Below are 55,636 nucleotides of genomic sequence, written 5' to 3' on the forward strand. Positions count from 1 at the left end.
AACGCATTCAGTGAAAGCGTGTCGGCATGCTCGGGGGAGGGGAGCCGTTTCTTTGCCATCCCCGGACCGAATCATGATTTGCCCCGTCTTAGGAATCCCCGCACCGACCAACAGGATTCTACGCGCCGGGTTATGCACACTTTCTATGGGCGGTCGCCGAATGCTGCCACCGATTTTGCCCCACGTACAACTCAACTACTCAACTCGGTGCCCCAGGCGGCAAAAGCGCTGCCTGAATTGCGGGACGTTTTCCGCACGAGACGTAGGTAACAGTCTCAGCTTGCTACGGACGGTGTCTATTGGCGGTTGAGCGTCTATTCGTCCCCGGTTCACGATGCCTTGGCTTCGAAAGCGGGCGCGAAGTCACCCAGCGACTTCGCCGAGAGGATCAAGCTTTCGATATCCTGCTCGACGATCGCCTCAAGGTCGGCGAAGCTGTCGATCACGTAGTAGATCGGCTGGACGATATCGATCCGGTAAGCCGTCCTCAGCACACTCAGCAGATCGAAAGGCCGGAATTCGCACGCACGGCCTTCCATTGCTGCCATTGCTTCGCTTGGCGACGAGACGATGCCCGCGCCGTAGCAGCGGCGGCCTTGCGTCGTATTGATCAGCCCGAACTCGACGGTAAACCAGAAGATGCGGAACAAATGCCACGAATACCCCTTGCCGAGGCGCACGGCGGTTTCGCCGAAACGTCGTACGAAGTTTGCATAGCTCTGGTTGGTGAGCAGCGGACAATGGCCGAACACCTCATGGAAGAGATCCGGCTCCTCGATATAGTCCATGTGCTCGCGGCGGCGCAGGAAGGTTGCGAGCGGGAATTTGCCTTGCGACAGGAGCTCGTAGAAACGCGATGGAGGAATAAGCGCTGGAACGCCTTCGACGCCGAAGCCGGTGGTTTCGTTCAGGCGCCGGTTCACGTCGAGAAGTTGGGGGACCTTATCCGGCTTTAGCCCCAGCGTTTTGACGCCGTCGAGATATTCGTGGCAGGCCATGTTGGCCAGCAGCTTCAGCTGACGCGTGTAGAGTTCTCCCCATATCGCATCTTCCTCGGGGGTATAGGCGTATAAACCATCCGGACCGGGAAGTTTGGCGGTGTAGCTGCTTTCCTTGGTCATACCGTTCCTCCGAGGCACTGCTGCTTTTTCACCAGTATGCTCCGGCCCTTATGGATATTCTTTCCTTTTCTTCCCGGGTTTGGTATAATTATGGAAGATAATTTCGAGAAAATGTTTTGGCATGAAAGAATCTGGGAATTTTCCGCGCAGGCTCCTTGAGCTCATTCAGTCCGATGGCAGCCTTTCGCTGTCAGAGTTGGCTGATAGGGCTGGCATGTCGCAAAGTTCGGCATGGCGGAAGATCCAGGAGCTGGAAGCGAGCGGCGTCATCCGCAAGCGTGTGACCCTGCTCGATCCGGGGAAACTTGATCTCAAGCTCTGTGTCGTCGCGCATGTCACGCTCGACGACCACCACGAAGAGGCAGTAGCGTCCTTCGCCTCGGTGGTTCTGGAGCGGCCGGAGATTATGGAGTGCTACGCATTGTCCGGTGCCTTCGACTACATGCTGAAGATCCGGACAAGGGATGTGGAAAGCTACGAGGCTTTCATGACCCGGTACCTCATGAGAAACCCCCATGTGCGCACGGTCGTATCGAGTTTTGTCCTGCGCGAGCTGAAATTCTCCACCGAACTGCCGATCTAGCGCGGATCGCCCAAAACGATGCAGCCGGCGTCCTCAGCCGCTCAGCATGTGCACCGGCAACCCTTCAAATGTCTTGAGCGTGTCGAGGACGATCGAAGTCTTCACGTGCTGCACCGACTCGTGAGGCAACAGGATGTCGTTGACGAACCGCGAAAGGTCGGTGAGCCCGCGTGTCGCGACCTTCAGGTGATAGTCCATTTCACCGGTCAGGGCATAGGCTTCCAGCACTTCCGGTAGTCCGTTGATGAGTTGGGAAAATCTGCGGGCATTGTCTCTGTTGTGCGTTGCAAGGGTGACGGAAATCACCACCAGCATGTCCAGGCCCAGCTTTTGCCGATCCAGGTTGGCCTGGTAACCCCTGATAAATCCCTCCGACTCCAGTCTCGTCCGTCGGCGAGAGCACTGCGAAGGTGAAAGCGCGATCCGCTCCCCCAATTCGTTGTTCGTCAACCTGCCGTCCCTTTGGAGCTCCTGGAGCAGACGCAAATCGAACATATCAAGCCGTTCATTCATTGCACGAAATCCTCAAATCTCTCACGATCCGTGCATAAATTCCTCCGCAGATGAGAAGAATGCAAGAACTTTGCGGGCGTTTTGGATCACACTTTGCATAACCAGAAGCAAATTTCCTTGGAGGAGAAAATGGGCCCCTTTCCGCATGACGCGCCGCCGCCGGACATCACCGCCACCAATCCCGCTGGCACCGACGGCTTCGAATTCGTTGAGTTCGCCCATCCGGAACCGGAGAAATTGCGCGAGCTCTTCTCGCGCATGGGCTACATTCCAGTCGCCAGGCACAAGACGAAGGACATCACCGTTTGGCGTCAGGGTGACATCAACTATATCCTGAACGCCGAGGCGGGCAGCCATGCCACTCGCTTCGTCGCTGAGCACGGTCCCTCTGCTCCATCGATGGCCTGGCGGGTCGTCGATGCCAAGCACGCCTTCGACCATGCGATATCAAAAGGTGCCGTTGCCTACGAGGGGAATGACAAGGCGCTCGACGTTCCGGCGATCGTTGGCATTGGTGGCTCGCTGCTCTATTTTGTCGAGACCTATGGTGCAAAGGGATCGGCTTATGACGTCGAATTCGATTGGCTGGGCGAGCGCAACCCGCATCCCGAAGGAATGGGCTTCTACTATCTCGACCATCTGACGCACAACGTCTTCCGGGGCAACATGGACAAGTGGTGGGATTTCTACCGTGAAATGTTCAATTTCAAGCAGATCCACTTCTTCGATATCGACGGACGCATCACCGGTCTGGTCAGCCGGGCCATCACGTCGCCTTGCGGAAAAATCCGTATTCCCCTGAATGAATCGAAGGACGAGACCAGCCAGATCGAAGAGTTTCTGAAGAAATACAAGGGCGAAGGTATCCAGCACATCGCCGTTGGAACAGAGAATATCTATGGGGCCACCGACAGGCTTGCCGAGAATGGTCTTCGCTTCATGCCGGGTCCTCCGGAGACCTATTACGACATGTCCCATGAACGGGTAAACGGCCATGACGAACCCATCGAACGCATGAAGAAGCATGGCATTCTTATCGACGGCGAAGGCGTGGTGAACGGTGGCATGACCAAAATCCTGCTGCAGATTTTCTCAAAGACGGTCATCGGGCCGATCTTCTTCGAATTCATCCAGCGCAAAGGTGACGAAGGCTTTGGTGAAGGCAATTTCCGCGCACTTTTCGAGTCGATAGAGGCGGATCAGATCAGGCGCGGCGTGATCGGGACGGCGGCAGAGTGATATCGTCTGGCGACCCCGGCATCGCGGGTCGCCCTGAGTTTTGGGGAGGAATTGGGCAATGGAACAAACGGCAACACAGGCTCGAGACGGTGTCTCGGCGGCAGGCACGCTCGAATATATGCCGGGGTTCGGCAACGACTTCGAGAGCGAGTCGCTTCCTGCCGCGTTGCCGCAAGGCCAGAACAGCCCACAGACATGCAATTACGGTCTTTACGCCGAGCAGCTCTCCGGCTCGCCTTTCACCGCCCCACGTGGGACGAATGAAAGATCCTGGCTCTATCGCATTCGCCCGAGCGTGCGCCACACCCGTCGCTTCTCGAACGCCAGCTTGCCGCTTTGGAAATCCGCGCCCTGCCTGGACGAGCATTCGCTTCCTCTGGGCCAGCTTCGCTGGGACCCGGTTGCCGCGCCGACCGAGACGCTGACGTTTATTGAGGGAGTGCGAACGATGACGGCGGCAGGCGATGTCCTGACCCAGGTTGGCATGGCCGCCCATCTCTATGTCTTCAACGAAGACATGATCGACGACTACGTCTTCAACGCGGATGGCGAGCTCTTGATCGTTCCCCAACTCGGGGCGATCCGGGTCTTCACCGAAATGGGCATGATGGATGTCGAGCCTCTCGAAATATGTCTCATTCCCCGTGGGATGATGTTCAAGGTGATGCGCAGCGGCGAGCATCCGGTATGGCGTGGATATATCTGCGAGAATTACGGCGCCAAATTCAGGCTGCCGGATCGGGGGCCAATCGGTGCGAACTGCCTGGCCAATCCACGCGACTTCAAGATACCCGTTGCGGCTTTCGAGGATAAGGAAACCCCTTGCCGCGTCCACGTCAAGTGGTGCGGAAAATTCTATGTCACAGAGATCGGCCACTCGCCCCTCGATGTGGTGGCCTGGCACGGCAACTACGCGCCCTTCAAATATGACTTGCGGACGTTTTCCCCGGTCGGCGCAATCCTGTTCGATCACCCCGACCCATCGATTTTCACGGTGTTGACGGCGCCTACCGAAGAGGCGGGGACCGCGAACGTCGATTTCGTGATCTTTCCGCCGCGCTGGCTCGTTGCCGAACACACCTTCCGCCCTCCGTGGTACCACCGGAACATCATGAGTGAATTCATGGGCCTGATCCATGGTCAGTATGATGCAAAGGAAGAAGGATTCGTCCCGGGTGGCATGAGCCTGCACAACATGATGCTCCCCCACGGGCCGGATGCGCTTGGCTTCGAGAAGGCCGCCAGGTCCGAACTCAAGCCTGTGAAACTTGATCACACCATGGCGTTCATGTTCGAGACACGGTACCCGCAGCAACTGACAAGGTACGCGGCGGAACTCGAAACGCTGCAGGACAACTACCTGGAATGCTGGGACGGCCTGGAACGCAAGTTCGATGGGACACCGGGCATCAAGTGAAGGCCGCTCACGCATCCTCCGCCACTGGAATTGGGACATGAAGCTCGCGACATTGAAAAACTCCACGAGGGATGGTCGGCTTGTCGTCGTCTCCCGCGATCTGACCCGCTTCTGCGAGGTCGGTCACGTTGCCCGGACGCTGCAGGCAGCTCTCGACGATTGGGAGCACGTGGCTCCGAGACTTGCACAGATCGCGCAAGGCGTCGAGACAGGCGCCCAGCCGACCGGCAGGTTCCATGAACATGACGCCACGTCGCCCTTGCCGCGCGCCTATCAGTGGGCCGACGGTTCGGCCTATGTCAATCATGTCGAGCTCGTGCGCAAGGCGCGCGAGGCAGAGATGCCGGCGAGCTTTTGGGTCGATCCGCTGATGTATCAAGGGGGGTCTGACGGTTTCCTGGCCCCGCGCGACCCGATCGTGATGGCCGACGAGGCTTATGGGATCGATATGGAAGGCGAGGTTGCCGTCGTCGTGGGCGACGTGCCCATGGGTTCCAGTCCGCAGGTCGCCCGTGCCGCCATCCGGCTGGTGATGCTCGTCAACGATGTGTCGCTACGCGGTCTCATACCGGGGGAGCTTGCAAAGGGATTTGGTTTTTTCCAGTCCAAACCCGCGTCTGCATTTTCTCCGGTTGCGGTAACGCCTGACGAGCTCGGAGACGACTGGGACGGCGGGAAAGTGCATCGTCCGCTACTCGTAAGCCTGAACGGCAAGGCGTTCGGCAAGGCGAATGCCGGCATCGACATGACGTTTGATTTTGGCCAGCTGATCGCCCATGCCGCCAAGACCCGCAACCTCGTAGCCGGAACGGTCATCGGTTCGGGAACGGTTTCGAACAAGCTGGACGGTGGAGCGGGCAGACCCGTCGAAGATGGAGGAGACGGCTACTCCTGCATCGCCGAGATACGGATGATTGAGACCATCCAGACCGGATCTCCGAGGACTCCGTTCCTGAAGTTCGGCGACATCGTCCGTATTGAGATGAAGGATCGAGCCGGACAATCGATCTTCGGGGCGATCGAGCAAACCGTCGAGAAATATGCCGGGGGCGAAACCCGATGACGCAGTTCGTTCTCTACGACTACTGGAGATCATCGGCGAGCTATCGCGTTCGCATCGCACTCAATATCGTGGGGATCGATTACACGACAGTGTCAATCAACCTGTTGGAGGGGGCGCACAAGAGCCCCGACTATCTCGCGTTGAACCCCCAGGGTCTCGTGCCGACATTGGTGATCGACGGAAGGACGCTGACGCAGTCGCTGGCGATCATCGAATATCTGACGGACATTCGGCCAGAATGCGGCTTGCTGCCAATGGACATTGCCGACCGACACCACGTCAGAGCACTTTCATACGCGATCGCCATGGACATTCATCCCATCTGCAACATGCATGTCGCAGCGCATGTCAGGACGATAGTGGGCAAAGCTGACGCGCGCGAGGAATGGATGAAGCACTTCATCTCAGATGGGCTACGCAAACTGGAAGCGATGCTCGATAAATTCGACGGAGACTTCAGTCTTGGAGATGCGCCGACGATGGTCGATCTCTGCCTTGTCCCCCAAGTCTACAACGCCCGCCGCTGGGGCGTTGATATGGCCGGCTTCAAGCGCATCGTTGATATCGATCGCAGGTGTGCGGCTTTGCCGGCGTTTCAGGCCGCACATCCCGACCGCGTGAAACCATAGTGGCAACGCGCGCGGTGCGCAGCCGAGACCGGACGTCTCATCCAGCTTATCATGGTCCAAACAGCCGTTTGTCCCAATAGACCGGTTGATGAAGGCTCACCGCAATTCTTGGGGACTCGGGATGCGCCGGGTTGATGATAATATTATTATCCAGCCGGGCCACAATGCTTGGCACAATCAAAATGACGCTTCGCCGTTGCAGGTGCCATTCCTCGCCAAATCGCTTGCTTGCGACTGCCGGCATCGAGTCCCAGCCCGGCAATGCTGCCGTCGACACGACCTCGTAGGTCAGTCCTCGGGGAATTGTAATCTGGACGTAGTGCTGGTTCGGCGGCAGACGCCCGCTTCCGTGAACAAGCCTTTCAAGAACCGCAGTCGAATAGTGCTCGCTGCTGTAGATGACCGGGCTGCCGGGAGTGTTCCAACGACCCGGCGCAATGGTCGAGCCGGTGGCATCAAATATGGGATAAGCGCCGTTCGGATCGCCTATTCGGAAAGAGGACAGCGTTCGGTCAAGAACCTGAGCCGTCACGCAGCGCTTCCATATTTCAGGCTTGCAAGGATCTCCAACACCAGTTCGGCCCCGATCTCGTTTTGAATGACCACATCGATCGGCGCTCTGTCCTCAAGCATTGGGTGGTTTCTGAACAGGAAGTAGCGGGCGGCTGCCGGGCTCTGCCAGACATCGACGGCAAGATTCCACACGCGCGCAACACGCGCTACCCTCATTCCTTCGTCGGGCGACAGACGAAGGCTGATCTTGCGCCGCTCCAAAGTAGCCTTGGGGACGAATCGGTACTTGAAATGTCCATCGTTCGGAGCCAACAGATGAGATATTCTCTCCAGAACGGCAATTGGAAGCCCCCCTTCAATTCGGGAGATGAGGCCAAGCGGCGACCGCGCCGCGGTCTCCCTGGCTGGAAGGCCGAGTACGTCCGCTACTCCTTCAAATGCCAACATCACGAATTCCTTACCTCATTTGAGACTAAAAATAGTCTCGTTCGGCACAAGATGCAATCGCACCTTTTGAAGCGATGGCAACCAGGGTTGCTTGCAGGGCAAAGGCCTAACTCAGCCATGCGGACCATGCGTTGGTCCTGGAACGATCTGACGCGCGAGGTGTTATTCAAAGCTGCAATTTTGCGTGCCGGATTCCCAAGATGACCGTTAAAGCCCTTGCCCTCAATGGCACTCTTAAATCCTCGAATTCCTCGGAGAAATCGTCAAGGGGCAAGCTGCTTCAGCTCATCGCCGAGGAATTCAAAAGGCACGGTGTTGAAACCGAGACGATCCGGCTTGCCGATTACGATATCAAGCCTGGCGTCACGTCGGATGAAGGCGGAGGTGATGCATGGCCGGAGATTCGCGAGAAGATCCTGAACGCGGACCTTCTCGTCCTGGGAACGCCAATCTGGCTCGGCCAACCCTCAAGCGTCTGCAAACGCGCGCTGGAGCGGATGGATACCTTTCTCGAGGAAACCGATGACGAAGGTAGGATGGTGTCCTATGGCAAGGTTGCTGCCGTCGCCGTGGTTGGAAACGAAGATGGTGCCCATCATGTGTCGGCGGAACTCTTCCAGGCATTGAACGATGTCGGTTTTACGGTTCCGGCCAATGCCGTGGCGTATCGGGTCGGTGAGGCGATGGGATCGACAAATTTTGTCGATCTTAAGCGGACGCCGAAGGCCGTTCAGGCGATGATATCGATGCTAGCCCGAAACACGGCGCATTTGGCTGGGCTGTTGAAACGATCTCAATATCCGGGCGAAGAAGGATAGTTTGCGTTGGCGGCATCCGCAAAAAGCAAAGTACGCGTGCCTCCTGCCTTTGTCGAACCACATGCGCAGGCAAAGTGCCTATCGGCGCTCCACAGACAGGCGAATTCCTGCGAGAGATGCGAACTGTATAAGAACGCCACACAGACGGTGTTTGGCGAGGGTCACTCTGGCGCACGCGTGGTCCTCGTTGGTGAGCAGCCCGGCGATAGAGAAGATATCGCAGGCATGCCATTTGTCGGTCCCGCTGGCAGGTTGCTCGACGAATGCCTGCATGAGGCAAGTATCGACAGGTCGCTCTGCTATGTTACGAATGCCGTCAAGCACTTCAAGTTCGAGCGGCGCGGAAAGCGTCGGCTGCATGCCAAGCCGAACGCCGGGGAGATACAGCGTTGTGCATGGTGGCTCGGCGGCGAAATCGATGTTGTGCGACCGCATCTCATTGTTGCGCTCGGCGCGACGGCACTCTACGCGTTGATGGGTCACTCTGTCGGTCTTACAAAGGAACGTGGCCAGATCCTGGCGACTCCCAACCAGGTGCCGCTCCTCGTGACGGTTCATCCGTCCTATTTGCTTCGGATCCGGAACCGCAACGATCGTGACAGCGAGCATCTCAAATTTGTCGACGACCTGCGCATGATCAGTCGCTATCTGTGATTGCTCGAAATTTCTACCAAAGTGGATGTCAGTGCTTCGGTTGCTTTCCGAAATCCTTGCGCAGTTCGTCTTTGGCGCGCTCAAGCGTTGAAAGGCGGGTTTTCGAGAGCTCTTTGCCGGCACGATTGATATAGAAGTTCAGCATCGACATGGCAGATTGAAACGGACCGGACTTGCGGCGGTCGCTTTGCTCTGCGGATTTCTTGAGTGAATCGGCGATCTTCTTGGCGCTGCGCTTCTTGAAGACGCCGCCTTCCAGATCCATCGCGTTGCTGCTGTCAGTTACGTCCTGCGACCATTTCCTCTTCGATTTTTTCGGCATCGGGAATCCTCCGAAAATACATGCGGCGCCATTCACGATGGCGCCGGTTAGGTTTCAGTGATGGGCATGGTGCTCGTTGCGTTTGCGGGTTGCTGCAGCCTTTTTGGCAGAAGCGGAACGCTCTTCCTTGGTTCGGGAAGCAGCCGCGGCCCCTCCCTTGCGCCCGCCTTTTTCGGAGGAGGCATGGTTCTCCGCATGACCGCGGCCAGAGCCGGATTTTTTGCCCCCGCCGCTTTCCTTGTTGACGGTGGCCCAGGAGCGACGCTCGGCCTCCTCCTCGGAAACCCCGCGGTCCTCGTATCCTTCCTCGATGTGCTCTGCCTTGCGCTTCTGCTTGTCGGTGTATGCAGACTTGTCACCCTGGGGCATGGAACGTCTCCTTTGCTGAATGTGAAGCAAGGAAAACTACGTTCTGGCTGCAAAGTTCCAGCGGGCTGGGCGGCCTACTTCCCTTCCAGCCACTCCTGCAATTCCACCTCTGCCCGCTCCAGCGCGCTGTAGTTCAGGAGTTTCCGCAGGAAGGCAACGGTGACGGCGCGAGCGCGGAGATTGAAGCGGCCTTCGTCGTGGTCGTCGCCGGCTGTGTGGTAGACGTCGAGCTTGTCGTAGAGTTGCTGCAAGCGGTTCTGCACGCTGCGCAGCGAGAGGTTGCGGCGGCGGGCGATCGCCCGATCCGTCATGCCGAGCGCGATATCGACGAGAATCTCGTATTCGGAGTCGGTGAAGCCGTTGGCCTGTCCCAGGCTTTTCTGCTGGAGGCCACGCACCTCGCGATCGATGACGCACTGGCTCTCGATGAAGATGGAACGCAGCGCCAGCTTCAGCCGTTCGTCGGAAGCCGATTTCAGCACGTAACCATAGGCGGCGCCGTCGGGCACGATGCGCGACACCCCGCGTACATAGGCCTCGTCGGAATAGTTGGACCAGAAGAGAATGCGTGTCTCCGGGCGCTCCTTCCAGATGGTGCGCGCGGCCTCGATTCCGTTGCGGTTCGGCATTTGCAGGTCCATGACGATATGCGCCGACTTGTGATTGCGGGCAAGCTTTTCGCACATCGTTCCATTTTCCGCTTCGATCACCGTGTCGCATTCGGGCAAGGCCGAACACACCGCCTCGTGCAGGTAGGAGCGGTGCAGTGGGTCATCCTCGACGATCAGAACCTTCATCGGAGCCGTCTCCATTTTCATACCGCGACACCCACGCCCGACGGGACGAGGGGCAGGTGCACCGTCACTGTCGTTCCGCGGTTCGCCTGGCCTGGGCCGATCGTGAAGCGGGCGGAGATCAGCCGCGCCCGCGTCTTCATATTATCGATGCCGCCGCCGAAGCGGCCGCGCGGATTGGCGAGCCCTTTGCCGTCATCGGATATGTCGATGGCAAATTGTCCATCTTCTGCCTTGAGGCGCACGGTAACCGACAGCGGCTGGGAGTGGCGCACGGCATTGTTGATCGCCTCCTGGGCGATCCGAAAAAGGGCCACGTTGACGGCAGGTTCCAGCGTCTCGAGTACACCGTCGGTTTCGTCCACGACTGCCCATTCGATCGGAATGCCGCTGTCGCGCACCGAACGGTCAAGATGGTTCTCCACTGCCTGCGCCAGTCCGAAGAGCTGCAGCACGGAGGGTTTCGCCTGCTCTATGATCTGCCTGAGATCCTGCATGCAGTGCTGCAGGCTGCGCGATACCGGCTCCAGCGCCTCGCCCGTCAGGTCGCCGTTGCGCGACAGGCGATCGATGCGGCGGACGAGGCGGGTGAGATCGGCGAGCGTCTGGTCGTGAAGGTCCATGCCGATGCGCTGGCGCTCCTGCTCCAGAGCTTCGGTCAATTTCAACGCACCCTGCCGGAGGCCTTCCTCGCGGGCGCGCGCCTCAGCTTCGACAATGGCGGAGCGCTGTGCCTGCTCGGCGGCACGCAAGGCAAAGAAGTAAGGCGTCAGAAGATCGGCGATGATGCGGGCGCGGTCGACGTCCTCCATCGCATAGACGCCGGGCGATTGGGAGGAACAGGAAAAGGCGGCGATGATCGTGCCCTGAACGTTCATGGGGACATGCAGGCGGCTTCGCAGCGACTGCTCGTTGATCGGCCGCTTGAAGGCGCCTTCGAAGTGGAAACGCGGATCGGTCATGGCATCGTCGGCCAGAATATAGTCGACCTCGCCCCACAGCAGGGAGCGGATTGGGCTGTTGACGACGGGTGCGCCGGCGAGCATGCCCCAGGCGGTTTCCATGCCTGTCTCGTAGGCAGTGTGGTAGTTGCCTCCCTCCAGGAGGACGCAGACGTCGAGATGATCGTGCGGAATGATGTGCGCGACTTCAGCCGCAACCGAGCGGATGGCCGAACGGAAATCCAGCTGGCCTGCGAGAAGCCGCGATATCCCGAGATAGTGTTCGAACAGCGCGGCGGGTGCGAGTTGCAACATGGCATTTCCTCCCGAAGGGGCAGGCACCGCCTCCGCCATCCTCGTTCGCACAAGTAAAGCGCTGCAAAGGCTCCCGCGTCTTGCACAAACCCGCAACTTCTTGCGCAAAACCCGCAAACTTATTGCCGCATCGCGTCTGTACAGGCCCTGCAATCTACCTCATCCTGCTCTTACTGAGAGGAGGATGCTCAGTGCAAGAACAATTTTCATTCGACTGCGCAAGCAGCGATGAAGCGATCCGCCGGGAGGGTGGATCTTGAGGGAGAGAGAGATGACAATCCGTAAGATGCTTCTGGCGTCGGTTGCAGTCGCGTGCGCCGCCATGCCGGTTTCCGCCTTTGCCGACACGTCTGGCAAGAAGATCGCGCTTTCCAATAACTATTCCGGCAACTCCTGGCGTCAGGCGATGCTGACCAGCTGGGGCAATGTGACGGGCGAAGCCGTAAAGGCGGGCGTCGTCGCCGCCGCCGATCCATTCACCACCGCTGAAAACCAGGCGACCGAGCAGGCCGCCCAGATCCAGAACATGATCCTGCAGGGCTATGACGCGATCGTCCTCAATGCCGCTTCGCCGACCGCGCTCAACGGCGCTGTCAAGGAAGCCTGCGACGCCGGCATCACGGTCGTCTCCTTTGACGGCATCGTGACAGAACCCTGCGCATGGCGCATCGCCGTCGACTTCAAGGAAATGGGCCGAGGGCAGGTTGAGTACCTTTCGAAGAAGATTCCGAAGGGCGGTAATCTGCTCGAAATCCGCGGCCTCGCCGGCGTCTTCGTCGATGACGAGATCTCGGCCGGTATCCACGCCGGTGTCGCGCAGTTCCCGCAGTTCAAGATCGTCGGCTCGGTTCATGGCGACTGGGCGCAGGACGTTGCCCAGAAGGCCGTTGCCGGCATTCTACCGAGCCTGCCGGAAATCGTCGGCGTCGTGACGCAGGGTGGCGACGGCTATGGCGCGGCGCAGGCCATCGCGGCTGCAAGCCGCAAGATGCCCATCATTGTCATGGGCAACCGCGAAGACGAACTGAAGTGGTGGAAGCAACAGAAGGACGCGAACGGCTACGAGACCATGTCCGTGTCGATTGCGCCCGGTGTTTCGACGCTCGCCTTCTGGGTCGCCCAGCAGATTCTGGATGGCAAGGAGGTCAAGAAGGACCTCGTGGTGCCATTCCTCAGCATCGAGCAGGCGAACCTCGAAACGAACCTCGCCAACACGCAGGCAGGCGGTGTCGCCAACGTCGAATACTCGCTCGACGACGCCAAGAAGGTGATCGAAGCAGCAAAGTAATTCCTCTCGAGGCGCCGCGCGGTTCGAACAGGGTCGCGCGGCTTTTTCTTTTCCCCAATAGAAGCGATGACAAATGACGGATGACACGCTGAAGGCAGTGGTCGAGGTCGATGATGCCAAGGTGAGTTTCGGTGCGGTCAAGGCGCTCGACGGCGTGACGATTGCAATCATGCCCGGTGAATGCGTTGGCCTCGTGGGCCACAACGGCGCCGGTAAATCGACCATCGTCAGCGTCATCAATGGCGGACTGACGCCGCACCAGGGCACGGTTTCCAGCGACGGCGAGATAATTTCGCGCTACGGCATCAACGCCGCACGCGCCCGCGGCGTGCGCTGCGTCTTTCAGGAACTATCGCTCTGCCCGAACCTGACCATCGTCGAGAACACGCGCATCATGCACCGCCATCTGGGCGGGTTCGGCTGGCGCAAAAGGGCCGAAAAGGTCATCGCGCACAGCCTCGATGCAGTGTTTCCCGGCCACGGCATAGCAAGCGACCGCACTGTCGGCGATCTTTCCATAGCCGAGCGGCAGATGGTCGAGATCGCGATGGCTTTTTCCAACGCCGGCATAGCGCCGCGTCTCGTCATTCTGGACGAGCCTACATCTTCGCTCGATGCGAGCCTTGCAAAGCAGATGCTCGCCCATGTCCGCCATTTCGTTGCAGGCGGCGGCGCCGTCATCTTCATCTCGCACATCCTTCACGAGATCCTCACTACCGCAAACCGCATCGTCGTCATGAAGGATGGCCGCATCGTTGCGGAGCGCCCGGCGGCCTATTTCTCGGAGCACAGCCTCGTCGAGACCATGGGCAGTGTCGTGAAAGGCGAGGTGCATCGTCGCGCAAACCGCGACCTGGACGCGGCCCCCGTCGCGCTCGAGCAGGTGGGCCGCGGGCTGGCATTTCAGGCGAAACGCGGCGAGATCGTCGGGCTCGCGGGGCTTGCCGGCCATGGCCAGACGGAGATGCTGATGAAACTTCATTCCCTGAGCAGCGGCGACTGGTTACCGAAGCGCGATCCGCTCGTCACCTTCGTTGCGGGTGACCGCCGGCTGAATGGCGTCTTCGAGCTCTGGAGCATCCTGAAGAACCTGTCCATCGCCTCACTCTGTGACCTCGCACAACGCGGCGTCGTCGATGCCGACAGTGAAGCGACGAAGGGCAGTGCCTGGAAACAGAAGATCGAGATCCGCACACAGGACATGTCGAACCGCATCCTGTCGCTCTCCGGCGGCAATCAGCAGAAAGTATTGTTTGCCCGCGCGCTTTCGACGCGCGCGCCGGTGGTGCTGATGGACGATCCGATGCGCGGCGTCGACGTCGGCACCAAGAAGGAAGTCTATGAGATCATCCGGCACGAGGCGGCAGGCGGCCGCACCTTCGTCTGGTATTCGACGGAAATGGAGGAAGTCTGCCTCTGCGACCGCGTCTATGTCTTCCGCGAGAGCGCGATTGTCGCCGAACTTGCCGGCGATGCGGTCAACGAGAAGAACATTCTCGCCGCCTCCTTCGAGGGAGCCGCCGCATGAGGCTTTCGACCGATACCGTCCGGCTGCTCATTCCGGCCCTGTCACTGACCGTTCTGCTTGCCGCCGTCTTCTGGCTGCAGCCGCGTGCCATGAGCTACGTGGGCCTGAACCTGCTCTTCAATCTCGCCGTCCCGATTGCGCTCGCCACCATCGCCCAGATGCTGATCATGTCGGTCAACGACCTCGATCTGTCGATGGGCACCTTCGTCAGCTTCGTCGCCTGCGTCACCGCGACGTTTCTGCGTGACGCGCCGCTCGTGGGCGTGCTGATACTTGCCGGCGCGATCGCAATTTACGCCGCGCTCGGAGTCTTCATCCATCTGCGCGGCCTGCCATCCATCGTCGTCACGCTGGGGATGAGCTTCGTCTGGGCCGGGCTCGCCGTACTGCTGCTGCCGGCTCCGGGCGGGCAGGCGCCCGACTGGGTGCGCTGGCTGATGACGGTCAAGCCGCCGCTGATGCCGATGGCGATCGTCGCGAGCATCATCGTTGCCCTGATCGCGCAGCTCATCGTGATGCGCTCGTCGCTCGGTGTGCTGATCCGCGGTGTCGGCGGCAACGAGCGCTCTGTCGAGCGGGCGGGCTGGTCGATCGTCGCCGCGCGCGCTGCCGCCTATGGGCTCGCCGGCCTCTTCGCCGTGGCCGCAGGTATTACGCTCGTCGGGCTCACGACCTCGGCCGATGCCAATATCGCACTTCGCTATACGTTGCTGTCCATTGCCGGCGTCATTCTCGGCGGCGGCGAGTTCATCGGCGGGCGCGTCTCGCCGATCGGCGCCGTCCTCGGCGCTCTGACGCTGACACTCGCAGGCTCGCTCCTGTCCTTCCTGCGGATCTCCCCCGACTGGCAGATCGGGGCACAAGGTGCGATCCTGATCGTCGTCCTCGCGCTCCGGCTCTTCCTCAACCGCCTCGAGAAACGGGAGAAACGCCGATGAGCACGCTCGCCGGACTTTCCCGCAAGCCGTGGATTTGGTCGTGGCTTGCCGCTTTCGCCGTCTGGTTCGCGACGATCATGGTCACGGGGGGCGCCAGCACGCTCGGCCTGTCGCAGGCGGCCTTCACGTTCGCCGCCTTCTCGATCATCGTCGGCATCGGCCAGATGTTCGTCATCACGCTCGGTCCTGGCAATATCGACCTTTCGGTTCCGGCCACCATGACGCTTGCCGGAACGGTGGCGCTGAAGCTGATGAACGTCGAGAACGGCCTTGTCCTGCCGGGCCTTGTCGTCGCGATCCTGATCGGCATCAGTGTCGGCATCTGCAATTATGCCCTTATCAAGGCGCTGCGTATCCCGCCGATCATCGCCACACTGTCGATGAGCTTCATCGTGCAGTCATCCGCGATCTGGACCAACCGCGGCCTGCGCATCAAGCCGCCGGCCTTTCTCGCCGACTTCACCACGTCGAGCACGCTCGGCGTGCCCAACGTTGCGATCATCGCTCTTGTCTTGTCGCTCGTCGCCTGGTTCCTGCTCGAAAAGACCATCTACGGACGGTGGATCTCGGCGATCGGGCAAAGCATGCCGGCCGCCAGGATGGCGGGAATTCCCGTCGATGGCGCCCGGTTCGTCACCTACATCTTCTGCGCGGTGCTGGCGTCGCTTGCGGGCTACCTGCTCGCCTGCTTCTCAGGGGGCGCGGCGCTTAACATGGGCTCGGAATATCTGCTCATGTCCATCGCGGTCGTCGTCATCGGCGGTACGGCGGTCGCGGGTGGAGATTCCAACGTCCCTGGCATATGGGGCGCCTCGCTCTTCATGTTCCTTGTTGTCTCCATGCTCAACACCTACGGTCTTGGAGCGGGCATCCGCCTCATCATGACCGGCCTCATCATCATCAGCGTTATCCTGCTTGCTGGCGGTCGCCAGTTGGGCGGGCGATAGTTTCGGGAACTCCACATGACCACCGGCTCTCTCTACGAAATCCACGATCGGCGCTTCGGTAACCTGATCGTCGGCAGTGCGCGGCTGGAAGAACTCCATTCGGGCTGCCGCTGGGCGGAAGGTCCGGTTTGGTTCAACGATGCCAACCAGCTCCTTTGGAGCGATATTCCCAACCAGCGCATCATGCGGTGGACACCCGAAGGCGGCGTCTCCGTCTATCGCCAGCCGTCCAACTTCAGCAACGGCCACACGCGCGACCGGCAGGGCCGCCTGGTCTCCTGCGAGCATGGCACGCGTCGCGTGACGCGAACGGAGATCGATGGTTCGGTGACCGTGCTCGCCGACAGTTTTGAGGGGAAACGGCTGAACTCGCCGAACGATGTCATCGTCCGCTCGGACGGCTCTGTGTGGTTCACGGACCCAACCTACGGCATTCTTTCGGATTACGAAGGCTATCGTTCCGAGCCCGAGCAGAAGACGCGCAACGTCTACCGCCTCGATCCGGAAAGCCGTGAGCTGACGGCGGTCGTTACGGATTTCAACCAGCCGAACGGCCTTGCCTTCTCGCCTGACGAAACCACCCTTTATATCGCCGATTCCGGCGCCAGCCATGACGCGACCCTGCCACGGCACATCCGCGCCTTCGACGTCGTCGACGGCTTGAGCTTGGCGCGGGGTCGCGTGTTCGCCCTTATTGACAAAGGCATCCCCGACGGCATCCGCACGGACATCGCCGGGAACCTTTGGTCAAGCGCTGCCGATGGCGTGCAGTGCTTTGCGCCGGACGGGACGCTACTCGGCAAGATCCTCGTGCCCCAGACGGTTGCGAACCTCACATTCGGTGGCCCCCGCCGCAACCGCCTCTTCATCGCGGCCACCAACTCGCTCTATTCCATCTACGTGACGGCAAAGGGCGCGCAGGTGCCGTGAGGAGGCCGCCGTCCCACTTGGGAGGCGGCGACTGAAATGGCCGGTTTAACGGCAACGTGCTTCATAGGTCCGGCCGTAGCGATCACGATAGACGCAATAGCCTCGCCGTTCCGTCGATCGGCCGATCAGCGCACCAGCGAGACCTCCCGCCACGGCGCCGACAGCTGCTCCGCCCCAACTGTTGGAAACGGCTCCGCCAATAATTGCGCCGGTGCCGGCCCCGATGGCTGTTCCTTGCTCTGTGGCTGTGCAGGATGCGAGTGCGCCAATTGTTGCACTGACGAGTACGATTTTTCTGAACATCTCAAAGTTCCCCCGGTTTGGGTTACAATCAGGAGCTGCAAGGTTACACGCCTTTGCAGAACTCCGGTGGCGGAGAACTCTCTAACAAGGGCTCTCCGCCGGGAGCGATCCCAGAGTGATGAAGATCCCTGTGATCGGTGGAGTAACACCAATCCGGGACTTTTGTTCCAAACCTCAAATCGGGAGGTTCGGCGAGAAAGCGATGTTTCAGAGCCAGTTCGATGCGATTCTGCCGTAGGTGTTCCGGTGCCGATTGCGGGCGAGCATATGGTAGTCGGAAACTTTTTTCCCGGCTCGCCTCCAATAAGCAAGCTGAAGCTTCGACCAGCTCCCGAAGAAGCACTATGTGATTCCACATCTTGCGCCACCGCGTTTCGCACCTACCTCTGTTCGCGGTTGCGCTCAATGCTCCCCTCAAAAAGGACAAGCTTCATGACTGAAAAATCCCCCGCTGACAATTTTCCCGCTGGTTACGAGCCGCCCAAGGTGTGGACGTGGGAAAAGGGAAATGGCGGCCAGTTTGCCAATATCAATCGCCCGATCGCAGGACCGACGCATGAGAAGGAATTGCCTGTCGGAAAGCACCCGTTGCAGCTTTACTCACTGGCGACGCCCAACGGCGTGAAGATCGGAATCATGCTTGAAGAGCTTCTGGCGGCTGGCCATGAGGGCGCCGAATACGATGCGTGGCTGATCAGGATCGGCGACGGCGAGCAATTCGGCTCCGGCTTCGTTGGCGTCAATCCGAACTCGAAAATCCCGGTTCTCGTCGATCGCTCCACGCCGGAGCCGACCCGTGTGTTCGAAAGTGGTGCGATCCTCTTGTATCTCGCCAACAAGTTCGACGCCTTTCTGCCGAAGGACCACGTTGCGCGCACCGAAGCGATGAACTGGCTGTTCTGGCAGATGGCATCGGCCCCCTATCTAGGCGGCGGTTTCGGTCATTTTTACGCCTACGCTCCGATGCACATTCAATACGCCGTTGACCGCTTCTCCATGGAAGTGAAACGTCAGCTTGACGTGCTCGACCGGCACCTTGCAGAGAACCAGTTCATGGCCGGCTCTGAATATTCAATCGCCGACATTGCGATCTGGCCCTGGTACGGCAATCTGGCGCAAGGCAAAGCCTATGGCGATGCCGGCGCGTTCCTCGACGTTCAGAGTTACAGGAATGTGCAGCGGTGGACTGCCGAGATCACAGCGCGACCGGCGGTCAAGCGTGGGCGCATGGTCAATCGTGTGGCCGGCGACCCTTCCGAGCAACTCCACGAACGCCACGATGCCTCCGACTTCGACAGGATGACGCAGGACAAGATCGGGGCGATCTGAGAAGGCTCGTTTCCCAATCTACCGATCGGTATGAAATTCGCCCATCATGTCTGGACAGGCGGGAAAGTATCTGGTTACATACCGATTGGTAGGAAACGGACATAGCGCATCATGGCCCGGCCAAAAGAGTTTGACGCAACAGAAGCCCTTGCATCTGCAGTGAGACTGTTCTGGGAAAAGGGCTATGACGGGACGTCTGTGTCGGATCTCACCGATGCAATGAGGATCACGCGTCCCAGTCTTTACGGAACTTTTGGCAACAAGGAGGAGCTGTTCCGTCGGGCCCTCCAGTTCTATGACGCCGAATATATGGGCTTCATTGAAGAGGCGCTGGCTGAGCCGTCCGTCGACGTCGCCGTTGCACGATTGGTCTATGGATATGTCGATGCGCAGACCCACGCGGAAACACCGACCGGCTGCCTCGCCCTAAATGGTGCCGTGGCCTGTTCGGAGGAGGCAGAGCCGATCCGAAAGACACTGATCGATCGGCGGGTCGGGATCGAAATCGCGTTGTGCGCAAGGTTGATCCGCGCCCGGGACGGCGGTGATTTGCCGATCGATTGCGATCCGGCCGATCTCGCACGCTTTGTCGTGACAGTGGCATTGGGAACGGCTTGCCAGGCCAAAGCAGGTCGCACCCGTGATGAACTCCGGCGCGTTGTCGAGATCGCATTGGCGGCACTTCCATTCCGTCGACCGCAGTCGGCTGCTTCTTCAAATGTGCTGTCTCGCCACCCTTCACCCGGCTTGGACGTTGCCTATGAGCGATGAATTCGTACTAGCGGCTACTGCATGGAGTGACCGTCGCAAAGACTGGGCCCGTCTGGGCGCCAGCCGGTGCGGGACGGGCTGAGTCCGCCCTGCGAGTGGCCGCCGACTTGACGTAGCCCGCGACCCCTCCAAATTTTTCCTAATATTGCCAGCATGACACGCAGCCAGCGTGAACGGTTGTTTGCGCTCAGACGATGAATAGGTATTGGAAATGTTGCTTGAGCTCGCGCTAAAACATTTGATCAAAATCGGAACCCTCACCGTTACGTTCCCCGACGGGCTGAAGCGGGTCTTTGGGACCGGCGAGGAACCGCACGCATCGCTCACCATACGCACGAAGAGGGCCGAACGCCGCCTGCTGCTCAACCCGGCGCTAGCGCTGGGCGAGGCCTATATGGACGGCGATCTCGAGCCGGCTCCCGGCAGCCTCTTCGAGACACTCGACTTTCTTGCAATGAACTCGATGGAGGGCGGCAGCCACCCCTTCGACAAGCTCATGGAAAAGCTGCGCTGGTTTCGGCGTCACTTTGACCAGCTGAACTTTGCATCAAGATCAAGGCGCAATGTTGCCCACCACTATGATCTCGACGCGCGTCTCTATTCGCTCATGCTGGACGAGGACCGTCAATATTCGTGTGCCTATTTTCCCGACGGAGGAGAAACGCTCGAGGAGGCGCAACTCAAGAAGAAGCAGCATATTGCTGCCAAGCTGAGACTCGATCGGCCCGATCTGGAAATCCTGGATATCGGATGTGGGTGGGGCGGAATGGCGCTCTACCTTGCCCGGGAATTCAATGCGCGTGTCACCGGTCTGACCTTGTCGACCGAACAGCTCGAGGCGGCCCGCGCCCGCGCCCGGGAGGCGGGGCTCGAACACAGGGTCAAGTTCGAGCTCATGGACTACAGATCGTGGTCCCGGCCTGTCGACAGGGTGGTCTCCGTCGGCATGTTCGAGCATGTCGGCATCAATCACTTCAGAACCTTCTTCGACAAGGTGCGCTCGATGCTGAAGGATGACGGTGTGGCCCTGATCCACGCCATCGGCCGTGCTGACGGTCCGGGGAGTACGAATCCGTGGATTGCGAAGTACATTTTCCCTGGGGGCTATTCCCCGGCCCTGTCGGAGGTCCTGTCCGTCGTTGAACGGTCCGGTTTATGGGCGACGGATATCGAGGTGTTGCGCCTCCACTATGCGAAAACACTGGCCCATTGGCGCGATCGGTTCGCGAAGCATCGGGCGACGCTCGCCAAGCTTTACGACGAGCGGTTCTGTCGTATGTTCGAGTTCTATCTGATCGGCTCGGAACTGGCTTTCCGTCGGATGGGCCACATGAACTGGCAGCTCCAACTGACGCGCAACGTCGATGCACTGCCGTTGGCACGCGACTACATGGTCGATGCAGAGCGTGGAGGCGGAACATTGGACGCCGGACGAAATCCGGTGCCGATGAGCGCCACAATGGCGGCAAAAGATCTCGCAATGTTGAGACGCTGACTGGGTTGGGTGATTTTCACGGGCCGGTCCCAAAGGACCGGTCCGATATAGAGCGGCGAGGACGCTGCTGCGCCGTTAGCTCCCCAACCTTGTTGGGGCAAGTCCTTGCCAAGCCTCATAGGCTGAAAGTACCGTCTCCATCTGCGCGGTGTGGCCGGTGATGAAATCATCGCCGTAGATCGTCTCGTCCGGATACTCCGTAATCAACGTCAGCGGCACGCTATGGCGGTCGTCGATAGACGACAGGCATGGGAAGCCGTTGATGATGCGGAAGCCGGTTTCGCCGGCATGGATTTCGTAAAGTGCGATCTGCCGGTCGTTGTAGTCGAGCAGGCCCGGAATGGCACCGAGATGGCGCGTGACGTGGTCCAGCATTGCCTCGGCTTGTTCGGTCCAGCCTGCATGATGCCGCATGACGAGGAAAAACCCCTTTGGCAGTGTCCACATGGGAAAATTGCGCGGTACATAGCCGGAAAGCGGCCGCGTCCATTCGTGCGAGGGATAGCCGTGGAGGTTGATATGCAGCTGGGCATTGCTCAACGTCTGCGCCTTGAAGCGGATTACCTTTTCGTTGAGATGCGCGCCGGCGTTTTCCTGCGTGCGATATTCGAGATCGTCGCCGAGTGCCGTGTAGCGGGCGGCATGGTGCATGTGACGCGGATTGTCGACGCGCAGCCGCTGGTGCAGAGCATATCCGTCCGGGTTCTCAAGCGGCGAGATCGTAAAATGGGCGTCCGGCCTTTGAGCAAGCCTGCGGCCGGCACGGATCGCGCCGACGATGCCAGTCGTCTCGTTGGGATGCTGGCCGGCGCTGATCATCACCGCAGCGTCGCTGCCTACTATATATCGCGCCGAGAGGTTGCGGCCCGACCGCGAGCGGGCATCGAATTCCTCGCCTCCTAGCTCAGCAAGCAGACGGGCGATTTGAGCTGCCGCCGGCGGCTCGACGGCCGTATCGACCGGCTGATCCCCACCGTCGAGGAAGCCCGTGGAAAGCGGGCGTGTCTCGATGTGAACGGAGATTTCGCCTTCGCTGCGCGCGACTTCCGGCACGATCTGACCTGGCTTCAAGCCGCGGTCTCCGAGCGGCCGGCCGGATTTCGTCTGGAAAAACTCGAGCAGCGAGAAGTAGAAATCCTCGTGCAGCGCTTCCCGCAAGCTGACGACCTCGTCGCCGACAGCGAGCGCCATATCCTCGGCAGGATGTGCAACACGGATGTTGAGTTCCTCGAAATAGGGTTCCTGCGCTCCCCACTCGTGGTTTGCCACGGCGCAGATGGCCTCGCCGAACAGGCGCTCGTAGTCCGTCTCAAGCCGCTCGCCACTTTCGCCCACAAGTCGCAGCCATCCGGTCGGAGATATATTGGTCTCGCCGACGACATCGGTATGAACGCGGTTCGGCGCAAGCACCTTCAAGTACTCGTTCTTGCCGGCACGTGTCAGCGTCACGTCGTAGAAGAAGCCGTCGTCTTCGCGGGCGACGAAATCGATCTTCGCATCGCCGACCAGCGACGCCAGCGGGTAGGCTTCAAGGCGGAACCGGTTGGCAGGCGCATCGCGATGCACCGGATAGCGAATTTCGATCGCCTCGACGCCGTCGAGGTTTACCTCTTCGAGGAAGACGTAGAGCAGCGGCTTGTAGGCGCTGCGGATGCGGGCGGTAACGCCCTTGTCCTTCAGGCGTTTCTCGGTGTCGCGACGGCTATTGGTATCGTCGAAGGTCCAGGCTTCGAGCGAGCAACCCGGAACGGCGTCCGCAACCAGCTGCTCGAGGCTGCGCTCGAAGGATTTCCGATATATCGTGGTCATGCGGGTCTACCTTGAGCTTCTGCCGGTCGGATCGAGACTGTCGCGCAGCCAGTCACCGAGAAGATTGAGGCCGAGGACGGTGAGGAGGATGGCAAGGCCGGGGAAGACGCTAACCCACCATGCGGTCTGCAGGTACGTACGGCCATCGGCAAGCATGCCGCCCCAGCTCGGAATGGTCGGATCGACACCGAGCCCGAGGAAGGTGAGGCTGCTTTCGAGGAGAATATTGTTGGCGACGTTCAGCGTCATCAGCACGATTACCGGACCGATCAGGTTTGGCAGGAGGTGCTGGACGATGATGCGCCAGTCCCTGACCCCGATCGCGCGAGCCGAGAGGATGAATTCGCGCTCGCGCAGCGTCAGCACCGAGCCACGCACCAGGCGGGCATATTGCACCCACTGCGAGACGATCAGCAGGATGATGGTGTTTGTCAGACTACCGCCGACGATGGCGATGAAGGTGATGGCGAGCAGGATGAACGGCATGGCGAGTTGCAGGTCGGCGAACCGCATGACCAGCATGTCCCAGAAGCCCCGGTAATAGCCGGCGATCAGGCCGACGATCACGCCGAAGAATACGGAGCCGATCACCGAGGTGAAGCCGACCAAAAGCGAGATCTTGCCGCCGGCAACCACGCGCGCCAGCACGTCGCGGCCGAGAGGGTCGGTCCCGAAAGGATGCGCCGCTGTCGCGAACGGCCTGGCAAGCCGCGCCATCAGGTCGATCCTGTCGGCGCCGCCCGGAAAGAGCACGTCGGAGAAAATCACGGCAAGGCAGATGACGGTAGTAAGCAGGGAACCAAGGATGAATTCAAGGCTCGCAAAGCGCGAGGAGGTTTTGGCAGCCATCGTCGATTACTCCGTCCGGATGCGCGGATCGACCAGCCCGTAGGCGATGTCGACCAGAAGGTTTATGCCGACGATCATCAGCGACAAAACGGTAATGACGGCCTGGAGTACGGGATAGTCGCGAGCGCCGACCGCGTCGAAGGCAAGCGTACCCATGCCCGGCCAGTTGAAGACGCGCTCGATGACGACGATGCCGCCGAGCAGACCGCCGAACTGCAGGCCGAAATAGGTGATCAGCGGAATGGCGCAGTTGCGCAGCGCATGCTTATAGAGAACCTTGCTTTCGCTCAGGCCTTTTGCGCGGGCTACCATGATGTATTGCGACTGCAGGGTTTCGAGCATCGACGTGCGCACCAGCCGAACGTTTGTTGCCGTCAGGATGATGCCCATCGTCACTGCCGGCATGATATAGCTTGCGACGCCCGACATGCCGCTCGGCGGCAGCCAGCCGAGCGTGATTGAGAACAGCAGGACAAGCATGGTGGCCAGCCAGAAATTCGGGAAGGAAAGGCCGACCAGTGAGAAGATGCGGATGATCTGATCCGCCGCCTTGCCGCGAGAGGTGGCAGCCTTGATGCCGAGCGGGATCGATAGCACGATCGACATCGCCATCGACAGGAAGGCGAGAAGCAAGGTCGCTGGCAGCGCATCGCCGACCAAGAGCGAAACGGACGTGCCGCCGGCAAAGCTGCGGCCGAAGTCGAGCGTGACGAGGCCCTTGATGAAGTTCCAGTACTGGATGAGGAACGGCTGATCGGTTCCCAGCGCTGCACGGATGCGCGCGAGATCTTCTTCCGTCATGCTGCCGCCGCCCTGGAACATCGTCACGGCGGGATCGCCAGTTAGTCGGATTGCGATGGAGACGACGAGCGTAATGGCGATGACAACGAAAATCGCCTGTAGCAATCGCTTGATGAGGAAACCGGCCACTTTGTTTTCCTTGAAGAGAAGTTCAGCCCCGCCCGCAGCGCCGCGGGCGGGGTGTTTGCCAGGTGATATTACTCGACTGTAACGTCGGTCAGCTTCAGGCGGTTGTCCGGAGGCGCGATGAAGCCCTTGACCCGCTTGTTGATGCCGAAGATGGCGTTGGAATTATAGAGGGGCAGTTCGAGCGCCCGCTCGGACGCGTAGGCTGCGACTTCCTTGAGGATGCGTTCGCGCTCGCTGCGGTCGGTCAGCGGACGCTGCGATTCCAGCAGCTTGTCCAGCTTCTCGTCCTTGTCGTACGGGTTCCACTTTTCACCCGAATGGTACATCGAGTAGGCCGTATTGTCGTAGTCGAACGTCCAGCCGCCCCACTTCTGCTGGAACATCGCGCCGGTCTTGCCCTGCGGTATGATGTCATTCAGCAGAACGTTGGTTTCGTAAGGCTTGATGGTGGCGGTGATGCCGACCATCGATAGGTAGCTGGAGACGATTTGCGCCACTTCGTTCATCGTCGCGTCGTTGCCACGGATGTCGATCTGCAGCGTTGCGCCCTGCTTCACGCCAGCCTCTGCCAGAAGCTTCTTTGCACCAGCCGGATCGTAGGGGAGCGCCTTCAGGTTCGCGTCGTAGCCGAACGACAGCGCGCTCTGGAAGCTGACGATCTCGGAAGCCTGGCCCGCGAGGATCGACTTGACGATCGTGGCGCGGTCGACAGCCATGATGATTGCCTGGCGGACCTTCGGATCGGCAGTGATGCCGTCGCGGGTGTTGAAGCGTAGCGCATCGACGGTCGGACCCGGAACGCTGACGATCTCGAGTTTGGAATCGCCTTGGATAACCGGGATCATGCCGATCGGAATGGTCGGCGGGATGACGAGATCGACGCGACCGGCCTGCAGTTCAGCAACGGCGGTCGATGGCTCGGCGATGAAGCGGAATTCGAGCTCAGACAGCTTCGGTGCGCCGCCCCAGTAGTCGGCATTGGCTTCAAGCGCGATGTTCACCTTCGGTGCGTAGGACACGAACTTGAAGGCACCGGTACCGACCGGATTGAGGTTGAAATTGTCTTCGCCCTTTTCCTGAATGTACTTCGGCGGGACGATCATGCCGCCATAGCCGGCCAGCTTGGTCAGAAGGACGGGGTCCGGCGCCTTCAGCTTCATATCCACCGTATAGTTATCGACGACTTCGACGCTTTCGATCGAGATGTAGTTGGAACGCTGCGGGCCTTTGGCACCCTGTTCGCCGAGAAGGCGCTCGAAGGTGAACTTTACGGCGTCGGCATTGAAGGCCTCGCCATTGTGGAACTTGACGTTGTGACGCAGCTTGAAGCGGATGCGCTTGCCTTCGTCGAGCTCTTCCCAGGATTCAGCAAGGCCCGGCACGACCTTGAGGTCGGGACCGCGGTACGTCAGGCCATCGAATATGTTGGTGGCGACAGCTGCCCACTGGACGAGAAAGGTATCGATCGGATCCCAGCTGCCCGGATCCTGTGGGCTCGAAATAGTCATCTTGCCGGCGGCGAAGGCCGGTCCTGCCGTGAGGGCCGTGCCCGACAGCGCGAGCGCCATGAAGGCCGTCGCCATTCCCGGTTTGAACGTTGTCATTTCCCTGTTCCTCTCTTCCGTTGTTCTGCGATTTTTCGCGGTTGCTCAGGCGCTCCTCGCGACGAAGTGGCCTGGATTGATTTCCTCGTGGGCGAGGAGGGCGGGCTCGTCGCCGACGCGCCGCACCGGATTGGGGATCTCGCCCTCGATCATTGCCGTGCGGCGCACGACGGTCGGATCGGCGACCGGAACCGCCGAGAGCAAGCGACGGGTATAGTCGTGCGTCGGCGTCTCGAACACCTGGCGGCGCGAGCCCATTTCCATGATCTGGCCAAGATAGAGAACTGCGACCCGGTGGCTCATTTTCTCCACCACGGCCATGTCGTGGCTGATGAAGAGATACGCCAGCCCACGCTCAGCCTGCAGGTCCATGAACAGGTTGATGATTTGCGCCTGGATCGACACGTCGAGCGCCGACAGCGCTTCGTCGGCAATGATCAGTTTCGGGTCTGAAGCAAGTGCGCGGGCGATGCAGACACGCTGGCGCTGGCCGCCGGAAAACTCGTGCGGATAACGCGTTGCAAACTCGGAACTCAGGCCGACGCGTTCCAGAAGCTCGTCGACGCGGCGGCGCACGGCCTTCTGGTTGGAGATCAGGCTGTGTGTGTTGATCGGCTCGGCAATCGAGAAGCCGACGGTCTTGCGCGGGTCGAGCGAGGCGAACGGATCCTGGAATATATACTGCACTTCCTGGCGCATGCGAAAGCGCTCGGCCGCCGACATCGATGAATAAGTGCGGCCGTTGAAGGCGATCTCGCCGCCCATCGACCCCTGCAGCTGCTGGATCGTGCGGCCGATCGTCGATTTTCCGGAACCGGATTCGCCGACCAGCGCCAGCGTCTCGCCGGGGTGGATGTCGAAGGTGACCTTCTGGACGGCGCTGCAGCGATGCGTCGCCTTGCCGAACAGGTTCTTGCGGATATCAAAGCGGACGAACAGGTCCTTTACCGACAGAAGGGGCCTCTCGTCGTATTTCGCCGTGTCCTGTACGCGTTCCTCGCCAACCACAGTCGGCTGCCCATCCTGCAACACGGTGAGCGGCAGCCGCTTCGGAAAGTCTTCCCCGGTCATGCTGCCAAGGCGTGGAACAGCTGCAAGAAGCGTGCGGGTGTAGGGGTGCTGCGGGTTCGCGAAGATCTCCCGAACCGGACCCTCCTCGACCTTCCTTCCCTTCCACATCACGACCACATAGTCGGCCATTTCGGCGACGACACCCATGTCATGGGTGATAAAGACCATGCCCATGCCGAGCGTTTTCTGCAGGTCGCGCATGATGTTGAGGATCTGCGCCTGGATAGTGACGTCGAGTGCGGTCGTCGGTTCGTCGGCAATCAAAAGCTTGGGACGACAGGCGAGAGCCATTGCAATCATCACGCGCTGGCGCATGCCGCCGGACAATTGATGCGGATAGCGCGTCAGCAGCTCGGTGGCGTCAGGCAGGCGCACCATGTCGAGAAGCCGCCCCGCCTCCGCCATGGCGGCAGTCTTGCCCATCTTCTCGTGCAGCATCAGCACTTCGCAAATCTGGTCGCCGATCGTGAAGACCGGGTTGAGCGACGTCATCGGTTCCTGGAAGATCATGGCGATCTCCTTGCCGCGGATCGAACGCATCTCCTTCTGCGGGGCCTTCAACAGGTCCTTGTCTTCGAACATGATGCGGCCGGAAGCAAACGTCGCGCCCATCATGTCGGCAAGTCGCATGGTCGAGAGTGAGGTCACCGACTTGCCGGAACCGGATTCGCCGACGACGGCCACCGTCTTGCCCGCCTCGACGGAAAACGACAGGTCGTCGACCACACGGCTTGCCCCGAATTCGACGCTCAGGCCTTCGACCGACAGCAGCGGCTTGCGATCCTTTATCGGGGTTATCATGTCAGGCTCTCCGGCTTGGCTTGCGCGGTGTCGGTCTTGGTCACGCCTGTCTTTGCATCGCCTGTCTGTGGCGCGATGCGGGCGATGATGGCGCCTGCGGTCTGGCTGGAACCGGCAACGGCAAGAAGGGTAATGACGCCGGCGACCGGCGCCATTACCGCCGTCTCCATCTTCATCACATCCATCATTGCCAGCAATTCACCCTTTTCCACGGTAGCGCCATCTGAAACATTCCAGTGCGCGAGCAGACCCGGAACCGGCGCACAAACGGCTCCACCCTCCGGTTCGGCTTTTGCCGTCTGTGGCTGCAAGGCCTGACCCGGTGCCTGCCCGAGCAGGCGCAGGAAGGCATCAGGAATGGCGATTTCAACACGCTTTCCGTCGATCTCGACATGGCCACGCATGAGGCCGCCTTCCGCAGGTGCAGGACGTGGAGCCGCTTCCAGCGTTTCGGCAAAATCGGTTTCGATCCAGCGGGTATGGACGCGAAAATCCTTGCCGGCAAAGTCTGCATGATCGAGCACGGCGCGATGAAATGGCAGAACGGACGGTACGCCTTCGATCCTGAACTCGCTCAGCGCACGACGTCCGCGGGCAATGGCCTGATCGCGGGTTGCACCCCAGACGATCAATTTCGCGGCAAGCGAATCGAACATCGGCGGAATGGCCGAGCCCCTGGTCACGCCCGAATCCAGCCGCACGCCGGGACCGGACGGCGCCGAAAATTCGGAAATCTCGCCGGCGGATGGCAGAAAGCCGCGGCCAGGATCCTCCATGTTGATACGGAATTCGATGGCGTGGCCGCGCGGTTCCGGCATCTCCGTAACACTGATCGGCAGGCCCTCGGCAATACGGAACTGCTCGATTACGAGATCCAGCCCGGTGGTCTCTTCGGTCACCGGATGTTCGACCTGCAAACGGGTATTCACCTCAAGGAAGGAGATCACGCCATCGGCGCTCAGCAGGAATTCCACCGTTCCGGCGCCGGTATAACCGGCCTCTGCACAGATATCGCGCGATGCCTCGTGGATTTTCTGGCGCTGCTCGGGCGAAAGGAAGGGCGCAGGAGCCTCCTCGACGAGCTTCTGGTTGCGTCGCTGCAGCGAGCAGTCGCGGGTTCCGACGACCAGAACATTGCCGAGGCGGTCCGCCAGCACCTGCGCCTCGATATGTCGCGGGCGATCGAGAAACTGCTCGACATAGCATTCGCCGCGACCGAACGCGGCGACCGCTTCGCGCGTGGCCGATAGGAAAAGTTCCTCGACCTCATCGAGATGGCGGGCGATCTTCAGCCCACGTCCGCCACCGCCATGCGCCGCCTTTATGGCGATCGGCATGCCGAATTTCCGCGCGAAGGTCAAAGCTTCCGCGGGAGAAGAAATCGCGTCGTCGCTGCCTGCAACCAGCGGTGCGCCGACCTTCTGGGCGATACGCCGGGCTTCCAGCTTGTCGCCAAGCGCGTCAATCACTTTTGGATCAGGACCGATCCAGGTCAGGCCGGCATCGGTAACCGCCTGCGCAAACTCGGCGCGTTCGGACAGGAAGCCATAACCTGGATGTACGGCATCGACGCCGGAACGCATGGCGACGGCAATCAGCTTTTCGATGTCGAGATAGCTGTCCTTTGCGCCAGCACCATTCAGCGCATAGGCCTCGTCGGCCTGCGCGACAAACAGCGCGTCGGCGTCTGCATCCGCGTAGACGGCGACGGATCTCAGACCGTAATCCTTGCAGGCCCGGATGATCCGCACCGCGATCTCACCGCGGTTGGCAATCAGAACCTTTTTCATGTGCATTTTCCTGGAATGATGCGGGGAGCAAAGGGGCTGATCGCATTGAAACGGATGCGGGCCCCGACGGGTACCTGGCCGGCAAGATCAAGATGGTGGCCGGCGACAGTGGCGATGACAGGATATCCGCCGGTCAGCGGATGATCGGCAAGGAAAAGGACCGGTTGGCCGCTCGCCGGCACCTGCAGAGCGCCGCGGACCGTGGCCTCGCTCGGCAATTCATTGTGGCTCTTGCGCTCCAGCGCTTCACCGGCGAGACGAATGCCGACGCGGCTTGATTGCGGCGTGACGGTCCACTCCTGTGACAGGAAGCTTTCGACAGATTGTTCTGTAAACCAGTCCGTGCGCGGACCCATGGCGACGTCCAAAATAACAGTCTCGTCGGTGCCCGGCATCTCGAAAGCGGGAAGTTCCGTCGTCGAGACAAGCGCCCCGGCGAGGGCAGTGCGGACTGCGACCACATCGCCCGGCGTCAATGCCGCAGGCCCGATCTGCGCAAGCGTGTCGGTAGCGGCACTGCCAAGGACTGGATTGACTTCGAAGCCGCCACGAAACGCCAGGTAGCTGCGCATGCCGGCCGAAGGCATCTCGAGCGAAACGGTGTCGCCATCGTCGAGCGCGATCGCGCTATGACGAGATGCCGGTATTTTCATTCCGGCTGCATTCATGATGGTGATCGCTGCCGTTGCACCGGTCACGGCGATGACGCCGCGCCCGCGCATGCGAAAACGCAGGCCACCAAGAACAATTTCGAGAGCGGCTGCATCGACCGGATTGCCTACCAGGCGATTGGCGGCCTTGAAGCTGGCGCGATCGGCAGCACCGGACATGCTTATACCTTGGCTTGCCTGGCCGACGCGTCCGAGATCTTGAAACAGCACCGGCAGTGCGGTCGCAACGATCTCGACTGCCGTCGATGCCGTGTCGAGCGTCTTGCGATCCTTGGCCTTGGCGGCAGCCATTTCAGCACCGGCAATCTCATAGGCTTTTTCTGCAGAGATCTCGTGAAAACGCACGCGGCTGCCGGGTTGCAGCAGGGAGGGCGGCGTCCGGTCGATATCAAACATGGAAAGCGGTGTGGTGCCGATCAGTTGCCAACCACCGGGGCTGGCCTTCGGGTAGATGCCGCTGAATTCTCCAGCCAGGCCGACTGCCCCTACGGGTACATGCGTGCGCGGCGATTTCCGGCGCGGGACCGTCAGACGCGCGTCGCCGCCGGCCAAATAGCCGAATCCGGGCGCAAAACCAGTAAAGGCGACGACATACTCGCTGCCGACATGCAGGCGCACGACGTCGTCGCGGCTGATGCCGAGAATGCCGGCGACCTCCTGGAGGTCTTCCCCATCGTACCAGACAGGAATTTCCACCAGCGGGCCAGTCGCCGTCTTGCGTTCGCTTCCGGCACAGGCCGAAACGATTTCCGTTATCGCGTCGTTCGAAATGATGCTCGGGTCGAACGATATCAACAGCGTGCGGGCAGCCGGAATGATCTCCCGGATGCCGTTGACGGGATTGCTTTCGAGAACGTCGAAGAGCGCCAGCGCGGCGCTGAGGTCGGCAAGTTCAAGCAGCACGCAATCTGCCCGCACCGGGAGGATGCGTATGATATCGCGGGTGGGGGTAGGGGGGACGCGCCGCATGATCGTTCAGCCCGCCGCGGTAAATGCGCGGATGGCGAGGCCGGATTGCTCGAGAAGCGTACGCAGGCGCTGCGCGATCGCCACGGCGCCTGGGCTGTCGCCATGGACGCAGATCGATTGGGCGTCGATCTTCGTCAGCGTGCCGTCGACGGCTTCGATGACGCCTTCGGTGACCATGCGAACCATCCGTGCTGCCACGAGATCGGGATGGTGCAGGACGGCTCCCTTTTCCCGGCGAGAGACGAGATTACCCGCGGCCGTATAGGCACGGTCGGCAAACGCTTCGGCGACCACCGTCAGACCGGCAGAACGCGCCCAGCCGACAAGTGGCGAGCCAGCAAGCGCCATAAGCACGAGCGATGGATCGACGGCGCAGATCGCGGAAATCACGTCCGTTGCCTGGCGTTCATCGATGGCGATTGTGTTGTAGAGCGCGCCATGCGGCTTCACATAGGTCACGCGCGTGCCAGCTGCCTGGGCCAGACCCTTCAGGGCGCCGATCTGATAGATCACGTCGCCCACGAGTTCTTCGCTGCTGGGATCCATGTTGCGCCGCCCGAAGCCGGCGAGGTCGCGGTAGCCGACATGGGCGCCGACTGCGACGCCGCGCTCGGCTGCCGCACGCAAGGTTTGTAACATGCCCGCCGGATCGCCGGCATGGAAGCCGCAAGCGACATTGGCGCTGCTGACTACGTCGAGCATGGCGGCGTCGTCGCCCATCTTCCAGGCGCCAAAGCTCTCGCCCAAGTCACTATTGATGTCGATGCTCAGCATGATGATTGCTCCAGCCATAAACCTGCCGAGAAAACTAACAAAAACGAACAATGCTGTCCATAGTGTTGAACAATCTTTATCTATTGCTTTACAAGAAGTCGGTTGCCTAATAGGTGAGAAAACCGGCTTTGGTTCACGTTAGCCGCTTTCCAGCGTCATTTCGCTTGTGACCGCCAGCGAAGCACTTTACCGGGAGGAAGATCTGGTCCGCAGGAAGGGGAGCCGCTTGGCTGCACGCAAATCGCAAGGTGTTGAAACAGAGTCTTCCGGCCTTGCCGAAGGCAGCGCCCCGTTTGCGGTGCGTTCGAATGAGCCTGCGCAGACCTTGGCCGAGACGGTGGCTGGGCGCATCCGCGACAAGGTCATTTCAGGCATCCTCACGCCGGGCAGCCATCTTTCCGAGCAGACGCTCAGTGATGAGCTGCAGGTTTCGCGCAATACGTTGCGCGAGGTTTTCCGGATCCTGACAAACGAAGGGCTTCTGCGCTACGAGGCCAATCGCGGCGTCTTCGTCTCGACGCCAAGCATGTCGACCATCATCGACATCTACCGGGTGCGGCGCTTCATCGCGTGTCCCGCGCTTGCGCAGGCCCATCCTCTCCATCCTGGGGTGAAACGCATGCGCGCTGCAGTGGAAAGCGCCTGCCGGTGCCGCGAAGCTCAAGACTGGCTCGGCGTCGGCAGCGCCGACATCGCCTTCCATACCGCAATCATCGAACTGGCCGACAGTCCGCGTCTGTCAAGCTTCTACGCGCATATCTCGCTGGAGCTCCGGCTCGTCTTTGGTCTCCTGCAGGATCCTGAATTTCTCCACGGTCCCTTTATCGACCAGAACCGCGAGATTCTCGCCCAACTCGAAAGCGGCAACGCAGCGGCGGCGGCCGAGATGCTCGAAGCCTATCTTCTCCGGGCCGAGCGTCTCATTCTGGGGGCGTATGCACGCGTAAGCTCTGAGAAGTGACAAACGGATAAATTCATGGTGATGCCCTCGAGGGACTGCAGACCACACGAAGCATCGTCCGCAGAAAGGACGGGTGATCAAGAGGTGCTGACGTACTGAAATCACAAGAGACGAATGTCGGCGGGTCCACATCAAATCTCCATGCCAATCGTCAATTGGGGTTGCGCCTGATCCCATTAAGGGCGATTATTTTTCATGCTGCGATGCCCCAGGTTCGGCTCGGCTGCTCTCAGCCATCGCGACGATGCATGCCGCGACCTTTGACTTGTCCAGGCCCCTAACGTCTTGCGTGCGGCTGAAAGCGGCTTGCATGATCGAAACGACATGCGGCTCGAGAGGGCCGCAAAAGGGGGATACGTCATGAAAATTGTTCTCATCGGCGGCACCGGGCTCATCGGATCCAAGACCGCGGCTCGTTTGCGCGACAAGGGCCACGATGTGATAGCGGCGTCGCCCAAAACTGGCGTCAACACCATCACGGGGGAAGGTCTGATGGAGGCACTAGCGGGTGCCGAAGTCGTTGTGGATCTTGCCAATGCACCGTCATGGGAAGACAAGGCGGTCCTTGAATTCTTTGAAACGTCGGGCCGCAATCTGCTGGCCGCGGAAGCCAGGGCAGGCGTAAAACACCATATAGCCCTATCCATCGTTGGAACGGAACGGCTGCCGAAAAACGGGTACTTCAGAGCCAAGCTTGCCCAGGAGAAGCTGATCAAGGCATCGCCGATCCCCTACACGATCGTCCATTCCACCCAATTCTTCGAATTCCTCAAGGGCATCGCCGATGAAGCCACCATTGGCACCGTCACTCGACTTTCCCCGGCGGCTTTCCAACCCATCGCCTCGGACGACGTTGCCGATGTGATCGCGGATGTCGCTCTCCGGCAACCGCTCAACGGCACGATCGAAATTGCAGGTCCCGAGCGCAGTGGCATGAACGAGTTCGTCGCCCGCTATCTGAAAGCGAGCAACGATCGACGGACGGTCGAAGCAGATGTTCACGCGCGCTATTTCGGGTCTGAGCTGGATGATCGGTCGCTTGTCCCCGGCGAGGGTGCGACGATTGGCAAGATCGGCTTCGACGATTGGTTTCGACAGCAGTCGAACTAGGGCGACATCCGATCAATCGTCTGGCGTTGACCTCGGCACGCCTACGCAGCACCATTCACCAACTGAGGGTTTACGGCAATGAAACCAACGCTTTCAATGTTCGTCGTGTCGGCTACCGTTTGCCTCCTTGGCGCGTTGCCCGCAGCCGCTGACAACACCGCAACCGTTACGCCCCTGATGAAGAAGGAACTTCCAAACTATCCCGGAAAGGAGGGGCTGATGATATCAGTCGACTGTGCGCCGGGAGGTTCCACCCCAATCCACAAACACGAGGCGAACGCATTCGTCTACGTGCTGGAAGGCTCGATCGTAATGCAGCTCAAAGGCGAAAAGGAAGTCACCTTGTCACCCGGCGAGACGTTTTACGAAGGTCCTTCCGACATTCACCTGGTTAGCCGCAATGCGAGCAAGTCGAAGCCCGCAAGGTTTATCGTTGTGCTGCTGAAGAACAAGGACGCTCCGGTTCTCATGCCGGTGAAGTGACATTTGTGTGCTCGGCGAAGAAACAGAGCGCCATAAACTGATAGCGGCTTGGCGACCAAGGCGAAATAGTGCTGCTACACAAATAGATGGAGCAAGCCGATGAAAATCACGGTCATGGGAGCGAGTGGCCGCATCGGGGCGCGCCTCGTTCAGAGCCTCCGACAGGCAGCCATAGAAGTGACTGCTGCATCGACATCTCTCGGGGTCAACAGCGTGACTGGAGAAGGCCTTAGGCCAGCCATCGCGGGAGCCGATGTCGTCATCGACGTTACAAACGCCGCGTCATTTGGCGACAACTCTGCGCTGGGATTTTTCACGGCCTCCACTCAGAATCTTTTGGCCGCTTCTGCTGATGCCGGCGTCAGACACTATGTCGCCCTTTCCGTGGTCGGAACGCCTCGCCTTGTTGAAAGTGATTATTTCCGCGCGAAGATGGTGCAAGAAAATCTCATTCGGGCGGCGCGGCGGCCTTATACCATTGTCCATTCCACGCAATTCTTCGAGTTTATCGGTGGCGTTGTCGACATGATGGGGATAGATGGCGCCGGTTTCCGCCTTCCGTCGGCGTCTATAATGCCCATCGCGGCTGATGACGTCGCCGAAATGCTGGTCCAACTGGCGATGGGAGCAGCAAGGAACGATACAGTGGAGATTGGCGGAAAGCGAGCAATTCGGTCTGGACGAAATTGCTCGCATGCACCTCGCGGCAAACGATGACATTCGCCAGGTAACGACGGACGACCGCGCGCGCTACTACGGAGTCGAGTTGAATGACGACACGTTGTTGCCGCTGAAGGGCGCACAGGTGGGTTCGCTGCGTTACGCCGATTGGCTGTCCCGCTCCATGGCCGATTGATCACCGACATCTTCCGTTACGCCTTCGTCTGCGTCTACCGCATACCAACAATGACAGTCGCGGTCGAACGCAGTCGAACCTTGCCCTCCTGGATTGACCGTCGCGCCAATGCCAGAACCTCGTGGTGGATTTGCGCCTGCGTCTCCGTGTCGGCTTTCGCAAGCCCCGCTACTACGGGTGCTGCGATGTCTGTCATGAAGTCCCAGTACCTTTCCGGCGACTCGTGGATCATGATGGAAGAAACTTCCTCCTCGCGTAGGTCAGTCAGACCGGCCTCTTCGAACGCGGTGCGCATCAGTCCAGACGGGGCGCAACGAAAAAGTCCCGGCGATCCGGGCGGCGGCGCAGGAATTTCCATATGCCGGGTGATCGTAGACATGACCGTCGTTGCCCAGGGGTTCTTGTCGGGGCCACTCCAGACCGCCGCGCAGACACGCGCCCCCGGTTTCGCCACCCGTGCAAATTCTCGAGCGGCGAGTGCGATATCGGGAAAGAACATGAAGCCGAAGCGGCACAGAACACTGTCGAAACACGCATCGGGAAAAGGCAGCGCGCCCGCATCGCAAACTCTGGTTTCGACATTCGACAGGCCACGTCTAGCCGCATTCTCGGCGGTAACCGCCAGCATACGCTCGGACAGATCGGTTACAGTTACTTTTCCACGCGGCGCCATAGCTGCCGCAGTGAGCCCGGGTTCGCCGGTCCCGGCGGCAACGTCGAGGATATGAGAGTGTTCTCCCAAATTCGAGAGCCGCAGCATCGCATCACCAAACGGGGCAAGCCAGCCTAGAACCAACTCGTCCCATTTCTTCCAGCCGGTGGAAAAACGATCCCAGGTCTCGCGTTGCTGTTCGCGGATCCGATCTAAGTTGCCAGGCATGCCCGTCGTTGCTCCCATGATAAGGGTCCTGTCGGCCGCGTGGCAACACTATGAACCGTTCGGATCAGGTTACAACTCAAATACAGGCTTCAAGTGGGCAGGGGTTCGTGGTTTGATTCCGATCAGGACCAAACGGTATTTGGTGCCGCGGTTGCCGGTCGCGCTTCGTCCGTGGAGACCTCTTTGGGGCAACCGGTTCCGTTCGATACGCTCAATGAAAAGAGTGTCGCTTCATTTCAAATTGGATAGATGCCAAGATTGAGATTAGCGATCCCTTTGAGATTGTGTTGACTCTGCCGGTTACTCAGTCGAAAACATCCTCAACGATAGAGGGAGACTACTGATGGCTGACGACATCAATCCGAGTTCGACGACAGAGACTGTGGAAACGATTGCCTCTGCAACGGCGCCGGCGCCCAAAAAGCAGCGTGCACCGCGCCGGCAGAAGGCTGCTGCAGAAACAGCGGCTGCTGACACCGTAAAGACAAAGAGGGCATACCGGAAGAAGCTTGGCGAACTAGCCGGTGAAGCCAAGCCGGTGCTCGCTGAGACCCCTGTCGCGGCAAAGTCCAAAGCGAAGGGCAGTGTCAGCAGCAGCGGAAAAGATACCGCAAAGCCAGCCAAACAGGTGGCAAAAGTGCCAGCGACTGCCATCGGGGAAATTGCCGATCTCGTTCAACTTGAAGAAGAGAACAAACGTCTTCGCAAGGCCCTGGCAGATAAGCTGCGGGCAGAAAATTCCGATCTTCGCAAGCGGCTCGGACTTGCTTGACCGCGAGGGGGGCAGTCGGTCGGGTGTGCTCTGGCCTCTGCCCTCTATTTCGCGGCAGTCGTGAATTTCCCGGGCTTATAGCTAAAAGCCGACTTGACTTCGCGGTGCGGGTCGCTTGAAGGTGACGCATCATGAAATCACCCTGGAAACTCCTTGTTCAATTAACGTCCCGGCGACGTCAGGAAGAATCGCGCGACAATCCGAGCGCCAGCGAGAGCAGTCTCGAAAAGATCGAGAGCGAACCCGAGTTCAATGAAAGTCCTGTAGCCAATTCCTCGGCGACAAATTCGAGTACGGTCGAACTCGATGGCACGCGGACAGCTCTATCCCCGGCCTTTGTCCACGAAAATCCGTCGCCGGTACGCGATGAGATCCTGCACTCTGGCGCCGAACCAAATGCGATTGTGCCGAAAGCCGGAGCTGGTAAAAGGTCCGCCAATGCGCCACGTGCAAACCGTCCAGCGCTTCCAGACAAACGCCGCGCCCAGTTGGTTGTGCCTCATCCCGTTGCCACGCAATTGGATCAAAGTGTCCAGCCATCTTCGCCGGAGGATACATTCTTTGCAAAGTCGGAAAGCCTGGACGATGAAATCAAGCAGCTGAGAGGCCAACTGGCTCAGAAGCTGAGTTTGCAGAATGCGCATCTCCGGAAAATGCTGGAGCGCTTCGATCGCTCATAGATCTCAATGAACATCTCAAGACTGGATACTTATGAAGACACAGAAGCGAAATTTCGTTGTCGAATTCAAATCGGCACGCCGGCGGTCACCAATGCCAGATTCGATCTGGGGTAACACTGACCTCAAAGCCCATGCGCGTGAAGCGGAGGCTGAAGCGCCACATTTGTTCGAAAGTAACGTTACCTCTGAGGACCTGCGTGAAGAGGCTGAGATGCCGGCGGATGCACAGCATCAAACGCAGTCTATTGAGGACAAAGGAGCCGAGAACCCGGAGCACGTTTCGGCTTCAATCGTCGAAGCCCAGCAAGTTTCCGCTAAGCCTGACGGCGCAACGTCCCATTCAATTGCAGTTTCCAAAGTAAGGAGAGAGGCTGCGGAACCGCGTTCGAAACGGATATCGAAGCAGCAGCCTACAACGAGCGCAAAACGTCACGACCTTTTTGTGAAAAATACATCTGAGGCGCGCTCAGACAGCTCCGATGTCGAGGCATCCTCCGACGAGCTCGTCGCGCTTGAAAGCGAAAATCAGCGGTTAAGAGGATTATTGGCTCGACAATTGAAGCAGGAGAATCTGGATCTGCTGAATATGCTTGCACGATTTTCCTAGCCGCAGGCGAGCGCGATATTGGCGGTTCGTCATTCACGTTTGCGAAAATCAGCTAAAAACCGCCTCACCAATTGATTCTTAATCAACCCATCGAATGCGCCTATGCCGAAAGCGAGTTAATAGCCGGACTGACCGGCAGGTGTTCCCGGATTGGATGCCCGACGCACTCGGCCGATTTTTAGGGGCGGCAGGATTGCGCAAAAAATCGGGATCCTTTGCCGCGCTCCCATAACATAGCGAATTGTGCGGTAGCGTGCTAGGTTTGGTGCCTGGATCAGGGCAAGCATTCACCTAGACGCCTAGCAGAGGACAGATGCCGTGCAAGGCCAGACACGCCCGATACAACCAGGGGAAAACGCGCCGGCCTTCACGCTTCCCGCGGCAAATCGAGAAGGTACCGTTTCTCTCGCCAACCTCCGCGGTCGGTCGTTTCTGATCGCCTTCTTCCGTGGACTGCATTGCCCGTTCTGTAGGCGTCAGGTGGGACAGCTCGGCGGCCTACAGCCGGCTCTGCGCGCTGCGGGGGTCGAAACTGTCGCCGTGATCAACACGCCTTTGGAGCGCGCCCGCATGTATTTTGGACACCGGCCAACACCGGCTCTGCTCCTGTGTGACGAAAATTGTACAACGCACCGGGCCTTTGGCGTACCGCACGCCGAATTCCTTGCCGAGAACAGTCGCGAGCAGCCAGTATGGCCTTATCGGGCAAGCAGGGCGCAATTTGAGGCAGCTCGCATTAACCCGACGGGCGAATTGCCCGAAGCTCTGCATCCAATGGCTGCCAATCCCGTGCTCAACGCCAAGGACGGCTTTGTGCTTAGCGAAGCCGATCATGCCATCTTCGCAAACCACCCCACACAGCTTGTCGGGCACTTCCTCATCGACGCGGACGGGATCGTTCGCTGGGTGCAAATTGAAGCGCGCGACGGGCCGAACAGCCTCTCCATCTTTCCAAACGCCGTGGAGATGCTTGCCGCTGCCGACAGCATCCGACATTGACGTCGTCGCAAATCTGGACATTAAGCCGCAGCCGCGTGTCTGTTGACTCGAAGTCAGATGCACTCCGCATTGGGCCGATAGGGTTGACCACTTCCGAATACGTGTCGCCAGTCGGCATGTTCCGTAAGCCACATGCCCCGGATCTCGACGTCCTTCCATTGATGGGCATGCGTGGGGCAGCCGGCCTCATTCTGCGTCCCCAAGGCAATACCATCACGTCTTGTCCTTCGTTCATCATCGATGAGGCGCAGGTGGACATGATCGCAGATGCGTTTGAGGCATCGCTTTCGAAGGTGGAAGATGAGTTGCGCCAGAATTGATTGTTGAGGAGAGGAAGATAATGTCGAGAAATCTGTTCGACTTGACCGGCCGAAGGGCTCTCGTAACCGGATCGGGTCAGGGAATCGGGCTCGGCTTGGCGCAAGGTCTCGCCGATGCCGGCGCCGAGGTCGTTCTGAACGGGCGCGATGCCGGCAAGCTGAAAGAGGCCGCGCGACTTCTGGGCGGCGGCGTGCGGACGCTCGCATTCGACGTCACTGATCATGCTGGAGTGAGAAAAGCTGTCGATGATTTCGAAATGGAGATCGGCGCGTTCGATATTCTGGTGAACAATGCCGGCATCCAGCACCGTTCTCCACTTGAGGATTTTCCGGCGGAAGCATTCGAGCAGCTGCTGCGGACCAACGTCTCCTCTGTCTTCAATGTGGGGCAGGCAGTCGCGCGCCATATGATCAAGCGGGGATCCGGCAAGATCATCAACATCGCCAGCGTGCAAACTGCGCTCGCAAGACCCGGCATTGCCCCCTATACAGCGACAAAGGGCGCTGTCGGCAACCTCACGAAAGGAATGGCGACGGACTGGGCGCGTTACGGTCTCCAGTGCAACGCCATCGCGCCCGGCTATTTTGACACGCCGCTGAACGCGGCTCTGGTTGCCGACACGGCCTTTTCAGACTGGCTTGAAAAACGCACGCCGGCGGGACGATGGGGCAAGCTAGAGGAGCTTGTCGGGGCTTGTGTGTTTCTCGCCTCCGATGCCTCCTCCTTCGTCAACGGTCATGTGCTCTATGTCGATGGTGGCATCACTGCGTCCCTCTGATGTTCTCCGACGCATCGTCGTCATGGCGTTTCCGGCCGCGGGAAGTCCACAATCGCAGATGAATCCGTACCGAATACGGACCAGGCAGCTATATCTACAACGATGTCGCTGCTGCGTGCATGCCCGAAGACCGCGCGCCGGCAATGTGGAGAACGGTCGTCAGGTCGGCGGTAAAAGATTGTCGATGCAGGCACGAAGGTACGGACGTTCGATCGTCTCGCTGAGTGAGAAGCATGGGCGGATCGAATACACCGGCGAGAAGCGGCCGTCGTTGGGGGAACTCCTGCGCATCGTTCCCAACCACGCTTGCGTCATCAGCAATATGGTTTGAGTACGACCATTTCGTCAGAGGAGAGCACTATGCCCGCGCAGATCTTGTGCCAGCACGCGGCCGGATCACTTGATTGCGTTGGTTGTGATGCCGGTTGCACCTGAAATCTGACCCATATTGGACGGCCCTCGCCTGCAAGTCTTGTTCGCATCTGCTCGAGCGGATGTGTTGGTAGAGGTCGACGCTCCGAAAGCGACAGCACCCTCCGACGACTGCTTCGGCGGTGCGCTTGCAGCTTCATGTCTGCCAGTCACCACCCGTTACGTGCGCACTTTGCGTGACGGGGCTGTCGGCAAGCGCGTAGGCATGGATGTAGTCTATCTGAAAATGGGCGCCGTTCGGCAATCCGTCGCCTGGTGATCCTGCGGCGCCGCCGATGGCGAGATTGACCAGCATATACATGGGGTCATGCATGTCGGCTGGCGTGTCCGCGTGTGCCACAGCTACGTCATCGAAATACCAAACGATCTGATCCTCGTTCCACAGTACGCCGTACTTATGAAACCCCTCAGTACTGGTGACCTTGACCGCAGTCGATTCCATCTGGTGCGACCCTGCATCCTGACTGTGGACAGTGACGTTCACCGTGTTCGGGTCCTGCCCACGCATCTCCACGATGTCGAGTTCCGGCGGCCAGGAGCCGTTTTCCGGCAGCAACCAGAAAGCAGGCCACGCGCCCTGCTGGGTCGGCATGTCTGCCCGAATTTCGAAGTAGCCGTAGGTTTGGGCAAACGAAGAGTGCGTCGTCAGTATGCCTGACGTGTAGTCGTAGCCGTCGATCTGTGGTTCGAGTGCCGTAGGCGTCCGGCTTGCGGTGATGGTCAGGACGCCGTTTTCAACCGAAAATGGTTTGACTGCCGAAGTCGCGGCGTAGGAAGGGTTGATGTACCATTGCTGCTCACCGTTCCCCGGAAGCGTGCTGCCTTTGTCGGGCGCCCACCAGAATTTGGTATCCCACGTGCCGTGATCGCCGTTGCGAACGGAAAGACTATTGAACTCGTCTGCAAATGTGAGCGTGAGCTTGGACCGGTCGAGCGCCAGTTGAAACTGGTCGGCGTGGAGATCGGCTGCTGTGCTGTTTGCAAAGACAAGGCTGTCGCCACCGCCGAGATCCAGGCGCAGATTGTTGCCTTCCTGCCTAGAGTGGCTGATGACCTGATCGAAAGTAGTCAAGCCGTAGCCGTTGAGACGGATCGTGTCGTCACTGCCGAAATCGACGATGAGGTCACTGCCATTGCCATGCGTGAAGATGAACGTATCGGCGCCGCCACCACCAATGAGGACATCGTTTCCTGCTCCGCCATCGATGGTCTGGCTACCAGATGCGCCTGAGATGATGTTGTCGCTATGATTGCCGAACGCGTAGCGACCGCTGCCGGTAACGGTCAGGTTCTCGAAGTTCTCGGGCAGGGTATAGCTCATCCACGTGTTGATGGTGTCAGTGCCACCGCCCGGTGCCTCAACTGCGCGATTGATGCTTGAGTAGAGGTAGTAGATATCGTCGCCCGTTCCGCCCTGCATCGTGACGTTGACCGAGCTGTCACCCCATATGGAGTCATTGCCGGCGGTACCCTTCAGCACTGGCCCCGAACCGGTTGCGGAAAACCAGGCGCTTGATCCACCACTGTAAAAGAGGCTTTTACCAACGGCGTTTTGAATCGACTGTGGCATGAGTCAGCTCCTGTTGTTTGCCTCCCACCAGAAGGCTATCATCGTGCATTGGGCAGCGGCACCCCGAGGGTGGAATTGTCTGGGTCAGCCGACCGCTCCTCCCGTCAAAATGGATGCCACCATTAACAAAGAGGTCTCCCTAGCGCTGGCATGTGTCAGTGCGGGGCATTGCGCCATCAAAAAGCTACTCCTCCCTGAACGCCCGGGCGGCCTGATCCATGAACGGCTTTGCGAGGTAGCCAAGGGCGGTTCGCTCGCCCGTTTCAATGAACGCTTCGACGGGCATGCCAGCGAGAGGCACCAATTTTCCAAGCCGGCGCCATTCTGTCCCCGACACACGAATACGGACACCGTAATAGCTTTGGCCGGTGCGTTGATCGGCTGTAAGATCCGCTGTCACACTGGCGACGCGGCCAGTTAGTTCGGATGTCGTGCGCTGATTAAAGGCAGACAGCCGAAGCGTCACGTTTTGCCCCACGATCACCTGGTCGATGTCCTGGGGCGACAGTCTCACCTCCGGGATCAAAGCATCGCCGTCGGGCACGATCTGCATGATCGGTTCGCCGGGCGCAACCACCGCGCCCGTCGCATGAACCGCCAGCTGATGGACCACTCCCGACTGCGGCGCACGGATGTCGACATGCTTCAATTCATCCTCCGCAGCAACAAGGCGCTCCGAATATTCTCCGATGTCGCCTTGAGCCTGTCGCAACTGTTCCGAAACTTCGCTGCGTCGATCATCACCCAACTGAATGATCTGCAACTCGGTCTCGGCAATCTTTCCCCTCACTTCGGCCGCTGACGCGACCAACCTGCCGAGCTCTCCTCTCAGGTCGGCTGCGTCGCGCTGGAGCGCGTAAACGCGGGTAGCGGGAATGATGCCTTGTCTGAGGAGCGGCTGAAGACTTGAAAGCTCCCGGCCGATGATCTCGATCGCCTCGCCCTTGCCTTTCTGTTGCGATATCAAACCCTGGGCTTCCTGACCGAGCTGCCGCACTCGCTCCTTGAGTTGTGCCTCGCGGCCCTTCTGTGAAGATCGGCGGTCGTCAAACAGTCTGCGTTCCCCGTCCACGAGCGCGGCCCGCTCATCGGTGTCTGCTCGGCTTACCACCTCAGGAAATTCGACGGTCTCAAGGCCATCGCGTTCAGCCGTCAGCCGTGCAGTTCGCGCCGCAAGCTGTCTCAGTCTCCGAGAGACGATCGCAAGTGTTGCCCGGGTCTGGGTGTCGTCGAGATGGACCAGAACCTGTCCAGGTTCGACGCGGTCGCCATTGAGGACGAAGACATGATCAACGGTGCCGCCTTTTTGATGTTGAACCGGCTTTACGTAACTGTCGACGACGAGTGTGCCTGTGGCGATCACCGCGCCGTTCAGACGGATTGTCGCAGCGAGACTGCCGAGAACGCCAACCAGAACCACGATGACGGACAGGGCAAGCAATGTCAGGCGCCGAATTGCGCGTTCGGCCGGAAGGAAAGCTCTATCCGTCATTGCGCGGCCGCTCCCTCGCTGCGAGAACGAAGGCGAGCGGAGAAGGACACCGGTGTGGATGCCGAGGCGGCCTGATTGAGAAAATCCTCCTTGGGGCCAAAGGCCTGTACCTGGCCGTTTGCAAGGACCATTACCTTGCCGACGCTCGCCAGGGCGCTTGGTCGGTGAGCAACGACGATTGCAATGCCACCCCGCTTGCTGACGCCTTGGATCGCGCGTGCGAGTGCGGCGTCCCCTTCGGCGTCGAGATTGGCATTGGGTTCGTCCAGAACAACTATAAAGGGCTCGCCGTAGAGCGCCCGCGCAAGCGCAACCCGTTGTCTCTGACCGGCAGACAATGCCGCTCCTTGGTCGCCGACCCGCGTATCGAAACCATCGGGAAACCGTACAACCATGTCGTATATGCCCGCCGCACGAGCCGCAGCGATGACCTTATCCGGCAAAGCCGAACGGTCAAAACGCGCAATGTTCTCGGCAATCGAGCCATCGAACAGGCCGATCTCCTGAGGAAGATAGCCGATATGCCTGCCGAGTTCCTCGCGATCCCATTGCGAAAGGCTCGCGCCGTCGAGGCGGATGGCGCCTGCAACGGGAGTCCAAAGTCCGACAAGCCCTCGTGCAAGCGAGGACTTTCCGGATGCGCTTGGACCAATCACGCCAATCGCTTCTCCAGCTTTGATGTCGAATGATACACCGCGGACGATCGGGGCCGTTGATCCCGGTGCGGCAAGATGAAGGTTCTCCACCCTGAGGTCCACAGTTGGGCTCGCAAGGCGAACCTCCGGCTTGTCCTCGTTGGTCATCTCCCCAAGCCTGATGAGGCGCGCCCAGCTCTGGCGTGCCGCAGCAAATCCTCGCCAATGCCCGATCGCAAGTTCCACCGGGGCGAGTGCGCGGCTGACCAGGATGGAACTGGCAATCATGATGCCTCCTGTCGCCTCCTGGCGGATGACGAGCGCGGCGCCAACGGCCAATACACCGGATTGCAGCATCAGCCGGACGATGCGAGACAAGGTCGCAAGCGCAGCAGTGATGCTCGTTGCACGCAGGTGGTTTTGCCGATAGCGCGCATTGATCTCGGCCCAGCGATCACCCAGCCGGTGCTCAAATCCCATCGAGGCGACCGCTTCGGCGTTGCGCTTCGTCGCCTCTGCCAGTGCCATACGCTCGATGCCGATTTCGGCAGCTTGTCGCGTCGGCTCCCTCGACTGTATGTCGGCGAGTACCGTCAGCGCAACCAGGAGCAACGCGCCCGTGAGCGCTGTGATCCCTATCCAGACATGGAACGAGAAGCAAAGACCAAGATAGAAGGGCATCCAGGGGAGATCGAAGAGTGCTGTCGGGCCCGGACCGGAGAGAAAGGCTCGCGCCGTGTCGATATCCCGCAGCGGCTGGAGGCCGTTCTCGGGTGTCTGCTTTCGCGACGGACCTGCGGCGAATGATCGGAAAACCATTTGACTGAAGCGCTCGTCAACGGATTGGCCAATGCGCGCAAGAAGCAGGGCACGGATGAGCTCAAGCACGCCCTGAAAGGCGAACAGCGTCGCGGTAATGATGATCAATCCGACAAGTGTCGGCAAGCTGCGGGCGGGAATGACCCTATCGTAGACCTGCAGCATAAAAAAAGAGCCCGTGAGCACGAGGACGTTGACGAAGGCGCTCGTCAATGCGACGCCCAAAAGAGCGCTCTGCAAGGACGAAACGGCTGCAAACAGAAAGGGGCGGGAGCGGGGTGGCTGCGACAGGGACAACGTGCCTCTCGGTAGGTCGTGTCGGGTGTACATAGAATGGACTAGATCATTGCTGCCGGCCAACCGGTTCAGCGGATTACTTGACGTTGTACCGGCCTCATGTGTTTTCAGCACTAACAAACGCTGACCGCCGCTCCATCGAACCGTACCACCTTGGAGCATGATGGCGCCGGACGCCGTGATCGAGCGCAGCTCCTTAAGGGCGGTGCTGTCGCGCGGCTACTCGGTCTTCCAGCGTCTGTCTTGCGGGTCGGGTCGTGCCAGAAAGTGCATTGTCTTGACCAAAGGGGAAATGATAGATGCCTCGGCCGAACGGTCAGGAGAGAGAGCGAGCGATATGGATGCTTCCGGCTTGGAGATACGCCACGATGGCCATTCTATCCGACTGAAATGGCATCGGCTGCGCCGCCAGATGCGTGACCCGCTGTTTTCGCGGGAGGTTATGACGGCAGGTTTCGAGGATGGTGCATCGATGGAGCTCGATCTGCGCGTGCGCGCAGACGGGGGTTTCGTCGTGCTGCACGATGCCGAGCTTGAAGGCGAGACGACCGGAAGCGGGGCGATCGCATCGACAACGATCAAGGATTTGCTCCCACTGCGGATGCAACAGGGCGAGCGCGCCCTCATCCTGAGCGAAAACCTTGCGGCCATGATGCAGAAGGCACATCCGAAAGCTCTGCTGCAGTTCGACATGAAGGACGATTATGCAACGATCGGCGAGAGGGGTATTGCGCATCTCACGGCGTATTTCAGCAACGCGGCCGCGTCGATCATCGTCAGCGGCGCATGCCTCGACCTCATCGTTGCGGTCAAGGAGCGCCTGCCCCATTTGAAACGAGGCATCGATCCGACCGAAAAATTGGTCGACATCTACCGGCATGACGGGCTGGCTGCCGTCGAGCGCAACCTGCTCGCCGACCTGCGCGGACCCACGGAGCCGGACACGGTCTATCTTCACTGGCCGCTTATTCTGCGCGCCAAGCGGGACGGTCTCGACATGATCGGCCTCTGCCATGCCGAAGGGCGGCTCGTCGATGCCTGGACTTTCACGTTGAAGAACCCCGACACCGGCTTCGATGATGAGGAGTGGGTGAATTTCTCGGCATTGATGGCGTTGAAACCCGATCAGGTCACCACCGACGAGGCGCCGGCGACCGAGCGTGCCTGGACAAAGCGTGTCGCGGGCTGATCAGCCCGCCGTCGGCTTCAGGCCTTCTATCTCGAGGATGAATTCGAATTCCTGGGCAAGGGCCGGCGAATAGGCAATGACAGGACCACCATCGGACAGGAGCGTCGGGAGAGCGGGCATAGCGACGTCTGCGCCCGCCTCGCGGGCGATCAGCGCACCCGCCAGCATATCCCACGCATTCAGATGCCGCTCGTAATAGAGATCGGCTGCGCCCTCGGCGACGCGCACGAGGTCGATCGCTGCCGCGCCCATGCGGCGGTAGTCCATGCCGCGCTCATGAAGGCGGCGGGAGACTGACAGATGCTCGTCGAAGCTTGTCTTGCGCGAATGGCCAAGGATGCACATCGCATTGGCCGGATCGCTCGTCAGCGCAGCATGAACGGCTACGCCTTCTCTGAAAGCCCCTTTCCCGTGCACTGCCGAGACGACCGAATCCTTGGCGGCGTCGTACACCACGCCGATTTCCAGGCGGCCCTCCGCGCAGAAGGCGATTGAAACGCCCCAGTGGGAGAACCCGCGGATGTAATTCGTCGTGCCGTCGATTGGATCGACGACCCAGCTTCCTGCGTCGCCAGGGCTGCCGCCCGACTCCTCCCCCATGAAGGTGTCTTGCGGAAACAGGGAAAGTAGTCCGTCGCGGATGGTCTGCTCGGCATTGCGGTCGGCCACAGTTACAAAATCCTGCAAGCCTTTGTTCTCGACCTTCAACCCCCAACCCATGTCCGCGCGGAAGCGAGCCGCCTCGCGGCCAACGCGGCGGGCGATCTCGATCGCGGCCGCGGCGCGGATATCGATGGCAGTGGCATCGAGTGGAGAGCTCATCATGCGGTCCTTCTCTTGATCAGTGATACGGGCGTGAATTCCACACGCGCCGTCATGTCTGGCTCTGCCATCCGGCTGATCAAGAGGTCGATCGTCTGTTCGGCCTGGATGTCGCAAGGCTGGCGAATGGTGGTGAGTTCGTAGGCGGCCCAGCTTGCCTGCGGGATGTCGTCATGGCCGATGACGCGGATAGCATGCCCGTCTTCGCGACGGCGGGAGGACATCAGTCTGTCGACGACGCCGCAGGCCGTGTAATCGTTGGCGCAGAACACGCCGTCGATCTCCATCGGGGAAAGTTTGGACGCGATCTCATAGCCAGATGGATAGTCGTTCACGGCAATGGTGAGCAATTGCACTTCGACACCGCGCTGACGGCAGCGACCGAGGAAGGCATCGCCGCGGCGACGTGCAGTATAGGAGACGGAGGGTGCTGCGATCACGGCGAGGCGCCCGGCGCCTGAATCGATCAGGTGATCGGCGGCCAGATGTCCCGCAGTGCGGTCATCGGAAACGATGCGGTCGACAAATGGAATGTCGTCGCCCTTGTTGATCAACACGATCGGTACGCCGTCGGCTGCACACTGCTCGCAGATTTCAGTCGGCGGAGCGTCCGATGTGACGATAACTCCCGACACGGCATAATGGAGCAACTGCCCGATGACGGCCGAGGTATCCGCCTCCTTCGAGGTCGGCAGCAGGATCGGGCGGAAATTGCGGGAAATGAGCGCGCGCGCCAGATGCTCGATCTGAAGCGTGCGAAACGGGTTGTCCAGCCCCGCCGCAACGACCCCGACAAGGTCAGAGCGCTTGTTTGTCAGGCTGCGAGCCAGATAGTTGACGCGGTAGCCCAGTTCCTTGGCGGCCTGATGGACCTTTTCGCGTGTTTTCGGCGAGACGCTCGCATCGGGCGTGAAAGCGCGCGAAACAGCAGCCCGCGAGACGCCCGCCACGCGCGCCACATCGAACGAGGTTACTCTGCGCGGTCCCTTATCCTTGTCTGCCAAGATTTCGTTCCCCACCCGAGGCCGTGCGCATCATGTCCGGCAGGTCCGTGCAGATGCCGAGTACCGGCAGTTTCATCATGTCGTCGAGGATCGACCGTCGTTCCTCGTGCCACAAGACGATCTCGCGCCCTTCCGCAAAGGCGCGGTCCATCAGGGCCGGGGCGACCAGATCCTGTGGCCGGTCGCCGCCGCGTTCCCAGCAAAGGTGCAGGATATCTGCATGCGCCTCGTCGCCCAAGACGTGCGGATCCTGGTCGACGCGGACCAGTACCGAGAGCGGATAGTCGCAGCCTGCCGCGCGGAGCTCGCGGATCTGCGCCGTATCGAAGGAGCCGAGGCAGGCAAAGCGCTGGTCTTGCTCCTGTAGGTGCCGCCAGCATCCAAGTCCGCTTCCCGGTGCCTTCAGCTCGACATAGAGCCCCGTGCCTGTCTCGCGTCCCAGGGCCGCGACCGCCTCGAACGTTGGTACCTCCACGCCGTCCAATCCAGCAAGCTCTGCCGCAGTCATCTCCGAGATGTGGCGGTCCACGCCGAAGACACGCTCGAGATGATCGTCATGGCAGACGACGACAACGCCGTCCTTCGTCATCTGCGTGTCGAGCTCCCACATTTCGGCGCCGAGTTCCGTCGCCAGGCGAAAGGCGGCGAGTGTGTTTTCACGCATACGGCCGCTGGCGCCTCGATGGCCAATACAGAAGGGAATTTGGCCTTTGCCTACCGGCCAGCCATGGCGCTCGAGGAAGGCCGTGAAGTCGTGTTTCATCAGAGCCTCCGTCCTTGTTCATCAAATACCAACACACTTCGGCTGTCGATGGCCCATGTCACCTCCTCACCGATCCGGATGTCTTGGCGGGCCGGCTGGATAGACCGCAGCAATGCGCCGTCGGTAAGACGCACGTCATAGAGGTTCTCGCGACCCTGGGTCTCTGCGAAGTTTATGGTGCCGGTCACGTGCACATCGCCTGTCGGACTGTAGTGTTCCGGTCGTACGCCGAGCAGCAGTTTTGTACCTTCGCCTGGATTGACCGAGACGGGCAACGGAACCTCGATTCGACTACCGGGAATGCAGAAGGCACCTTTTGACGCCACCCCGTGCAGGAAGGTGATCGGCGGACTACCAAGAAAGCCGGCGACGAAGGCGGTACGCGGGTCGCTGTACATTTTCGCCGGCGTCGCGATCTGCACGATCTCGCCATCCTTCATGATGGCAATGCGGTCACACATGCTCATGGCCTCCACCTGGTCGTGGGTCACCAGAATGGCGGTGATGCCTGTCTCACGCTGGATGCGGCGGATTTCGGATCGCATCTCCAGCCTGAGTTTCGCGTCGAGGTTGGCGAGCGGCTCATCGAGAAGCAGGACGTCAGGCTTCCGGATGAGTGCGCGGGCGAGCGCCACGCGTTGCTGTTGCCCCCCGGAAAGCTCGGAGGGGCGGCGGCGCAGGAGATTATCGATCTGGACGAGCCCAGCGATGTGGTCGACTTCCTTGTTGATCTCCGCGGAGGCCATTCCCTTGACCTTCAGTGGAAAGCCGATGTTTTCGGCCACCGTCATGTGGGGATAGAGCGCATAGGACTGGAAGACGACGCCGACATTGCGCGCCTGGCTCGGTAGATCAGTCACGTCACGGTCGCCAAAAAGAATGCGACCTCCGGTCGGACGATGGATACCGCAGACGGCAAAAAGTGTCGTCGATTTGCCGCAACCCGAAGGGCCAAGGAGCGCCAGCATCTCGCCATGCGCCACTTCGAGGTTCATGTTCTCGATCACCTTCGTGGAACCAAAGCTCTTCGAGAAATTGTCGAGGAGGATACGCATCAGCCTTTGCTCCCGCCGCCGTAGATATTCATCAGGTATTTGTGGAAGAAAACGTAAAGCAGCAGGACGGGCATGACATAGAACACGCCCACCGCCTTGAAGGTGCCGAAACTGAAGTTATTGTCGTCGGCGATCAGCCCCGAGAGATAGACCGAGAGAACCTGTACCTGCCCACCTGGCGCGAGCACCTGCGGAAGGATGAATTCGCCCCAGCTTGACAGGAAGGAGAAGAGCGCCAAAGCCATGATCGCCGGACGCACCTGGGGCAACACGAGGCTGCGCCAGACGCGGAAGCGCGAGGCCCCGTCGACGACGCCGGCCATTTCGATCTCCCAGGGAACGGCATCATAGAAGCCTTTCATCAGCCAGGTACCGAGGGGCAGGTCGATCGCGGCCTTCACGAGGATGACGCCGATGAGAGAATTATAGAGGCCGACCATCTGAAGCACGATGAAAATTGCAATGATGAGCGTCACCGACGGGAAGGCATGCAGCACCATGATGCCGGCAAGGAAGAAGCCGCGCGCGGGCACATTCAACCGCGAGAGGACGTATCCGGCCATCGACGAGACGAGGAGCACGACCGTTGTGGTGCTTGCCGTGAAGATCAGCGTGTTCAGCGTCACAAGCCAGATGTTCGGCCTTCCGGGCGGTGTCTGCCAAAGGAAGGACCAATGGCGAAACGTGATCGCATCTGGGATAAGCGAAGCAGGCTGCTTGTCGGTGATCGTGTCTATGAAGAGATAGATATACATCAGCACCAGCGGAAGACTGACGATCGTCAGCGCCAGGATCACCGGCCATGTGCGATAATTTGCAGACGGTCGCGATTTCTCCGCCATGTTCAGTCCTCGATGAGCGGCCGCGCAACAAGCGTGGCGTAGTTGAAGACGCGCAGATAGGCGAGCGACAGAATGATGCCGATCACCACGAGGACCAACGCCATCGCGGCGCCAAGTCCGTATTCCAGGTTGCCGGCATAGTTGTTGAGCGCCGTGTGATAGGCGGCGAGCGACCAGACTTCAGTCGCCTTGCCTGGCCCCCCGCGGGTCGACAGCAGGATTTCGTTGAAGGAGGCAAGCAGCGACAGTGTCTGGTAGCAGGTGACGAAAAGGATCGGCCAGCGCATCTGCGGCAGGATGATGTAGCGAATCTGCTGCCAGCGACTCGCACCATCCACCTCACTTGCAAAGAACTGGCTCTTGGGAATTGCCCTCAGTGCGGAAGAAAAGACCAGCATCCCCATGGAGGCACCGATAAAGCCGTTGATAAGCACCACGAAGAACCAGGCGTGGTAGGCGCTGTCGAGAAGATAGTTCTTCGGGGGATGGCCGAACTTGCCCATCAACACGGAGATAAAGCCGGTGTCCCAGGCAAGCCACTTCCACATCAGCACGTAGATGACGACGGGCGTGATGCGTGGCAGAAGCCAGATCGATCGAAAGATCGTCGCCGGCAGGTCCGGCATGTAGTGCGTCCAGATCGCCAGGAGCATTGCATAGGTCGTGTTGAACAACACGAGTACAAGGGCAACATAGAGGAGCGTGTTGAAGAGTATCTGCGTCATATCCGGAGAGGAGGCTATGTGCGAGAAGTTCTCGGTCGTCCAGCTCCAGCCGGTATAGGTCGCCTTGGCCAAACCCTCCTTCTGCTCGGCCGTCAGCTTGAATCCAAACTTGTCGAGGGAGGCGAATAGGTCGTCCTTGCTCGCAAAACGCAGATTGGCAACGGAGCGATTGAACTGCTCGGAGATCTGCTTGACGTCTCGGGTCGACGGCCGGTCCTGAAGATCCTTGATCATGCGTTCCGCCTCGCGTCGCGAGGGGAAGACGTCACCGAGATGTTTCTCGCGCAGCTCGACGGCAATGCCCGGCTCGAGCCCGAGGCCCTCAACGCTTCTGACGCCCTGCTCGTCAATCGCATAGCGCGGCTCGGTCAGCTGCAGCACGACGGCCGGCATTTCGTTCCTGAGCGCAGCGAGCGAATTCGGCGTGATCTGATAAGCGCCGCCTGAAATGCCCGTCGCAGTCGTCATGTTCGTGAAGGAGAAGACGGCGGTCAATACAACCGGCATCAGGAAGAACAACACGATCATGACCGCGGCAGGTGCGATCATCACGAGCCCCAGTGTTCTGGACGTTCTCATCGAAAGTCTCCGCGAAGGATCCGGGCGGCCCCGCCGCCCGGAAGGTTGCTTGGGCGCTTAGCGGATGACGATTTTGTCGCCGAGCGTGCTCTTCAGCTCGCTCTCGACGTCATTGACGGCCGCGTCGACAGGCTTGGCGCCCGTCCACGACGCTTCGAGGCCTTTCCACATGATGTTCCAGTAGGTGCCGAAATCGGCATTATTGGGCATCGCGTTGGCGTAGGGCAGCAGGCGCTCGGTGGCTTCACGCGTCCAGCGATCGGAGGAATAAAGCTCGATTTCGGTTTCTGACTTGGAAATGCCGAGATGGGCGGATTTGACCGCATGCAGCACGTTGATGCGCGGCTCGGAAGCTATCTTGATCAGCTGGGCGGCGATCTCGGTTGAATCCTTGTCGTGATCAGAGGTCAGCAGGTAAACCAGCGGATGCGTCAGCGTGTTGGCCTTGCCGCCTTCGCCGGCCGGGATCAACGTAAAGACGACGTTGCCGAAGAAATCCTTCAGACCTTCCTGGTTGACATAGCGGGCGTAGTGCCAGGTGCCGCCATGCCAGATGCCGGCCTTGCCTGAGGCAACTTCCTTCCACCATTGGTCGCCGGGCATGCCGATGTGATTCTTCTTGGTGACGCCCTCCTTCACGGCGTCGGCAAAGAACTGGTAAGTGCGTTGCATCGCCGCCTTGTCGAAGACAAGCTTGCCGTTTTCCTCCATCGTGCCGCCGAAGCTGGTATAGAATTGCCAGAAATCGGGGCCGTTGGTATTGCGCGGATAGAAGCCGTAGCCCGCCTGCACCAGGCCCTTGTCCTGCATCTTCTTGGCGTCTTCCAGCACGTTCTTCATCGTGTAGCCGCCGTCCTGGACCTTCTTCGGCAGCGCATCGAGATCGGCATCGCTATAGCCGATCGCCTTCATGTAGGGCTTCCAGAAGAACATCGGGCGGGACTCGGCGTCCTGCGGAATGCCATAGACCGTGCCATTGAAGGAGGCGATCTGCATCAGGTTTTCGTAAATATCGTTGAGAGGCCAGGAGTCGAGGTCAACGTAGTCCTCGATCGGCACGATCAGGCCGGACTGCGCCCAAGGGCCGATGTCTTCGTGGCCAGTGACGACGATGTTCGGAGCAGTCTTGGCTTCGGCGGCAAGCGTCATTGCCTGTTTGAAATCTTCCCAGCCGCTATAAGCCTTCTTCTCTACCGTGATCTTCAGGTCTTCACCCTTGATCGCAGCTTCCCGCTGCAGCTGCTCGGCGGCGATGTCGATAGCATCGAGGCGGTAGACATCGTTGGGTCCTGTACCGCCCGCCCACACCGTGATGGTCATATCCTTCGAAAAGGACAGGCCCGTTGTTGAAGCCAGGATGGCAGCTGCGGCGGTCATGCACTTCAATGTCGTCAGAATACTCATCTCTTCGTTTCCTCCGGAAGGTCGGGTGTATGCCTCTTGACGGGCCATCACCTGTGTTGAAGGCCATCGCGAGATCCCATGAAAAGCGCGAACAAGTTTCGCTCTACGGGGGGCGTGTGACGGCCGAATGACAAAATTGAGCACGTGTGCAATTTAACTATGACGCCGCGAAAAAACATTGCAAGCGGCATTTTCAGGGTCCCGCGATCGACGCAATGGGCTGGACTGAGCAGCGAGAGTCAGATCGGCTACGCGCGCGCCGCAGGCCCTGGAACCTTCCCGAATGCGATAGCGTGAGGCGGCCCGTCCACTATCTGCCATGACCGCATCTTGCGAGGCAGGCGTTAACTTTCTGTTAACCATACAGGCGGTAAACATGTGGAACGATTCATTAACATAGATGAAGAATGTGCTAACAGACGCTCGCTCGATCCGTATCAAGGGCCGCTCTTTCCTCGCGGTCATGCTATCTCCGGACCTGCCTTTCGACGACTGGCTTGTTCGGCTCGACGATCTTGCGGCGCGTTCGGCGGGCTTTTTCCTGGGACGACCGGTCGTGCTCGATTTGACCGATCTGGCGATCGACCGGTCTCAGCTGAAGGATCTCATCACAGAACTTGCTGCACGCAATGTCAGCATCATGGGAATCGAGGGTGGCAGGCCCTCCATTCTCGGACCCGGCATGCCTCCCGCGCTGAAGGGTGGCAGACCTGTTTCCGACCTTGCGATCGCCGAGAAGGATGATGCCGCCGGTTCGCAGAACCAGCAGGCGGTGAGGGAAGCGCGCCCTTCCCTGCAAGCATCGGCCATTCAAACTTCGACCACACAATCAATTGTCCTCAGGGAACCGGTAAGATCAGGCCAATCGGTGATCTTCCCAGAAGGTGACGTAACGGTCGTCGGGTCGGTTGCTTCGGGTGCAGAGATCATCGCCGGCGGCTCGATCCACATATACGGAACGTTGCGCGGAAGGGCGATGGCCGGGTCGATCGGCAATGCCTCCGCGCGCATCTTTTGCCGGAAACT

General features: G+C 59.9%; 55 protein-coding genes and 1 pseudogene (1 of these 56 cut by a window edge). 28 read left to right on the forward strand and 28 right to left on the reverse strand.

Annotated elements, in window-relative coordinates; translation table 11 throughout:
• Window positions 1-329: 329 nt before the first annotated feature.
• Entirely contained in the window at window positions 330-1,121 is a 792-nt protein-coding gene (locus tag ASC97_RS28195; protein ID WP_057471645.1) for a phenylalanine 4-monooxygenase, read from the reverse strand.
• Between the two features lie 121 nt (window positions 1,122-1,242).
• On the opposite strand from ASC97_RS28195, the gene ASC97_RS28200 reads away from it, so the two are divergent.
• Complete coding sequence (locus ASC97_RS28200) at window positions 1,243-1,704, forward strand: Lrp/AsnC family transcriptional regulator (protein ID WP_057471646.1); 462 nt, start codon at window positions 1,243-1,245, stop codon at window positions 1,702-1,704.
• Window positions 1,705-1,737: 33 nt separating this feature from the next.
• Here ASC97_RS28200 and ASC97_RS28205 read toward each other — a convergent pair whose 3' ends face one another.
• On the reverse strand, window positions 1,738-2,217 hold the full coding sequence (locus tag ASC97_RS28205; protein WP_057471647.1) for an Lrp/AsnC family transcriptional regulator: 480 nt from the start codon (window positions 2,215-2,217) through the stop codon (window positions 1,738-1,740).
• A gap of 129 nt (window positions 2,218-2,346) precedes the next feature.
• Here ASC97_RS28205 and hppD point away from each other — a divergent pair, with 129 nt between their 5' ends.
• The 4 genes from hppD to maiA are packed head-to-tail and all read left to right on the forward strand — an operon-like array spanning window position 2,347 to window position 6,565.
• Window positions 2,347-3,456: a 4-hydroxyphenylpyruvate dioxygenase gene (gene hppD / locus ASC97_RS28210; RefSeq protein ID WP_057471648.1), complete on the forward strand. Its 1,110-nt coding sequence runs from the start codon at window positions 2,347-2,349 to the stop codon at window positions 3,454-3,456.
• A 58-nt stretch (window positions 3,457-3,514) separates the two neighbouring features.
• Window positions 3,515-4,873: a homogentisate 1,2-dioxygenase gene (gene hmgA / locus ASC97_RS28215; RefSeq protein WP_057471649.1), complete on the forward strand. Its 1,359-nt coding sequence runs from the start codon at window positions 3,515-3,517 to the stop codon at window positions 4,871-4,873.
• 37 nt (window positions 4,874-4,910) lie between these two features.
• Window positions 4,911-5,936 (forward strand): fumarylacetoacetate hydrolase family protein, encoded by a 1,026-nt coding sequence (locus ASC97_RS28220; protein WP_057471650.1) that lies wholly within the window; start codon window positions 4,911-4,913, stop codon window positions 5,934-5,936.
• The gene (gene maiA, locus ASC97_RS28225) at window positions 5,933-6,565 is read left to right on the forward strand and encodes a maleylacetoacetate isomerase (protein ID WP_057471651.1); all 633 of its coding nucleotides are present in this window, start codon (window positions 5,933-5,935) and stop codon (window positions 6,563-6,565) included. The genes ASC97_RS28220 and maiA overlap by 4 nt, the downstream gene beginning before the upstream one ends.
• Window positions 6,566-6,614: 49 nt before the next feature.
• On the opposite strand, the gene ASC97_RS28230 is transcribed toward maiA, so the two are convergent.
• Both ASC97_RS28230 and ASC97_RS28235 read right to left on the reverse strand, forming a co-directional pair.
• Window positions 6,615-7,097: an RES family NAD+ phosphorylase gene (locus tag ASC97_RS28230; protein ID WP_057471652.1), complete on the reverse strand. Its 483-nt coding sequence runs from the start codon at window positions 7,095-7,097 to the stop codon at window positions 6,615-6,617.
• Window positions 7,094-7,525 (reverse strand): antitoxin Xre/MbcA/ParS toxin-binding domain-containing protein, encoded by a 432-nt coding sequence (locus ASC97_RS28235; protein WP_057471653.1) that lies wholly within the window; start codon window positions 7,523-7,525, stop codon window positions 7,094-7,096. Before ASC97_RS28235 ends, ASC97_RS28230 begins: the two co-directional genes overlap by 4 nt.
• Before the next feature lie 200 nt (window positions 7,526-7,725).
• Between ASC97_RS28235 and ASC97_RS28240 the strand changes: the two genes are divergently transcribed.
• A complete protein-coding gene (locus ASC97_RS28240) occupies window positions 7,726-8,343 on the forward strand; it encodes a flavodoxin family protein (protein WP_057471654.1) in 618 nt (205 codons plus the stop codon).
• A 6-nt stretch (window positions 8,344-8,349) separates the two neighbouring features.
• The gene (locus ASC97_RS28245) at window positions 8,350-8,997 is read left to right on the forward strand and encodes a UdgX family uracil-DNA binding protein (protein WP_057471655.1); all 648 of its coding nucleotides are present in this window, start codon (window positions 8,350-8,352) and stop codon (window positions 8,995-8,997) included.
• 28 nt (window positions 8,998-9,025) lie between these two features.
• Here the strand turns inward: ASC97_RS28245 and ASC97_RS28250 are convergent, their stop codons facing one another.
• The 4 genes from ASC97_RS28250 to ASC97_RS28265 form a co-directional block, all read right to left on the reverse strand.
• Window positions 9,026-9,319, reverse strand: a complete 294-nt coding sequence (locus tag ASC97_RS28250; protein ID WP_057471656.1) for a DUF3175 domain-containing protein — start codon at window positions 9,317-9,319, stop codon at window positions 9,026-9,028.
• Between the two features lie 54 nt (window positions 9,320-9,373).
• Entirely contained in the window at window positions 9,374-9,688 is a 315-nt protein-coding gene (locus ASC97_RS28255) for a hypothetical protein (RefSeq protein WP_057471657.1), read from the reverse strand.
• Between the two features lie 74 nt (window positions 9,689-9,762).
• Window positions 9,763-10,485 (reverse strand): response regulator transcription factor, encoded by a 723-nt coding sequence (locus ASC97_RS28260; RefSeq protein WP_057471658.1) that lies wholly within the window; start codon window positions 10,483-10,485, stop codon window positions 9,763-9,765.
• A gap of 17 nt (window positions 10,486-10,502) precedes the next feature.
• Window positions 10,503-11,738, reverse strand: a complete 1,236-nt coding sequence (locus tag ASC97_RS28265) for a sensor histidine kinase (protein WP_057471659.1) — start codon at window positions 11,736-11,738, stop codon at window positions 10,503-10,505.
• Between the two features lie 271 nt (window positions 11,739-12,009).
• Between ASC97_RS28265 and ASC97_RS28270 the strand changes: the two genes are divergently transcribed.
• The 5 genes from ASC97_RS28270 to ASC97_RS28290 all read left to right on the forward strand — a co-directional run bounded on the left by ASC97_RS28270 (window position 12,010) and on the right by ASC97_RS28290 (window position 17,369).
• Window positions 12,010-13,026 (forward strand): ABC transporter substrate-binding protein, encoded by a 1,017-nt coding sequence (locus tag ASC97_RS28270; RefSeq protein WP_057471660.1) that lies wholly within the window; start codon window positions 12,010-12,012, stop codon window positions 13,024-13,026.
• Window positions 13,027-13,099: 73 nt separating this feature from the next.
• Complete coding sequence (locus ASC97_RS28275; protein WP_057471661.1) at window positions 13,100-14,554, forward strand: ATP-binding cassette domain-containing protein; 1,455 nt, start codon at window positions 13,100-13,102, stop codon at window positions 14,552-14,554.
• Window positions 14,551-15,492, forward strand: a complete 942-nt coding sequence (locus ASC97_RS28280) for an ABC transporter permease (protein ID WP_057471662.1) — start codon at window positions 14,551-14,553, stop codon at window positions 15,490-15,492. The genes ASC97_RS28275 and ASC97_RS28280 overlap by 4 nt, the downstream gene beginning before the upstream one ends.
• Complete coding sequence (locus tag ASC97_RS28285) at window positions 15,489-16,439, forward strand: ABC transporter permease (RefSeq protein ID WP_057471663.1); 951 nt, start codon at window positions 15,489-15,491, stop codon at window positions 16,437-16,439. Before ASC97_RS28280 ends, ASC97_RS28285 begins: the two co-directional genes overlap by 4 nt.
• Before the next feature lie 15 nt (window positions 16,440-16,454).
• On the forward strand, window positions 16,455-17,369 hold the full coding sequence (locus ASC97_RS28290; RefSeq protein ID WP_057471664.1) for an SMP-30/gluconolactonase/LRE family protein: 915 nt from the start codon (window positions 16,455-16,457) through the stop codon (window positions 17,367-17,369).
• Between the two features lie 45 nt (window positions 17,370-17,414).
• Here the strand turns inward: ASC97_RS28290 and ASC97_RS28295 are convergent, their stop codons facing one another.
• Window positions 17,415-17,672 (reverse strand): YMGG-like glycine zipper-containing protein, encoded by a 258-nt coding sequence (locus ASC97_RS28295; RefSeq protein WP_057471665.1) that lies wholly within the window; start codon window positions 17,670-17,672, stop codon window positions 17,415-17,417.
• A 432-nt stretch (window positions 17,673-18,104) separates the two neighbouring features.
• Here ASC97_RS28295 and yghU point away from each other — a divergent pair, with 432 nt between their 5' ends.
• The 3 genes from yghU (at window position 18,105) to ASC97_RS28310 (ending at window position 21,267) form a co-directional block, all read left to right on the forward strand.
• Window positions 18,105-19,001, forward strand: a complete 897-nt coding sequence (yghU, locus tag ASC97_RS28300) for a glutathione-dependent disulfide-bond oxidoreductase (RefSeq protein WP_057471666.1) — start codon at window positions 18,105-18,107, stop codon at window positions 18,999-19,001.
• Window positions 19,002-19,112: 111 nt separating this feature from the next.
• Complete coding sequence (locus ASC97_RS28305) at window positions 19,113-19,772, forward strand: TetR/AcrR family transcriptional regulator (RefSeq protein ID WP_082530202.1); 660 nt, start codon at window positions 19,113-19,115, stop codon at window positions 19,770-19,772.
• A gap of 205 nt (window positions 19,773-19,977) precedes the next feature.
• Entirely contained in the window at window positions 19,978-21,267 is a 1,290-nt protein-coding gene (locus ASC97_RS28310; RefSeq protein ID WP_443216790.1) for a class I SAM-dependent methyltransferase, read from the forward strand.
• Window positions 21,268-21,342: 75 nt separating this feature from the next.
• On the opposite strand, the gene ASC97_RS28315 is transcribed toward ASC97_RS28310, so the two are convergent.
• The 8 genes from ASC97_RS28315 to ASC97_RS28350 form a co-directional block, all read right to left on the reverse strand.
• Window positions 21,343-23,076: a M14 family metallopeptidase gene (locus ASC97_RS28315; RefSeq protein ID WP_057471668.1), complete on the reverse strand. Its 1,734-nt coding sequence runs from the start codon at window positions 23,074-23,076 to the stop codon at window positions 21,343-21,345.
• Between the two features lie 6 nt (window positions 23,077-23,082).
• Window positions 23,083-23,925: an ABC transporter permease gene (locus tag ASC97_RS28320; protein WP_057471669.1), complete on the reverse strand. Its 843-nt coding sequence runs from the start codon at window positions 23,923-23,925 to the stop codon at window positions 23,083-23,085.
• A gap of 6 nt (window positions 23,926-23,931) precedes the next feature.
• Window positions 23,932-24,855, reverse strand: a complete 924-nt coding sequence (locus tag ASC97_RS28325; protein WP_057471670.1) for an ABC transporter permease — start codon at window positions 24,853-24,855, stop codon at window positions 23,932-23,934.
• Between the two features lie 68 nt (window positions 24,856-24,923).
• Window positions 24,924-26,459 carry an ABC transporter substrate-binding protein gene (locus ASC97_RS28330; protein WP_057471671.1) on the reverse strand — a complete coding sequence of 512 codons (1,536 nt, stop codon included), beginning with the start codon at window positions 26,457-26,459 and terminating at the stop codon, window positions 24,924-24,926.
• 45 nt (window positions 26,460-26,504) lie between these two features.
• Complete coding sequence (locus tag ASC97_RS28335) at window positions 26,505-28,331, reverse strand: ABC transporter ATP-binding protein (RefSeq protein WP_057471672.1); 1,827 nt, start codon at window positions 28,329-28,331, stop codon at window positions 26,505-26,507.
• Window positions 28,328-30,121 carry an acetyl/propionyl/methylcrotonyl-CoA carboxylase subunit alpha gene (locus tag ASC97_RS28340; protein ID WP_082530203.1) on the reverse strand — a complete coding sequence of 598 codons (1,794 nt, stop codon included), beginning with the start codon at window positions 30,119-30,121 and terminating at the stop codon, window positions 28,328-28,330. The genes ASC97_RS28335 and ASC97_RS28340 overlap by 4 nt, the downstream gene beginning before the upstream one ends.
• A complete protein-coding gene (pxpB, locus tag ASC97_RS28345; protein WP_082530204.1) occupies window positions 30,118-31,761 on the reverse strand; it encodes a 5-oxoprolinase subunit PxpB in 1,644 nt (547 codons plus the stop codon). Before pxpB ends, ASC97_RS28340 begins: the two co-directional genes overlap by 4 nt.
• A 6-nt stretch (window positions 31,762-31,767) precedes the next feature.
• Complete coding sequence (locus ASC97_RS28350) at window positions 31,768-32,535, reverse strand: LamB/YcsF family protein (protein ID WP_057471673.1); 768 nt, start codon at window positions 32,533-32,535, stop codon at window positions 31,768-31,770.
• 298 nt (window positions 32,536-32,833) lie between these two features.
• Between ASC97_RS28350 and ASC97_RS28355 the strand changes: the two genes are divergently transcribed.
• The 4 genes and pseudogenes from ASC97_RS28355 (at window position 32,834) to ASC97_RS28370 (ending at window position 35,945) form a co-directional block, all read left to right on the forward strand.
• Window positions 32,834-33,496: a GntR family transcriptional regulator gene (locus ASC97_RS28355; protein WP_057471842.1), complete on the forward strand. Its 663-nt coding sequence runs from the start codon at window positions 32,834-32,836 to the stop codon at window positions 33,494-33,496.
• Window positions 33,497-33,856: 360 nt separating this feature from the next.
• The gene (locus tag ASC97_RS28360; protein WP_057471843.1) at window positions 33,857-34,606 is read left to right on the forward strand and encodes an SDR family oxidoreductase; all 750 of its coding nucleotides are present in this window, start codon (window positions 33,857-33,859) and stop codon (window positions 34,604-34,606) included.
• Between the two features lie 78 nt (window positions 34,607-34,684).
• Window positions 34,685-35,089: a cupin domain-containing protein gene (locus ASC97_RS28365; protein WP_057471674.1), complete on the forward strand. Its 405-nt coding sequence runs from the start codon at window positions 34,685-34,687 to the stop codon at window positions 35,087-35,089.
• A gap of 99 nt (window positions 35,090-35,188) precedes the next feature.
• A pseudogene (locus ASC97_RS28370) lies at window positions 35,189-35,945 on the forward strand (SDR family oxidoreductase).
• Between the two features lie 34 nt (window positions 35,946-35,979).
• On the opposite strand, the gene ASC97_RS28375 reads toward ASC97_RS28370, so the two are convergent.
• Window positions 35,980-36,843, reverse strand: coding sequence for a class I SAM-dependent methyltransferase (locus ASC97_RS28375; protein ID WP_244481614.1), 864 nt, complete (start codon window positions 36,841-36,843; stop codon window positions 35,980-35,982).
• Between the two features lie 364 nt (window positions 36,844-37,207).
• On the opposite strand from ASC97_RS28375, the gene ASC97_RS28380 reads away from it, so the two are divergent.
• From ASC97_RS28380 to ASC97_RS35850, 7 genes are all read left to right on the forward strand, one after another.
• Window positions 37,208-37,597: a SyrB-like regulator gene (locus ASC97_RS28380; RefSeq protein ID WP_338012548.1), complete on the forward strand. Its 390-nt coding sequence runs from the start codon at window positions 37,208-37,210 to the stop codon at window positions 37,595-37,597.
• Window positions 37,598-37,728: 131 nt separating this feature from the next.
• On the forward strand, window positions 37,729-38,277 hold the full coding sequence (locus ASC97_RS28385; protein WP_057471677.1) for a hypothetical protein: 549 nt from the start codon (window positions 37,729-37,731) through the stop codon (window positions 38,275-38,277).
• Between the two features lie 31 nt (window positions 38,278-38,308).
• Window positions 38,309-38,884, forward strand: a complete 576-nt coding sequence (locus tag ASC97_RS28390) for a hypothetical protein (RefSeq protein WP_156390492.1) — start codon at window positions 38,309-38,311, stop codon at window positions 38,882-38,884.
• A gap of 318 nt (window positions 38,885-39,202) precedes the next feature.
• Window positions 39,203-39,883, forward strand: a complete 681-nt coding sequence (locus tag ASC97_RS28395; protein ID WP_057471679.1) for a peroxiredoxin-like family protein — start codon at window positions 39,203-39,205, stop codon at window positions 39,881-39,883.
• A gap of 83 nt (window positions 39,884-39,966) precedes the next feature.
• Window positions 39,967-40,203, forward strand: coding sequence for a hypothetical protein (locus tag ASC97_RS28400; RefSeq protein WP_156390493.1), 237 nt, complete (start codon window positions 39,967-39,969; stop codon window positions 40,201-40,203).
• Between the two features lie 20 nt (window positions 40,204-40,223).
• Window positions 40,224-40,982, forward strand: coding sequence for an SDR family oxidoreductase (locus ASC97_RS28405; RefSeq protein WP_057471681.1), 759 nt, complete (start codon window positions 40,224-40,226; stop codon window positions 40,980-40,982).
• A gap of 184 nt (window positions 40,983-41,166) precedes the next feature.
• The gene (locus tag ASC97_RS35850) at window positions 41,167-41,313 is read left to right on the forward strand and encodes a hypothetical protein (RefSeq protein WP_162246727.1); all 147 of its coding nucleotides are present in this window, start codon (window positions 41,167-41,169) and stop codon (window positions 41,311-41,313) included.
• 237 nt (window positions 41,314-41,550) lie between these two features.
• On the opposite strand, the gene ASC97_RS28410 is transcribed toward ASC97_RS35850, so the two are convergent.
• From ASC97_RS28410 to ASC97_RS28420, 3 genes are all read right to left on the reverse strand, one after another.
• Window positions 41,551-42,984 (reverse strand): family 16 glycosylhydrolase, encoded by a 1,434-nt coding sequence (locus tag ASC97_RS28410; RefSeq protein WP_057471682.1) that lies wholly within the window; start codon window positions 42,982-42,984, stop codon window positions 41,551-41,553.
• Between the two features lie 184 nt (window positions 42,985-43,168).
• Window positions 43,169-44,476: an HlyD family type I secretion periplasmic adaptor subunit gene (locus ASC97_RS28415; protein ID WP_057471683.1), complete on the reverse strand. Its 1,308-nt coding sequence runs from the start codon at window positions 44,474-44,476 to the stop codon at window positions 43,169-43,171.
• Complete coding sequence (locus ASC97_RS28420; protein ID WP_057471684.1) at window positions 44,473-46,227, reverse strand: type I secretion system permease/ATPase; 1,755 nt, start codon at window positions 46,225-46,227, stop codon at window positions 44,473-44,475. Before ASC97_RS28420 ends, ASC97_RS28415 begins: the two co-directional genes overlap by 4 nt.
• A 337-nt stretch (window positions 46,228-46,564) precedes the next feature.
• Here ASC97_RS28420 and ASC97_RS28425 point away from each other — a divergent pair, with 337 nt between their 5' ends.
• Window positions 46,565-47,416: a glycerophosphodiester phosphodiesterase gene (locus tag ASC97_RS28425; RefSeq protein WP_057471685.1), complete on the forward strand. Its 852-nt coding sequence runs from the start codon at window positions 46,565-46,567 to the stop codon at window positions 47,414-47,416.
• Here the strand turns inward: ASC97_RS28425 and ASC97_RS28430 are convergent, their stop codons facing one another.
• The 7 genes from ASC97_RS28430 to ASC97_RS28460 are packed head-to-tail and all read right to left on the reverse strand — an operon-like array spanning window position 47,417 to window position 54,610.
• Window positions 47,417-48,238 (reverse strand): inositol monophosphatase family protein, encoded by an 822-nt coding sequence (locus ASC97_RS28430; RefSeq protein WP_057471845.1) that lies wholly within the window; start codon window positions 48,236-48,238, stop codon window positions 47,417-47,419.
• Window positions 48,238-49,242: a LacI family DNA-binding transcriptional regulator gene (locus ASC97_RS28435; RefSeq protein ID WP_057471686.1), complete on the reverse strand. Its 1,005-nt coding sequence runs from the start codon at window positions 49,240-49,242 to the stop codon at window positions 48,238-48,240. The genes ASC97_RS28430 and ASC97_RS28435 overlap by 1 nt, the downstream gene beginning before the upstream one ends.
• On the reverse strand, window positions 49,226-50,005 hold the full coding sequence (locus ASC97_RS28440; RefSeq protein WP_057471687.1) for a glycerophosphodiester phosphodiesterase: 780 nt from the start codon (window positions 50,003-50,005) through the stop codon (window positions 49,226-49,228). The genes ASC97_RS28435 and ASC97_RS28440 overlap by 17 nt, the downstream gene beginning before the upstream one ends.
• Window positions 50,005-51,060 carry an ABC transporter ATP-binding protein gene (locus tag ASC97_RS28445; RefSeq protein ID WP_057471688.1) on the reverse strand — a complete coding sequence of 352 codons (1,056 nt, stop codon included), beginning with the start codon at window positions 51,058-51,060 and terminating at the stop codon, window positions 50,005-50,007. Before ASC97_RS28445 ends, ASC97_RS28440 begins: the two co-directional genes overlap by 1 nt.
• A complete protein-coding gene (locus tag ASC97_RS28450; RefSeq protein WP_057471689.1) occupies window positions 51,060-51,902 on the reverse strand; it encodes a carbohydrate ABC transporter permease in 843 nt (280 codons plus the stop codon). The genes ASC97_RS28445 and ASC97_RS28450 overlap by 1 nt, the downstream gene beginning before the upstream one ends.
• 2 nt (window positions 51,903-51,904) lie before the next feature.
• Window positions 51,905-53,206 carry a carbohydrate ABC transporter permease gene (locus ASC97_RS28455; protein WP_057471690.1) on the reverse strand — a complete coding sequence of 434 codons (1,302 nt, stop codon included), beginning with the start codon at window positions 53,204-53,206 and terminating at the stop codon, window positions 51,905-51,907.
• A gap of 57 nt (window positions 53,207-53,263) precedes the next feature.
• Entirely contained in the window at window positions 53,264-54,610 is a 1,347-nt protein-coding gene (locus ASC97_RS28460) for an extracellular solute-binding protein (protein ID WP_057471691.1), read from the reverse strand.
• 400 nt (window positions 54,611-55,010) lie between these two features.
• On the opposite strand from ASC97_RS28460, the gene minC reads away from it, so the two are divergent.
• Window positions 55,011-55,636: the 5' portion of a septum site-determining protein MinC gene (minC, locus tag ASC97_RS28465; RefSeq protein WP_057471692.1), read on the forward strand. 127 nt of this gene lie beyond the right edge of the window; the window shows 626 of its 753 coding nt (coding positions 1-626); it begins with the start codon at window positions 55,011-55,013; its stop codon lies off the right edge, out of view.

The organism is Rhizobium sp. Root1203 (genome assembly GCF_001424945.1).
GTDB lineage: Bacteria > Pseudomonadota > Alphaproteobacteria > Rhizobiales > Rhizobiaceae > Rhizobium.

What these genes read in the sequence shown, in the direction of transcription:
- ASC97_RS28195 (WP_057471645.1), bottom strand. Translation starts at nt 1,121, where the DNA reads ATGACCAAGGAAAGCAGCTACACCGCCAAACTTCCCGGTCCGGATGGT.
- ASC97_RS28200 (WP_057471646.1), top strand. Translation starts at nt 1,243, where the DNA reads ATGAAAGAATCTGGGAATTTTCCGCGCAGGCTCCTTGAGCTCATTCAG.
- ASC97_RS28205 (WP_057471647.1), bottom strand. Translation starts at nt 2,217, where the DNA reads ATGAATGAACGGCTTGATATGTTCGATTTGCGTCTGCTCCAGGAGCTC.
- hppD (WP_057471648.1), top strand. Translation starts at nt 2,347, where the DNA reads ATGGGCCCCTTTCCGCATGACGCGCCGCCGCCGGACATCACCGCCACC.
- hmgA (WP_057471649.1), top strand. Translation starts at nt 3,515, where the DNA reads ATGGAACAAACGGCAACACAGGCTCGAGACGGTGTCTCGGCGGCAGGC.
- ASC97_RS28220 (WP_057471650.1), top strand. Translation starts at nt 4,911, where the DNA reads ATGAAGCTCGCGACATTGAAAAACTCCACGAGGGATGGTCGGCTTGTC.
- maiA (WP_057471651.1), top strand. Translation starts at nt 5,933, where the DNA reads ATGACGCAGTTCGTTCTCTACGACTACTGGAGATCATCGGCGAGCTAT.
- ASC97_RS28235 (WP_057471653.1), bottom strand. Translation starts at nt 7,525, where the DNA reads ATGTTGGCATTTGAAGGAGTAGCGGACGTACTCGGCCTTCCAGCCAGG.
- ASC97_RS28240 (WP_057471654.1), top strand. Translation starts at nt 7,726, where the DNA reads ATGACCGTTAAAGCCCTTGCCCTCAATGGCACTCTTAAATCCTCGAAT.
- ASC97_RS28250 (WP_057471656.1), bottom strand. Translation starts at nt 9,319, where the DNA reads ATGCCGAAAAAATCGAAGAGGAAATGGTCGCAGGACGTAACTGACAGC.
- ASC97_RS28255 (WP_057471657.1), bottom strand. Translation starts at nt 9,688, where the DNA reads ATGCCCCAGGGTGACAAGTCTGCATACACCGACAAGCAGAAGCGCAAG.
- ASC97_RS28260 (WP_057471658.1), bottom strand. Translation starts at nt 10,485, where the DNA reads ATGAAGGTTCTGATCGTCGAGGATGACCCACTGCACCGCTCCTACCTG.
- ASC97_RS28265 (WP_057471659.1), bottom strand. Translation starts at nt 11,738, where the DNA reads ATGTTGCAACTCGCACCCGCCGCGCTGTTCGAACACTATCTCGGGATA.
- ASC97_RS28270 (WP_057471660.1), top strand. Translation starts at nt 12,010, where the DNA reads ATGACAATCCGTAAGATGCTTCTGGCGTCGGTTGCAGTCGCGTGCGCC.
- ASC97_RS28275 (WP_057471661.1), top strand. Translation starts at nt 13,100, where the DNA reads ATGACGGATGACACGCTGAAGGCAGTGGTCGAGGTCGATGATGCCAAG.
- ASC97_RS28280 (WP_057471662.1), top strand. Translation starts at nt 14,551, where the DNA reads ATGAGGCTTTCGACCGATACCGTCCGGCTGCTCATTCCGGCCCTGTCA.
- ASC97_RS28285 (WP_057471663.1), top strand. Translation starts at nt 15,489, where the DNA reads ATGAGCACGCTCGCCGGACTTTCCCGCAAGCCGTGGATTTGGTCGTGG.
- ASC97_RS28290 (WP_057471664.1), top strand. Translation starts at nt 16,455, where the DNA reads ATGACCACCGGCTCTCTCTACGAAATCCACGATCGGCGCTTCGGTAAC.
- ASC97_RS28295 (WP_057471665.1), bottom strand. Translation starts at nt 17,672, where the DNA reads ATGTTCAGAAAAATCGTACTCGTCAGTGCAACAATTGGCGCACTCGCA.
- yghU (WP_057471666.1), top strand. Translation starts at nt 18,105, where the DNA reads ATGACTGAAAAATCCCCCGCTGACAATTTTCCCGCTGGTTACGAGCCG.
- ASC97_RS28305 (WP_082530202.1), top strand. Translation starts at nt 19,113, where the DNA reads ATGGCCCGGCCAAAAGAGTTTGACGCAACAGAAGCCCTTGCATCTGCA.
- ASC97_RS28315 (WP_057471668.1), bottom strand. Translation starts at nt 23,076, where the DNA reads ATGACCACGATATATCGGAAATCCTTCGAGCGCAGCCTCGAGCAGCTG.
- ASC97_RS28320 (WP_057471669.1), bottom strand. Translation starts at nt 23,925, where the DNA reads ATGGCTGCCAAAACCTCCTCGCGCTTTGCGAGCCTTGAATTCATCCTT.
- ASC97_RS28330 (WP_057471671.1), bottom strand. Translation starts at nt 26,459, where the DNA reads ATGACAACGTTCAAACCGGGAATGGCGACGGCCTTCATGGCGCTCGCG.
- ASC97_RS28335 (WP_057471672.1), bottom strand. Translation starts at nt 28,331, where the DNA reads ATGATAACCCCGATAAAGGATCGCAAGCCGCTGCTGTCGGTCGAAGGC.
- ASC97_RS28340 (WP_082530203.1), bottom strand. Translation starts at nt 30,121, where the DNA reads ATGAAAAAGGTTCTGATTGCCAACCGCGGTGAGATCGCGGTGCGGATC.
- pxpB (WP_082530204.1), bottom strand. Translation starts at nt 31,761, where the DNA reads ATGCGGCGCGTCCCCCCTACCCCCACCCGCGATATCATACGCATCCTC.
- ASC97_RS28350 (WP_057471673.1), bottom strand. Translation starts at nt 32,535, where the DNA reads ATGCTGAGCATCGACATCAATAGTGACTTGGGCGAGAGCTTTGGCGCC.
- ASC97_RS28360 (WP_057471843.1), top strand. Translation starts at nt 33,857, where the DNA reads ATGAAAATTGTTCTCATCGGCGGCACCGGGCTCATCGGATCCAAGACC.
- ASC97_RS28365 (WP_057471674.1), top strand. Translation starts at nt 34,685, where the DNA reads ATGAAACCAACGCTTTCAATGTTCGTCGTGTCGGCTACCGTTTGCCTC.
- ASC97_RS28375 (WP_244481614.1), bottom strand. Translation starts at nt 36,843, where the DNA reads ATGGGAGCAACGACGGGCATGCCTGGCAACTTAGATCGGATCCGCGAA.
- ASC97_RS28385 (WP_057471677.1), top strand. Translation starts at nt 37,729, where the DNA reads ATGAAATCACCCTGGAAACTCCTTGTTCAATTAACGTCCCGGCGACGT.
- ASC97_RS28390 (WP_156390492.1), top strand. Translation starts at nt 38,309, where the DNA reads ATGAAGACACAGAAGCGAAATTTCGTTGTCGAATTCAAATCGGCACGC.
- ASC97_RS28405 (WP_057471681.1), top strand. Translation starts at nt 40,224, where the DNA reads ATGTCGAGAAATCTGTTCGACTTGACCGGCCGAAGGGCTCTCGTAACC.
- ASC97_RS35850 (WP_162246727.1), top strand. Translation starts at nt 41,167, where the DNA reads ATGCAGGCACGAAGGTACGGACGTTCGATCGTCTCGCTGAGTGAGAAG.
- ASC97_RS28410 (WP_057471682.1), bottom strand. Translation starts at nt 42,984, where the DNA reads ATGCCACAGTCGATTCAAAACGCCGTTGGTAAAAGCCTCTTTTACAGT.
- ASC97_RS28415 (WP_057471683.1), bottom strand. Translation starts at nt 44,476, where the DNA reads ATGACGGATAGAGCTTTCCTTCCGGCCGAACGCGCAATTCGGCGCCTG.
- ASC97_RS28425 (WP_057471685.1), top strand. Translation starts at nt 46,565, where the DNA reads ATGGATGCTTCCGGCTTGGAGATACGCCACGATGGCCATTCTATCCGA.
- ASC97_RS28430 (WP_057471845.1), bottom strand. Translation starts at nt 48,238, where the DNA reads ATGAGCTCTCCACTCGATGCCACTGCCATCGATATCCGCGCCGCGGCC.
- ASC97_RS28440 (WP_057471687.1), bottom strand. Translation starts at nt 50,005, where the DNA reads ATGAAACACGACTTCACGGCCTTCCTCGAGCGCCATGGCTGGCCGGTA.
- ASC97_RS28445 (WP_057471688.1), bottom strand. Translation starts at nt 51,060, where the DNA reads ATGCGTATCCTCCTCGACAATTTCTCGAAGAGCTTTGGTTCCACGAAG.
- ASC97_RS28450 (WP_057471689.1), bottom strand. Translation starts at nt 51,902, where the DNA reads ATGGCGGAGAAATCGCGACCGTCTGCAAATTATCGCACATGGCCGGTG.
- ASC97_RS28455 (WP_057471690.1), bottom strand. Translation starts at nt 53,206, where the DNA reads ATGAGAACGTCCAGAACACTGGGGCTCGTGATGATCGCACCTGCCGCG.
- ASC97_RS28460 (WP_057471691.1), bottom strand. Translation starts at nt 54,610, where the DNA reads ATGAGTATTCTGACGACATTGAAGTGCATGACCGCCGCAGCTGCCATC.